Source organism: Sellimonas sp., from assembly GCF_047234585.1.
GTDB lineage: Bacteria > Bacillota > Clostridia > Lachnospirales > Lachnospiraceae > Sellimonas > Sellimonas caecigallum.
Genome location: NZ_JBKSWG010000017.1, coordinates 1 through 55,026, shown reverse-complemented (window position 1 = coordinate 55,026; position 55,026 = coordinate 1). Strand labels below are relative to the sequence as shown.

Here is a 55,026-nt window from a genome sequence, read left to right as displayed (position 1 = left end):
ATTATTTCTAATATAAGAATCTAATTATTTTTCCTTAACTTAATGACATTGGCCTTCTGCTCCGCCTTTTAAAAGCAGACTGTTGATTGCAAGGACAACCATGATAAGCAGAAGAAGGATCATCATCCCTTTTGTGACACGCTCAAGCCCTTTCTGAAGCCCAACTGAGCAGATCAAGATTCCGGCAGCCACTACGATAACCATCCAAAAGAGCATGACACTAGGTCTGGCAAGCATTTCATTGAAGAGGGATTCTACCTTCTCAGTGGATGCATTCTCGAATTTCCCAGTGGCGGTCATGTAAAAATAGTGCAGCATCCATCCGGCGACAGTCGTGTAGAACATCATAAGAAAATAGTTCCCGATCAAGGCCACATAGCCGTGCAAATGCCATTTACTTCCTTTTTTCTCCAGTACATAATATGCCCGGACTGGGCTTTTCTGGCTGGCTCTCCCCACAGAAAATTCCATCGTCATAACCGGAAGCCCCAGGATAACGAGGAAGAAGATGTAAAAGACGACGAATGCTCCTCCTCCATACTGTCCCGTTATGTAAGGAAATTTCCAGACATTTCCGATCCCAATTGCACATCCGGCAGACAGTAAGATAAACCCAAGTCTGGATCCAAGTTTTTCTCTTTCCATAATTGATTTCCTATCCCTTTCATTTGTTTTGTTGATTTCAACTTTTTTTAGTATAAAGAGACATTCGTTGTAAGTCAATTCAAAGTTGGTTGATGGCCAAGACCTTGACCTGGTGTAACCAGTAACCGAAGGTATTTTTATGAATAAGCTGTTTAAAAAGGGGATTTTGATTATGAAGCATGTCAGGGAAGCCATCCAGTACGACTGCGACGATACCCTTCATGGAGGAATCGACGGCAAAGGCGTGACGGTTGCAGTTCTTGATACCGGGATCACGAATCATCCGGATCTTGATGGAAGGATCGCTGCTTTTGGGGATATGGTTTCCGGTAAAAAAATAATGTATGATGACAATTCCCACGGGACTCATGTAGCAGGTATCATTGCAGGAAGCGGGAAAATGTCATCCGGATTTTATAGAGGAATCGCACCTGGGTGCCGCATCGTAGCCATAAAAGTGCTGGACAAAAGAGGAGAGGGGAAAATCAGGGATCTTATAGACGGAATTCGGGCTGTTCTCAATTATCAAGAGCGTTGGGGAATCCGAATTGTGAATATCTCTATCGGTACACTTCCCCACGAAGGAGACACAGAGGAAGCGGAGCTTCTCAGATGGGTGGAGCGTATGTGGGATGCGGGGCTTGTCGTCATAACAGCTGCGGGAAATTATGGGCCCGGCAGAGGGACTGTCACTATCCCCGGCATCAGTCCCAAAGTTATCACAGTGGGAGCCTCAGATGATGGAGAATTACGGGACAGAAACGGGAAGATTGGAAAAAATTATTCTGGAAGAGGTCCTACAAAAGATTGCGTCTGCAAGCCGGATATTGTGGCTCCCGGGTCATACATTACCTCATGCAATGGCTGGTGTGGGCTGAAAAATCACAAGATGTACAGCGTGAAAAGCGGAACATCCATGGCGGCACCCATCGTATCCGGCGCTGCGGCGCTTCTGTTGTGCAAATATCCGGATATGAGCAATGTGGAAGTCAAGATACGAATGATGGAACGCGCCGATGATACAGGGAAAAGTCGCCATGTCCAAGGAAGAGGTATACTAAACATAAAGAAACTGCTGGACAGGTAGTAAAAAAATAAAGGTGTCAAGAAAAAACACTTGACACCTGTTTGCTTTTATAGTATGATGGCTCAGGTGAGAAAAATGGACGAATTGATCAAGCAAACTCTTTTGTATGATTTTTACGGAGAGCTTTTGACAAAACATCAGAAAGAGATATACGAGCAGTTCATACTGGAAGATCTGTCACTTGGGGAGATCGCGCAGGATCGCGGGATCAGCCGCCAGGGTGTGCATGATACGATTAGAAGGTGCGAGAAGACACTGGAAGGGTATGAAAACAAACTGCATCTGATACGCAAGTTTCTCACGATCAAGGAAAAGGTACATCAGATCGACAACCTGCTGGACACATATCAGGAGAAAGAAAAAGAGATCCTGATCCAGGAGATCCGGCAGATTTCTGATGAGATTATAGAGGAGTTATAAAATGGCATTTGACAGTTTAACAGAAAAACTTCAAAATGTGTTCCGCAGCCTGAGAAGCAAAGGGCGGCTTACGGAAGACGACGTAAAGACTGCACTCAGAGAAGTAAAGATGGCTCTTCTGGAAGCCGATGTCAATTTCAAAGTTGTGAAAAACTTTATAAAGAGCGTACAGGAACGCGCCGTAGGACAGGATGTCATGAATGGACTCAATCCGGGCCAGATGGTTATCAAGATTGTCAATGAGGAGCTCGTATCATTGATGGGATCTGAGACAACAGAGATCCGTCTCCAGCCGGGGAAAGAGACGACGGTCATTATGATGGCAGGTCTGCAGGGTGCCGGTAAAACGACAACGACTGCAAAGCTTGCCGGAAAGTTTAAGCTCAAAGGCAAAAAACCGCTCCTTGTTGCATGTGACGTTTACCGTCCGGCTGCCATCAAGCAGCTCCAGATCAACGGAGAAAAGCAAGGTGTGGAAGTATTCTCCATGGGCGAGAATCATAAGCCGTCCAATATCGCCAAAGCTGCCATGGAACATGCGGCAAAAAACGGCAATAACCTGGTCATCCTTGATACAGCGGGACGTCTTCACATAGATGAGGACATGATGGCGGAACTTCAGGAAATCAAAGAGACTGTGACTGTTCATCAGACAATCCTCGTGGTAGACGCCATGACAGGACAGGATGCAGTCAATGTGGCAAGCGAGTTCAACGAAAAGATTGGTATAGATGGTGTCATCGTCACGAAATTGGACGGAGACACAAGGGGTGGAGCAGCATTATCCATCAAGGCCGTGACCGGATGCCCGATTCTTTATGTCGGAATGGGGGAAAAGCTTTCAGATTTGGAGCAGTTTTATCCGGATCGAATGGCATCCCGTATTCTTGGTATGGGAGATATCCTTACGCTGATTGAGAAGGCAGAAGCCGATATCGATGAAGAAAAGGCGAAAGAGATGTCGCAGAAGCTGAAAAAAGCCCAGTTCGATTTCGAAGATTATCTGGAATCTATGAAACAGATGAGAAAGATGGGAGGACTTGGCAATATCCTTGGGATGCTGCCGGGGCTTGGCGGCGGAATGCTTGGAAAGGCAGGAAAGACGCCGGAGATCGATTCCGATGAAGCACAGAAAAAGATGGAACGTATGGAGGCGATCATCTACTCCATGACAGTGAAGGAACGGAGAAATCCGGATATCCTGAATCCATCCAGAAAGCATCGCATTGCAAAAGGTGCGGGTGTTGATATCTCGGAAGTAAATAAGCTGTGCAAACAGTATGAACAGATGAAAAAGATGATGAAGCAGATGCCTGGAATGATGGGCGGCAGAGGTGGTAAAAAGGGAAAATTCAAATTACCTTTTTAACATAAACAAATATTCATAAATATGCGGAGGTGAAACAAATGGCAGTAAAAATCAGATTAAGAAGAATGGGACAGAAAAAGGCTCCTTTCTATAGAATCATCGTAGCTGATTCCCGTTCTCCAAGAGACGGTAAATTCATCGAAGAAATCGGAACATATGATCCGACACGCGATCCGAGCGAATTCAAAGTAGATGAAGAAGCAGCAAAGAAATGGTTAAACAATGGAGCACAGCCGACAGAGGTTGTAAGCAAGATTTTTAAAGCAGCAGGAATTGAAAAATAGTCAAGGCCTCGGAGGTGCTCGAAATGAAAGAGTTAGTCGAAGTAATTACAAAGGCTCTCGTTGATGAGCCAGAAAATGTTGTGGTTACAGAAAGAGCAGAAGGCAGGACAACCGTCATCGAAGTCCATGTATCCGACAGTGATATGGGAAAGGTGATCGGAAAGCAGGGACGTATTGCGAAAGCAATCCGTTCCGTTGTGAAAGCAGCCGCTGCAAAAGAAGATAAAAAAGTGGTTGTGGACATTACACAGTAAAGTGTCTGCATAAAAGATAAATTTAAGAACAGGCTGTCATGTATCCATGCACAGAGCTGTTCTTAATTTTGTCTGGGAAGGAGAAAAATGGAACAGTTTCTCAGAGTAGGCGTGATCTCATCGACACACGGAGTTCGCGGGGAGGTAAAAGTATTCCCGACGACCGACGATGCCCGCCGTTTTGAAGAACTCGAAGAAGTCATACTGGATACAGGAAAAGAACAGATTCCGCTCAGGATCGAACATGTGAAATATTTCAAACAGTTTGCAATCCTCAAGTTCAACGGGATCGATAATATAAACGATATAGAGAAGTATAAGGGACAGCCGCTCTTTGTCAAAAGAGAACACGCGGCCAAACTGCAGGAAGACGAGTACTATATTGCCGATATGATAGGTATGGACGTAGTTACAGAGGACGGAACATACTTCGGGCAGCTGAAAGATGTGATGGAGACAGGTGCCAACGACGTCTACATCGTAGACAGCGAAAAGCATGGAGAGGTTCTGATCCCGGCTATCAAAGAGTGCATCCTTGATGTAGATGTAGCAGAAAACAGGATTAAGATCCATCTGATGAATGGGCTTGTATAAGAAGAGACAGGAGAGAAAAGATGAATTTTCACATTTTAACTCTGTTTCCGGACATGGTGGAACAGGGACTGAACACAAGCATCATCGGGAGAGCAAAAGATCGTGGGTTGCTTTCTATCGAGGCGGTAAACATCCGAGATTATGCGTTCAACAAGCATCAAAGCGTGGACGATTATCCGTACGGGGGCGGAGCAGGGATGTTGATGCAGGCGGAGCCTATTTATCAATGTTACAAGGCTGTCTGTGAAAAGGCGGGAATTTCACTGGATGACCCGCAGGCAAAGCGGCCCAGAGTTGTGTACCTTTCCCCGCAGGGAGAGACATTTTCCCAGAAGATGGCGGAAGAGCTTGCAGGCGAAGAAGAACTGGTTCTGCTCTGCGGTCACTATGAAGGCGTGGACGAGAGGGTGCTTGAAGAGATTGTGACAGACTATGTCTCCATCGGAGATTACGTCCTCACGGGAGGAGAACTTCCGGCCATGGTCATGGTGGATGCGATCTCACGCCTCGTCCCAGGTGTGCTGCACAATGATGTGTCTGCTGAATTTGAAAGTTTTCAGGATAATCTGCTGGAGTATCCGCAGTATTCCAGACCTGAGACATGGCACGGAAAACAGGTGCCGCCGATCCTTCTTTCCGGCCATCACGCAAACATTGAAAAGTGGCGGAGAGAGCAGTCTATCATCCGCACTGCGCAGAAGAGGCCGGATCTTCTGAAAGAGGCGGTCCTTACAGAAAAAGAGCGGAAATTTCTGGACGAATATATTAAAAACAACTTGCAATCTTAAATAGAGTATGATACACTTGGTACTGTTGTGGGAAGAAACGAGATGGTCCTCTGATACAGTATGAGTATTAAGAACGTCAAATAAATCTAAGGAGGTCACACAATGAACGAAATTATCAGAAAGATTGAAGCTGAACAGCTCAAAGAAAACGCACCGGTATTTAACGTAGGAGATACGGTAAAAGTTTACGGAAAAATTAAAGAAGGAAACCGTGAAAGAATTCAGGTGTTTGAAGGAACTGTATTAAAGAAACAGGGCGGAAGCACAAGAGAAACTTTCACAGTAAGAAAGTTTTCTAACGGCGTTGGCGTAGAAAAAACATGGCCGCTGCATTCTCCAAACGTGGAAAAGGTAGAAGTAGTAAGAAGAGGTAAAGCAAGAAGAGCAAAACTCAACTACTTAAGAAGCCGCGTTGGTAAGAAGGCAAAAGTAAAAGAATTAGTTAAATAGGACATGGGAAGGGGCAAAATACTGAATATAGTATATTGCCCTTTTTGTTTCTTTTACAGGTATGTGGATGCGTGCAAAGGATTTTGGCACATGGAAGGTATTGCAGATGATGAAGAGATTACAGTTTGGAAAAGAAAAAAAGCATATTAATTACGATTTGATCAAGGCAACAGCGTACTGGGGATTTCGGATCATTCTTGTATGCCTGCTGGCGCTGGTTTTCGTTGTCTATTTCGGACAGCAGGTCAATAATATCGGCGATTCTATGCGTCCGGTTATCAAAAATGGGGATATTGTCCTGGTAAACCGGATGATCTACGATGCAAGTAAACCGAAACGCGGCGATATCATCGCGTTCAAGCCAAACGGGAATGAGAATTCTCATTCATATATCAAACGGATCATCGGGCTTCCTGGAGAGACCGTTCAGATCCGGGATGGAGAAATTTACATAGACGGCGAAAAGCTGGAGGAAGAATATAAGACATCAGAGATTAAAGATGCCGGTACCGCAAAGGAAGAGATGACGCTGGACGGAGATGAATATTTCGTCCTGGGTGATAATCGTCTGAACAGTGAAGACAGCCGGGTAGCGGATATCGGCAATGTCAAGCGAGAGGATATTCTTGGGGAAGCATGGTTCATCCTTTCGCCTGGAGACAATTTTGGGTTTATTTAATGGAGGAGAAGTCTATGCATTTTCAATGGTACCCTGGTCACATGACCAAAGCAAAACGAATGATGCAGGAAAATATAAAGCTCATTGACCTTATCATTGAGCTTGTGGATGCGCGGGTCCCGGCAAGCAGCCGGAATCCGGATATAGATGAGCTTGGAAAAGGAAAGGCGCGCCTGATTCTTCTGAACAAATCGGATCTGGCCGTGGAAGCGTGCAACGATGCATGGGAAGCGTACTTTCGACAGAAAGGATTTTCTGTCTTAAAGGTCAATTCCAGGCAGGGAGGCGGTATCAAGTCGATTCAGGGCGTGATCCGGGAAGCTTGTAAAGAGAAAATCGAGAGAGACAGAAAAAGGGGAATACTGAACCGACCGGTAAGAGCCATGGTGGTTGGGATCCCTAATGTAGGGAAATCTACCTTTATCAATGCGCTGGCTGGGAAAGCCTGCGCAAAGACAGGGAATAAGCCTGGCGTGACAAAAGGAAAACAATGGATCCGTCTCAATAAAAACGTAGAACTTTTGGACACTCCGGGAATTCTCTGGCCAAAGTTTGAGGATCAGACAGTGGGGAAAAAGCTTGCATTCATCGGATCTATTAAAGATGAAATCCTCAATATGGAAGAACTTGCCGCAGAGATGATCGCATTTATGGAAAAGCATTATCCAGGTACGATCTTTGAAAAGTACAAAGCTGAGGAGATGGAAGATCCGTACAAGACGCTGGCCAATATTGCACAGATGCGCCATGCGGTCACAAAAGGGGGAGAACTGGATTATGAAAAGGCAGCGGCGTTGTTTATCGACGATTTCCGAAACGGAAAACTCGGACGACTGACGCTGGAGTTTCCGGAAGAAATGAAATAAGGGGAGAGATGCAAGATGAAGAAAGAAGAGAAGGAGCAAAAGAAGAGTATCGGAAGGGAAATTCTTGACTGGATTGTGTTTATTGCAGTGGTCCTGATTCTTTCCTGGTTTGTCGTCACATTTGTGGGTGTGCGCACGGTAGTGGAAGGACAGTCTATGGAGCCCACGCTTCAGGACGGAAACAACCTTATTGTGGACAAGTTATCCTACCGCTTCCGCGACCCAAAGCGGTTTGAGATCATCGTTTTTCCATATCAGTATGAAGAAAACACTTACTATATCAAACGGATCATTGGACTTCCCGGAGAGATGGTCCAGGTTAAGGACGGGGCTGTATATATTGATGGGGAGAAACTGGATGAACGTTACGGCGCGGAGCCCATGGAGAGCGCCGGTATTGCGGAAGAACCTATCAAGCTAGGCGACGACGAATATTTTGTCCTTGGCGATAACCGGAACCACAGCTCTGACAGCCGAGATCCGAGTGTAGGGATACTGAAGAGGGAAGATCTGCTTGGCAGAGCATGGGTCCGGATTTATCCTTTTGATGAAATGGGGTTTGTAGTACATGAGTAAAAGCATAAAAGAGATCAAAGAGGAATTTGAACAGACACCTTGGGATAAATGGCATATACTCTTCGGACAATATGAAAATGACGAACGCGCCGGTGTCAAAAAGCTTCTCGAAACATATCGGAGAAAAGAAGAAAAAGAAGAAAGAGAGCGATCCCGGGTGGAAAAGATGTGTGTTTATGAAAAGAAACACCAGTCTTTTACTCATATTTGCGGCATCGATGAAGTAGGAAGAGGACCGCTTGCGGGGCCGGTGGTGGCAGCGGCAGTAATTTTGCCGAAAGATGCCAGGATTCTCTATATCAATGACTCCAAGAAGCTTTCTGAAAAGAAGAGGGATGAATTGTATGACATCATTATGGATACGGCTACAGCAGTTGGAATTGGTATGAGAAGTCCTCAGCGCATCGATGAGATCAATATTCTCAATGCCACTTACGAAGCGATGCAAGATGCGGTGGCAAATCTCAAAGTACATCCGGATCTTTTGCTTAATGATGCCGTGACGATCCCCGAGATAGACATTCCTCAGGTCCCTATTATAAAAGGAGATGAAAAAAGTATTTCCATCGCAGCGGCCAGTATCATCGCAAAAGTCACACGTGACAGGCTTATGAAAGAATATGACTCGTTGCTCCCGCAATATGGATTTGCCTCTAATAAAGGGTACGGTTCACGGGAGCATATTGAAGCGTTGAAGCAATACGGGCCGACTCCTATCCATCGCCGTAGTTTTATCGGACATTTTATCCGGTAGGAAGGAAACAAAATCATGGAAAGCAGAAGGAGAACCGGCACCAGATATGAGGAGTTGGCAGCCGAATATCTGGAAGAAAAAGGTTATGTGATTCTGGAACGAAATTTCCGCTGCAGGAGCGGGGAGATTGATCTGATCGCAAGTATACAGGACCAAATCGTGTTTGTGGAAGTGAAATACCGCTCCGGGAATGGAAAGGGAAGTCCGGAGGAGGCGGTAGACCGAAGAAAACAGCGAACCATTTCCCGCTGCGCGCTGTTTTATCTGACACGGCATCCGGATGTGGAACAGCAGGTCCGGTTTGATGTGATCGCCATCTCGGATATGGAGATCCGACACTATGAGCATGCTTTTGAATACATAGATTAAGGGACACAATATGTATTGTGATACGGGAAGAGGAGGCGTGTATGACAGATACGTGGAACTATAAAGATGAAAGCAAAGTCTGGGAACTTCAGATTGGTAAAAATGGGGTTCCGTATCTTTCAAACTCGATGTTGGAAGAGACTGGTATCGTCCGCCATGGATTTTCCACACGATTAGGTGGAGTAAGCGAAGGGATTTTCAGTACGATGAATCTGAGCTTTTCGAGAGGAGACGATAAAAATGCTGTCATGGAAAATTTCCGGAGAATTGGAGAAGCGATCGATGTCTGTCCGGAGGATATGGTTTTCTCCAGGCAGACACATACGGTCAATATCCGAGAGATAACGGAAGCAGATCGCGGGAAAGGGATCATGTGCCCTGTGGACTACGATGATGTGGATGGATTGATCACGAATGTCCCGGGGATCTGTCTCGTTACTTTTTATGCGGACTGTGTTCCACTCTTTTTTGTGGATCCAGTAAACAGAGCCATCGGCCTTACCCATTCCGGATGGAGGGGAACGGTAGGGAAGATCGGAAAACGTACTGTGGAAAGAATGACAGAAGCTTACCAAAGCAGACCAGAAGATGTACTGGCCTGCATCGGCCCATCTATCTGTCAGGACTGCTATGAAGTGAGTAAAGATGTCATCGAGGAATTCCAGAAGCAATTCGACCACTCCCTTTGGGAACAACTCTTTTATGAAAAACCAAACGGGAAATATCAGCTTGACCTCTGGAAAGCAAACGAGGAAGTTTTTTTGGAGGCGGGAATTTTGCCGGAACATATAAAAGTGACAAATCTCTGTACAAACTGCAATCCGGATATGCTCTTTTCACACAGAGCTTCACACGGGAAGAGAGGAAATCTGGCAGCGTTCCTGGAGCTGAAAAAGTCATCTTCAGAGAAAAAGTAAGGAGGAATAGTATGTATACATTGCTGACAGAAACTATGGCGGAAGATATTCAAAAAGAAGTTACCGAGCAGACTGGCATGGCGGTGCAATTTCTGGATGAAAACCTTCCGAAGATGGTCGACTTTGCTTTTCAGGTTGTTCTTGCCCTTGTTGTCTTTTTTGTCGGACGGGTTGTCATCAACTGGGTAAGGAAGCTTGTGCGTGCTTCCATCGAGCGTTCGAATGCAGACAAAGGAGTGGAACAGTTTGTAGATTCCTGTTTAAAGGCAGGACTTTACGTGCTTCTTATCTTGTCCATCATTGCGAAGTTTGGAGTGGATACATCATCCATCGCAGCTCTTCTTGCTTCCGGAGGTGTTGCCATCGGCTTGGCTTTGCAGGGAGCGCTTTCCAATTTTGCAGGGGGCGTGCTAATTCTTTTGCTCCGGCCATTCGTTGTAGGGGATTACATCATCGAGCATTCCAACAATCAGGAAGGGACGGTAAAAGAAATTCAAATTTTCTATACGAAACTTTCCACAGTGGACAATAAAACGATCGTGATTCCAAATGGTACTCTTGCCAATAACAGTATGACCAATGTTACAGAGAAGGATCTGAGGCGTCTGGATTTTTATGTGAGGATTGGATATGAGGCGGATCTGAAAAAGACGGAACAAATTGTCCGGGAGGTGCTTCGCAATGATCCGGGTGTCGTAAAAGATATGGAACTTGATGTCTTTGTAGATGATCTGGCTGAAAGTTACGTGAGGCTCTGTGCCCGTGCGTGGACAAAATCAGATGAGTACTGGCCGGCGCGTGCGCGGATTCTGGAAAATGCCAAGCTTTCTATGGATGAGGCAGGAATTGCGTTTGCAGGGCAGAAAATGCAGATTGTCTATACGCAGGACAATGTTTGTCCGGATATACAAAAAAGAGAAGGTTAATAAAACCGGCAAGCTGTTCCGTATTGGAGGAGCTTGCCGGTCTTGTGCAAAATAGCAACAGCAGTATTTGTCTGTTAAAGAGAAAAGGTCTGGTATGAACCCCCATTCAGATCTTTCCATGTAAAGACACCGTCTTCCAGCGTCATATAACTATGACAGCTTCCTTCTTTTGGGATGGAAACAGATCCTGGATTCAGATAAGTGAATGTTTCGGTCTGTGTGCATGCTGGAATATGTGTGTGTCCGTGAAGGAGAACACTTCCTTTTGTCAGTTTTGGGCGTTCATCCAGATTAAAATGATGACCGTGTGTGGCAAAGATCAGATGCCCCTTCTCGCAGAGAAGGCAGTATTCAGAAAGAACTGGAAATTCCAATACCATCTGATCCACTTCTGTGTCACAATTGCCGCGTACACAGAATATCCGGTCAGCGTACGGGTTGAGCATAGCTATGACTTCTTTCGGGGCATAGTCCTTCGGGAGATCGTTTCTCGGCCCGTGATATAAAATATCTCCGAGAAGAAGCAGTCTGTCGGCTTTTTCCCTTTCAAATGCCTCCAACATTTGTCTGCAGTAATATGCGGATCCGTGTATGTCTGATGCGATAAAATATTTCATGATCTATCAACTCCTTTTCCAGACAAGTTTACCATATGAAAGGGACATTCTCAAGAAAGAAAATCAAAAGAGGAAGAAGCGGGCAGTTTGACAAAAAAAGAGGAAGAACGGTATAATAAAAAAGAACCGATATCAGAAAGGAAAGGGAAAAAACATGCGTGTAATAGCAGGGAGTGCAAGAAGAATTCAGTTGAAGACGATAGACGGGATGGATACAAGACCGACGACGGACCGGATCAAAGAGACGCTGTTCAATATGATCACGCCCTATCTTCTGGACTGCCGTTTCCTGGATTTTTTCAGCGGAAGTGGGGCAATTGGTATCGAGGCTTTAAGCCGAGGTGCAAAGAAAGCATACTTTGTGGAACAAAATCCAAGGGCAGCAGCGTGTATTCGGGAAAATTTAAAAAAAACGAAGCTGGAAGACGGAGCGGTCGTTATGCAGACAGACGTCTTAAGCGCCATAGCAAGACTGGACGGGGAAGAGACGTTTGATTATATCTTCATGGATCCGCCTTATCGCACCGGCGCAGAATTTGACGCGCTGGAAGCATTGAAAGGAACATCTCTCTTAAATGAAGAGACCGTCATCATTATAGAAGCGGCACTTGAGACAGAGTTTGCAGATGCAGAGAAAATGGGATACCGTGTTATCAAAGAGAAAAAATATAAGACAAATAAGCATATTTTTCTCGAAAGACATTGAGTTCTTTGGTGGAACGTGATAAAATAACAGAGAAATTGACAGAACTTGTCGAAGCAAAAGGAGAGTGTAGTTATGAGCAGCCGTATTGAGCAGATTATTGATGAGATTGAGGAATATATAGACAATTGTAAGTTTCAACCATTATCTACCACAAAGATTATTGTAAACAAAGATCAGATCGATGAACTCCTGAGGGAACTCCGCATGAAGACTCCGGATGAAATCAAGCGGTATCAGAAGATCATTGAAAATAAAGATGCGATTATTGCAGACGCTCAGGCAAAAGCGGACAACTTGATCAAAGAAGCGCAGGCACACACAAACGAGATGGTAAGTGAGCATGAGATCATGCAGCAGGCTTATTCTCAGGCAAATGAAATTGTGATGGCTGCCACAGAGCAGGCGCAGCAGATTATGGACAACGCAGCAAGCGACGCCAACGATATCCGTATCGGCGCTCTTCAGTATGCAGATGATCTGATGGCGAAGGCAGAAAATATCATCGGACGCACACTTGAAGATTACACAACAAAATACGACAGCCTGGTCAATACACTTCAGGAAGCTTATGACGTGGTAAGAAACGACCGCTCAGAGCTTGAAATTCCGGGGAAATCCGAACAGGGACTTGAAGCAGAGTTCGGATCTGTTCAGTAAAATTACATACAAAAAATTGTAAAATAGCAATATGCAGCAAGACTGGCAGCCAAAGCGGCGGCCAGTTTTTCTATTATGTATGGAAAGAGTGGAAGACCGCTTTTTGCGATCATGCAGTTTGTCTGTGCAGCTGCACAGAATCCTCCAAATGCACATAGCCCCATGAGAAAAGCATAACGGCACGCAAATGGCAGAGAGCTGTCCGCTGCCATGACCATTCCGTTTGTGATCTCCAGAAGCGGGAGAAATCCATCTGTCCAGAGTGGATGCTGGATCGGAAGAAGGAAAGCAAGGGAAAGAAATACGGAAAATAAAATAATATAGCCTCCGATCTTTGTGATCGTCTCAAATCCATCCATGATTGCTTCGTCTATAATCTCAAGCCGGAATGCTGCGGATGAGGATTCGGCCTTGGAAGCCACTTTCCTTGCTTTCCACGGCTGATAGAAGAGGCGGAAGGGTACACTCAAAAAAAGCGGCACCAAAACCAGGATGCAAAGGGACGGGAGAACAAGGTCTGGCCTTCCAAGCGTCTGACAGACAACAAAACCTGCTACGAACCCTGGGCTTGTATTGTTGCAGAATGATAGCAGATATGCGCCCTCGCGTTTGGTAATCTTGCCAAGTTCCACAAGATCTGCCGTCACTTTCGCGCCCATCGGATATCCGCAGATAAATCCGGCCAGGACAGCAAAACATCCATTTCTTCCGATTCCGAGAGCAGGACCAAATATCGGATAAAGAAAACGTGAAATGTGGCGGATGACATTGGTTTGCAAAAGCAGGTTTACAATGATGAGAAACGGAAGAAGAGAAGGAAGGACAGTCTGAAACCAAAGCAGCAGTCCTTTTTTTGCACCATTGAACACAGGCTGTGGAAAAAGCAGCATAAAAATAAAAAGAAAAATAGTAATAATGACAAAAAAATAACGTTTCAGCATACGCACCATTAGTAAAAATATTCAATAAATATTATGGAACTGCTGGCAGTTTTAGAAGTGCTGTGATATAATATCTCCAGAGGTTTTAAGAACCATTTTTTAGGAAAAGGAGACAGAAACAAATGGCAGTATTGGATCATTTAGAACCAAAAAAAGTATTTCAGTATTTCGAAGAATTATCTTCTGTTCCGAGAGGAACCTTCTACAACGAAAAGATCAGTAATTGGTGTGTAGAATTCGCGCAGGCGAGAAATCTGGAATGTATTCAGGACGGAATGGGAAATATCATCATCAAAAAACCTGGTACTCCGGGATATGAGAATTCTGATCCAGTCATTATCCAGGGACATATGGATATGGTATGCGAAAAGACAGAGGATTCAGATCACGATTTTGAGAATGATCCCCTGGAGCTTTACATAGAAGATGGATTTATTAAAGCAAAGAACACGACACTGGGCGGAGACGACGGTATCGCCATGGCATACGCGCTGGCTCTTCTGGACAGCGATGATATTCCGCATCCGCCGCTGGAAGCCATCTTTACTGTGGATGAGGAAGTCGGTATGGGCGGAGCCAATTACATCGACATGTCCTGCATCAAGGGAAATATCCTCTTTAACATTGATTCCGATGTAGAGGGAACAATTCTCGCAGGCTGTGCAGGTGGTATCCTTGAGACGCTCGATATGCCAGTAGAGAGGGAAATCAAAAGCGGATATCTTGTAGATATCAAAGTGCGTGGACTGAGAGGCGGACACTCTGGCTCACAGATCCACGAACAGAGAGGAAATGCAAATAAGCTCATTGCACGTATTTTAAACAGTCTGAATCAGGATTCTGAGATTTATCTCGTGACAGCAGAAGGCGGATCCAAAGACAATGTCATCGCTTCCTCAGCACAGGCGCAGATCATTACTCCTGACGGAGAAAAAGCGGCTGCTCTTGTAAAAGAGATGGAGGCAATTTTCCGCTCCGAATTTTCTTCAGACGAACCGGATCTGGAAGTGACTTGCACAGTAAAAGAAGGATTTGCCGCAGTATGTACAAGAGAATCCACAGACAGGATCATATTCGGACTCTTCTGCTCGCCATATGGAGTGCAGGGACTGAGCAGAGATCTTCCTGGTCTTGTAGAGACTTCTCTCAATCTTGGAATTGTGCGCACAAGCGCTGAAAAAGTATCCATGGTATTCTATGTAAGAAGCAGTTCCAATTCAAAAATGACAGAGATGAAATATATTTTCCGTGCGTGGGCGAAAGCGCTGCATGCGGAACAGTCTGAAGATGGAGAATATCCGGCATGGATGTATCAGAAAGACTCCAAGATCCGTCCTCTTATGGTTGAGACATATAAAGAATTGACTGGCGAAGATCCGATCGTCACGACAGTACACGCAGGTTTGGAATGTGGTCTTCTCTCCGGAAAGAAACCAACACTGGACTGCGTTTCCTTTGGACCATTCAACTATGATATCCATTCTGTAAACGAACGTCTGGATATCGCATCTACCCAGCGGACATGGGAATTGTTAAAAGCTGTGCTGGCAAAATTGAAATAATACAGATACATATCAAAAGGGAACTTCCAGATGAGGAGTTCCCTTTTTCCATGTACAGTATTTGGCTGCCGGTTCTACAAAAATGAGTTCACGTATATGAATATAGGGAAAAGAAGGAAGGGAAGATTTCCTATCAGAAAAGAGAAAAGAATCATTCTGTTTGTCCTCCTCCTTATCTTGGATGCGGCTGCAATACCAAAGCTAAAAAGTGATGCAGCCTACTTTTCCATGGGCAAACATACGATGGAAAGGAAAGAATTTCGTGCTCATGAGCTGACAGACGACTTTGTCCGCTATCTGAGGCGATCAGAGGAGCCTGGAAGAGATGTCGGGATATTTCTTGCGGAGGATCTTCTCCAAGTCAGACAGATGCGGCCGCCTTTTAAGGCAAAAGACTTTCAGAAGGCGGAAAGAGAATGGAAGAAAAATCCGTGCTACTCAGATTATAAAGCTGCCTGTGAAAGTATCTGGAATGATGTAAAATATTTTCCTGTCATGATTTCTGAAAATGATCCGGATCTTGCGGTAAATTATGGGGATTCTTGGATGAGCGAACGGACTTACGGCGGAACGAGGGGGCATGAAGGGACTGATCTCATGGCTTCAAAAAACGAAAGAGGGCTTTATCCCATCGTAAGCATGACAGATGGTGTCGTCACGAGCCGCGGGTGGCTGCCGAAAGGAGGCTGGCGGATAGGCATTACATCTCCACATGGGGGATATTTTTACTATGCACATCTGGATTCGTATGCTGACGCCAGGGAAGGGGATACCGTGAAGGCCGGGGATATCATCGGATACATGGGAGACAGCGGATATGGGGAAGAAGGGACGACAGGAAAGTTTCCGGTTCATCTTCATCTTGGGATTTATCTTTTGGAAGGGAACAGAGAGATTAGTATCAATCCATACTGGATTCTGAGATACATAGAAAATTCGAAATTAAAATGTGTCTATTCCTAGAGAAATCAGCGAAGATATGATATACTGATTCTGTATGCGAAAGGAGAAGTTATGAATTTACCAAAAGCATTTGAAGAGAAGATGCGGGCTCTTTTGGGCGAGGAATTCGACGCATATGCAGCCTGCTATGATGAACCAAGATATTATGGACTCCGCGTTAACACATCTAAGATCAGCGTGGAGGAATTTCAGAAAATTTGTCCGTTTTCCATTACCCCGATCCCGTGGATCAAGAATGGATTTTACTATGATGGGGAAAAAGAATCCCCGGCAAAGCATCCGTATTATTTTGCGGGGCTATATTATCTGCAGGAACCAAGCGCCATGACGCCTGCCGACCGGCTTCCGGTGGAACCGGGGGACAGAGTTCTTGATGTATGTGCAGCCCCTGGAGGGAAGGCGACAGAACTGGGTGCGAAACTGCAGGGAAGCGGGGTTTTGGTGGCAAATGACATCAGCAATTCCAGGTCAAAAGGCCTTCTAAAGAATCTGGAACTTTTCGGTATCGGAAATATGCTTGTACTGAGTGAGGAACCGGGAAAACTGACCGGGTATTTTCGGGAATATTTTGATAAGATCCTTATTGATGCTCCGTGTTCCGGAGAAGGGATGTTCCGAAAGGATCCAAAGATGATGAAAGCATGGGAGGAGCACGGACCGGAATTTTTTTCCAGACTTCAGAGAAGTATCGTGACCCAGGCAGCGGAGATGCTTCGACCTGGAGGGATGCTCCTTTATTCTACCTGTACTTTCGATGCACTGGAAAACGAAGGGACGATCGCGTATCTCATGGAAAAATATCCGGAGTTTGAAATCTGTGAGATCCGGCCATATGAGGGATTCTCACACGGGCGTTCGGACTGTGCCCCAGGAGGACAGGCAGATTTTCGGAAAACGGTTCGGATCTTTCCGCACCATATGAAGGGCGAAGGCCATTATCTGGCGCTTTTAAAAAAAGGGGAAGCCAAAGAAACGGAAGGTGCCGATAATGGGCTCCATTCCGAAACAAGCAAGGCTAAAAAGCCTCTCCCGGATGATCTGGAGATGTTTCTGAAAGGAATCAAAAGAACGTTTGATCCTGGAAGATTTGATATCCGTGGGGAGAGAGTGTATTATATGCCGCAAGATTTGCCTGCACTTTCAAAAGTTCGTTTCCTTCGGAGCGGACTTCTGCTAGGCGAGCTTAAAAAAGGAAGATTTGAACCAAGCCAGGCTCTTGCAATGAATCTGAAAAAAGAAGAGTACTCCCAGACGATCGATCTACCTCTCTCAGATGACCGGGTCATCAAATATCTGAAAGGAGAGACGCTTCTCGTGGATGATCTTGTTGGGTCAAAAGAAAAAGGATGGTATCTTGTCTGTGTCGACGGCTATCCTCTGGGATTTGGAAAACTTGCGGGAGGAACGATGAAAAATAAATATCTTCCAGGATGGAGATGGCAGTCATAATGATGCGATTAGATAAATTTCTTGTGGAAATGGGAGCAGGGAGCCGTTCCGAAGTAAAAAAGCAGATCAGTAAAGGATTGGTTTTGGTCAATGGCATTGTTGTCCGTAAACCTGAGACGAAGATCCAGGAACAGGAGGATGTGGTTATGTTCTCGGGGAAAGAATACCGATACGAAGCATTCGTCTACTATATGCTGCACAAACCGGCAGGAGTCATTTCTGCCACGGAAGATCGGAAAGATAAAACGGTTCTGGATCTGATTCCGGACAAAAAAAGACCGGATATTTTTCCAGTCGGAAGACTCGATAAGGATACGGAAGGACTTTTGCTCCTGACAAACGATGGGCAGCTTGCCCACCGGCTGCTTTCCCCAAAAAAGCATGTGGACAAGACCTATGAAGCCCGGATTTCAGGGATCGTCACAGAGGAGGACATCAGAGAGTTTCGGACCGGACTTGATATTGGAGATGAGAAACCGACGCTGCCAGCCAATCTGGAAATCCTGTACACTGATCCGACAAAAACAGAATCGTATGTCTCCATAGTAATTCGAGAGGGAAGATTTCACCAGATCAAGCGAATGTTTGAGGCGGTTGGGAAAGAGGTTCTGTACTTAAAGCGTATACGAATGGGAAGTCTTGTCCTGGATACCAAACTTTTAAAGGGAGAAAGCCGTGAGCTTACACCAGAAGAAGTGAAGATGCTGATAAACGAAACAGGAGGAGAACATGCCAAAGAAAATGCTTGACAATGTGAAAGCCATGATCTTCGACATGGATGGGACATTGATGGATTCCATGTGGATCTGGCCTGATATCGATGATTACTATGTAAAGAAATATGATCTTGTTCTGCCGGATGATTTTCACACAGCTATAGAAGGCAAGGCATACAGGGAGACAGCACAGTATTTTATAGATGTGCTCCACATGTCCATGGACGTGGAAGCTATCATGAAAGAATGGACACAGCTTGCATATGAAAGGTATAAAAACGATGTATTTTTAAAACCAGGGGCTAAAGAATTGCTGAAGTATGGAAAAGAAAAAGGAATCGTCTTTGGCATCGCCACAAGCAACGGGAGAAGTCTCGTGGATATGGTTCTGAAGGAGCGCAATATTCAGCAGTATTTCCAGTCTGTAAGGACTTCCTGTGAAGTCGGGAAAGGGAAACCGAGCCCGGATGTTTACCTGAAAGTATCGGAGGACATTGGAGTTTCTCCGGAAAATTGTCTTGTTTTTGAGGATGTCCCTATGGGAATCCTGGCCGGTAAGCGGGCGGGAATGCGAGTCTGTGCCATATATGATAAGTTTTCTGAAAAACAGGATCAGCAAAAGAAAGAACTTGCCGACTATTACATCCGGGATTTTCGGGATGTCATGGCAGGAATAGATGGAGAGCAAAAGAATGGAGAATAGATTTTTACCTGTCAGCAGAGAAGAAATGAGACAGAGAGGATGGGATCAGGTGGATTTTGTCTATGTGAGCGGAGATGCTTATGTGGATCATCCCTCTTTTGGACATGCGATCATCACAAGGGTTCTGGAATCAAGAGGATTTCGCGTAGGGATCATCCCCCAGCCGGACTGGAAAGACAAGGACAGCATTGCAGTGTTCGGAGAACCGCGGCTGGGATTTCTTGTCTCCGCGGGCAATATGGATTCCATGGTAAACCATTACAGTGTGTCGAAAAAGAGGCGGAAGACGGATGCATACACGCCTGGAGGCATCATGGGCAAACGTCCGGATTACGCCTGCATTGTCTATGGAAATCTGATCCGCCAGACATACAAAAATACACCGATCATTTTGGGAGGCATTGAGGCAAGTCTCAGGAGACTTGCTCATTACGACTATTGGTCAGACAAACTGAAGCGATCCATCCTACTTGACTCAGGGGCGGATTTGATCTCCTATGGGATGGGAGAACGGTCCATCGTGGAGATAGCGGAGGCCCTGGATGCCGGACTTGATGTGGCGGACATTACTTATATCGATGGAACGGTATGTAAAATCCGGGATAAAAATATCGCCTACGACGCGTTGGAATTGCCGTCCTTTGAAGAAATGAAGCGGGAAAAGCGCAAATATGCAGAAAGCTTTTACACGCAGTACTGTAACACAGATCCGTTTTCAGGACAGAGACTCCTTGAGCCGTATGAAAACGGAATCTATATTCTTCAAAATCCTGCTGCAAAGCCGCTTACCACACAGGAGATGGATGACGTCTACGCGCTTCCTTATATGCGTACTTACCATCCGATGTACGAGAAAGACGGAGGGATTCCGGCTATCTCAGAAGTAAAATTCAGCCTTATCAGCAACCGGGGATGTTTTGGTGGGTGCAGCTTCTGCGCACTTACTTTCCACCAGGGACGGATCATTCAGGTGCGAAGCCATGAATCTTTGCTGGAGGAGGCAAAAGCTTTGACCGAAGAGCCGGATTTCAAGGGTTATATCCACGACGTGGGGGGACCGACAGCCAACTTCCGTTTCCCAGCCTGTGAAAAACAGCTGACTTATGGAGCATGTAGGGAAAAGCAGTGCCTGTTCCCAAAACCTTGCAGGAATCTGAGGGCAGACCATAAAGATTACCTGAAACTTCTTCGGAAACTCAGAGAACTTCCAAAAGTAAAAAAAGTATTTATCCGATCCGGTATCCGATTCGATTATGTGATGGCGGACAAGGATGATACATTTATTCGGGAACTCTGCAAATACCATGTGAGTGGCCAGCTAAAAGTTGCCCCGGAGCATATCGCTGATCCGGTCCTTCAGATGATGGGCAAACCAGAAAACGCGGTCTATCGGGAATTTGCAGCCAAATATAAAAAGATCAACGAGCAGTTGGGCATGAAACAGTACCTTGTCCCGTATTTGATGTCCTCCCACCCTGGTTCTACCATGAAGGAGGCCATCGCGCTTGCGGAATATTTGAGAGATCTTGGCTATATGCCGGAGCAGGTTCAGGATTTTTATCCGACGCCGTCCACAATATCCACTTGCATGTATTATACGGGGGTGGATCCACGGACGATGAAGCCGGTTTATGTGCCGAAGTCTCCGCATGAAAAGGCGATGCAGCGCGCACTCATCCAGTATCGAAATCCAAAGAATTATGAACTTGTCATGGAAGCTCTGAAAAAAGAAGGGCGTGAAGATCTGATCGGATTTGGCAAACATTGTCTCATCCGGCCAAGACAGACAGGGGAAGACCGTTACTATGCGGAAAAGAGAAGGAAAGCCCAGGAAGAGAAAAACCGAAAACCGAGAAAGAAAAAGACCATTCGAAATACGCATAAAGCCAAAAAGAGACACTAAAGGGGGAGCAGGCATGAAGATTGCAGTGATAACAGGAGCCTCTTCCGGGATCGGAAGAGAATTTGTAAATCAGTTGCCGTCGTTTTACAAAGCGCTGGACGAGCTTTGGATCATCGCCAGGCGCGAAAAAAGGTTGGAAGAAATCCGGGAAGAATGCATGGAAAAATCAGGAGTTTACGTCCGGATTTTCGCGGGGGATCTTGAAAAAGATCTTGTCTATAAGCAGGTCAAGAACAGACTGGAAAATCAGAATCCGGACGTACGTATGCTCGTCAACGCCGCCGGATTTGGAAAGATCGGGGAAGCCGAAGAGATTGCGCGGAAAGATCCGGCCTTGCAGCTTCGAATGATCGACGTCAACTGCAGGGCTCTGACAAAGATGACGTTTACAATACTTCCCTATATGGGAAAAGGAGGCAGGATCATCAACATTTCCAGTGGAGCCTCCTTCTGTCCTCAGCCTGGATTTTGCGTATATGCAGCCACAAAATCCTATGTGACAAGCTTTTCAAGAGGACTGAATGAAGAGTTAAAAAAGAAAGGAATTTCGGTAACCGCCGTGTGCCCGGGGCCTGTGGATACAGAGTTTTTTGAGGTATCCGGCACAAACAACAGTAAGGCAAAGCAGGCAGCCATGGCAGAGGTCTCTCCTGTCGTAAAACAGGCTCTTCTGGATGCACGTGCCAAAAAACCGGTGTCAGTATACGGAAATCTTATGCAGGGGGCCAGGATTGCAGGAAAACTGCTTCCAAGCGACATGATTTTTTATGCAATGGAAAAATGGATGAAGTAATAAGGGGATAACAGTATATGAAAGTGAAAAAAGGAGACGCCGGGTATATCCGTACCCAAAAGAGGAGGAGGACATTCTACACGACCTTTCTGTTTGCAGTAAGTATCGCCGTCTTTCTGACTGGATATTTTACGACACACACAAGGAATAATGTGCTGACGATCGTGGCGGTGCTGGGCTGTCTGCCGGCTGCAAAGGCAGCGGTAGGGTTGATTATTTTGCTTCCATACCACACAATAGACGAAAAAAAGCAGATTCTTCTCCGTGAGAAGGCGCCGCTTATCACGGTGGCGTATGATCTCGTCATCACAAGCAGAGAAAAGATCATGCCCATCGATGTCATTGCCATCTCCGGACATCTTGTGTGCGGATATGTGAGCAGAACAAAGGTTGATCTTGCCTACACAGAAAAATATATCAAAACAACATTGAAAGAAAATCATTACGACAAAATGACGGTCAAGCTGTTTACTGATTACAATGCATTCCTCGGGAGAGCGGAAGGGATGAACAATATCGAGGCAGTGGAAAAGCCGGAGAATCACCGAATAGAAGAGAGTATCAAAGACATTTTACTGAACATAGCGATATAGGGAGGCGGTATGCAGAAAATCACGATTTCAAAAAACGAGGCCGGACAGAGGTCAGATAAGTTTCTTTCCAAATATTTTTCCGAAGCGCCGAAAAGTTTTCTCTATAAGATGATGCGCAAGAAAAATATTACCCGAAACAAGAAAAAAATGACTGGGCAAGAAAAACTTTCTGAGGGGGACGAGATCTTTCTCTTTTTGTCCGATGAGACGATTGAAAAGTTCCGAGGCAGAAAAGAGGCCGAACGCATCGCAAAAGAGACGGGAAATATTTCCGGTAAGCTTGATATTCTCTATGAAGACGAAGATGTTGTCTTTGTAAACAAGCCATGCGGAATGCTGTCACAAAAGGCACATCCTTCGGATGTATCTCTTGTGGAACATCTGATCCGGTATCTCATGGACAAAAAAGTTGTAACAGAAGAGTCTCTCCTAAGTTTTCGCCCTTCGGTCTGCAATCGGCTGGACCGCAACACGAGCGGCATCGTGCTTGCCGGGAAGAGTCTGCAGGGTCTTCAGGAACTGAGCCGTCTTCTGAAAGAGCGGACAATGAAAAAATATTACCGGACTATCGTTGTCGGAAAGATCAGCCAACCTAAGTACTTAAAAGGTTTTTTAAAAAAGGATGAAAAAACAAATCTTGTCACTGTCACATCCATGCAGACAGAAGGAAGCGTTCCTATCGAGACAGAATATGTTCCGGTTCAGATTTCAGAGTCGTATACTCTTTTGGAAGTCCATCTGATTACCGGTAGGACACACCAGATCCGGGCACATCTTGCATCTGTCGGACATCCCATCGTCGGAGACACAAAATACGGGGACAGAAAGATAAATTCTCAATTCCGGAAAGACTTCGGACTTTCCGGGCAGCTGCTTCATGCATACCGGGTGGAATTCCCAAATGAGGGCATCCGGCTTTCCAACTTGTCTGGAAAGACAGTGAAGGCAAAACCGCCGCGCCTGTTTGAGCAGATTGAAAAAGCACTGTTTTAAGGAGGCAGCTAAGATGGCAACATGGAATTCGCGGGGGCTTCGAGGCTCTGCGCTGGAAGACTATATCAATCATACGAACGAGCAGTACCTTCACAAAGGGCTCGCACTGATACAGAAGATTCCGACTCCGATCACACCGGTCCGTATCGACAAAGAGCACAGACATATCACACTTGCATACTTTGATCAGCGAAGTACGGTAGACTATATCGGTGTTGTCCAAGGAATCCCTGTCTGTTTTGATGCGAAAGAGTGCAGGGCAGCAACCTTCCCGCTCCAGAATGTGCATTCCCACCAGATTGAATTTATGAAACAATTTGAAAGGCAAGGTGGGATTGCATTCCTTTTAATCTACTATACCGAACGGAATATTCTTTACTACATGCGCTACGAAGAAATACAGAATTTCTGGGACCGAATGCAGCACGGCGGAAGAAAAAGCATCTGTTTTGAAGAATTATCTCCGGAATTTTTCCTGGAGCTGAAATGCGGCTGTATCGTCCCGTATCTGGATGCGATCCAGAAAGACCTTGACAAAAGGCCATAATCTTTTTATAATTGTCGTTAGACTTTGATTTAATATGCTAGCACGCTAAAGTGCTGAAAATCAAATAGCAGAAAGAGTGAGGCACAGATGAAACAGAAAATATTACATACACCGGAAGGTGTTCGAGATATTTACAGAACGGAATGCCGAAAAAAATTGGCGCTGCAGGACAAACTACATCAGGTCCTGCATCTGTATGGATATCAGGACATCCAGACACCGACATTTGAATTTTTCGATGTATTCAGAAAAGAAATCGGCACGATTCCGGTAAAAGAATTATACAAATTTTTTGATCGGGAGGGAAATATCCTGGCTCTGAGACCAGATATCACACCTTCTGTGGCGCGGGCAGCCGCGACACTGTTTGAGATTGAAGAAATGCCGCTTCGGCTTTGCTATATAGGGAACACGTTTATCAATCACTCCAGTTATCAGGGACGACTTCGGGAGAACACACAGCTGGGAGCTGAGTTTATCGGGCTGGATTCCGAAGACGTAGATGCGGAAATGCTCGCGATGGTCGTAGATTGTCTGCGTCAGTCTGGACTTGAGAATTTTCAGATCAGTGTAGGGAACGTCGCGTTTCTCCACAGCTTGTTCCGGGAGGCATCTCTTTCCCAAGAATGCGAGGAGAGATTGCGGGAGCTGATCCAGAACCGAAACTATTACGCCGCTTCCGAACTTCTGGATGAGGCAGGGGTAAAGGAGGAGACAAAGGAGCTTTTTCGAGTACTTCCGGAACTTGTCGGCGGGGTCGATATTTTAAACAAGGCGGATGAAATCGCTCCGAATGAGATGGCAAAAAGAGCGGTTAAACGGTTGAAAAAGACGTTCGAGATATTGAAAGCTTACACCGTGCAGAAATATATTACCTTTGATTTCAGTATGTGCGGAGCGTACGGTTACTATACCGGTGTGATTTTCCGGGCGTATACGTTTGGAACAGGGGACGCTATTGTAAAAGGAGGAAGGTACAACCACCTTTTAGAAAAGTTTGGAAAGAAATCTCCGTCCATTGGGTTTGCCGTCATTATTGATGAGCTGATGAATGCATTGGCAAGACAGCATGTGGAAATTTCTTGCGGGGAGGATACGACTGTCATCGTGTATGACGATGCAATGCGTCGAAAGGCCATCAGCCTTGCAAAAGAATGCCGGTCAAAGAAAAACAACACGGAACTTTTGCGGAAGCGTCCGAAAGATTCTCTGGATGTCTATATCCAGTATGGAAAGAAAAACGGCGCTTCCAGCCTTCTCTATCTGCAGGAATCAGAGCCCATCGAAATGATCAATCTGCGGACAGGGGAAACGAAGAGATTCGGAGAAAGTGAAAAGGCAGAAAAGGAGAAGGCACAATGAGGTATTTGACGTTTGCCCTATGCAAAGGGCGGCTAGCTATGAAGACACTGGCATTGCTTGAACAGCTCGGTATTACCTGCGAAGAAATGTATGACAAGGATTCCAGAAAACTGATTTTTGTCAATGAAGAACTCAAACTACGATTCTTTCTCGCCAAAGGGCCGGATGTCCCGACGTACGTAGAATATGGAGCTGCTGATATCGGGGTGGCCGGAAAAGATATTATTTTGGAGGAAGACAGGAAAGTCCACGAAGTGCTTGATCTGAAATTTGGCCAGTGCAGAATGTGTGTATGCGGACCTAAGAGCGCACAGGAGCTTCTGAAGCACCACGAAGTGATACGTGTGGCAACGAAATATCCGCATATTGCAAAGGATTTCTTTTACAACCACAGACATCAGACGGTGGAGATCATCAAGCTGAACGGCTCTATCGAACTTGCACCGATTGTTGGCCTGGCTGAAGTAATTGTGGATATCGTGGAGACGGGGACAACGCTTCGGGAAAATGGACTGGATGTACTGGAAGAAGTATGTCCCCTTTCGGCAAGGATGATCGTCAATCCGGTAAGTATGCGGATGGAAAATGAAAGAATACGTAAGCTGATCACGGAGCTGAAAAAACTTGTATAAAGATTTATGCTGGAAAGGCAGGGAAAACCAATGAGAATTCAGAAACTGAACGATGTATCCAGAAGAAATCTTCTGGAAGATCTCTTAAAGAGAAGCCCAAATCAATATCGGGAATATGAGGGCAAGGTAGAAGAGATCCTTGAACGGGTAAGAATAGAAAAAGATAAAGCTCTTTTTGCATATACAGAGCAGTTTGATCACGCACATCTGACTGCAAAAACTGTAAAAGTGACAGACGAAGAGATCGAGGAAGCGTATGAAAAGGTAGACCCAAATCTTGTTGATGTCATCCGGAAAGCCATTGCAAACATTCGGAGTTACCATGAAAAGCAAAAGAGAAACAGCTGGTTTGACAGTAATCCGGACGGAACGATCCTTGGGCAGAAGATTACCCCGCTTCATCGGGTCGGTGTCTATGTACCAGGAGGAAAGGCGGTCTATCCTTCCTCTGTTCTGATGAACGTAATTCCAGCCAGCATCGCCGGAGTGGATGAAATCGTGATGGTCACTCCCCCGGACAGAGAAGGAAAAGTAAATCCCAACACACTTGTGGCAGCCAGGGAAGCCGGTGTGGACGTCATTTACAAAGTTGGAGGAGCACAGGCTATTGCAGCACTGGCTTACGGAACCGAGAGTATCCCAAAGACAGATAAGATCGTAGGGCCTGGCAATATCTATGTTGCTCTGGCAAAAAAGGCTGTCTATGGACATGTCAGCATCGATTCCGTTGCAGGTCCTTCCGAAATCCTTGTGATCGCCGACGAGTCAGCCAATCCAAGGTATGTGGCGGCGGATCTTCTGTCTCAGGCTGAACACGACGAGCTGGCTTCCGCTATCCTCGTTACAACGAGCATGGAGCTTGCCGAAAAGGTATCCGTGGAAATAGAGCAATTTTTGAAGACGCTTTCCAGAGCAGATATCATCCGCAAATCACTGGATCAATACGGATATATTCTAGTCTCCGATACAATGGATGAAGCTGTAGACACGGCCAATGAGATCGCCTCAGAACATCTGGAAATCCTTACAAAAAACCCGTTTGATATCATGACAAAAATCCGCAATGCCGGAGCTATTTTTCTTGGAGAATATGCAAGCGAGCCCCTCGGAGATTACTTTGCCGGCCCCAACCACATTCTTCCGACGAATGGGACGGCGAAATTTTTCTCTCCGCTTTCCGTAGATGATTTCATCAAGAAATCCAGCATTATTTCTTATTCGCGGGAGGCACTTGAAAAAGTCCACAAAGACATCGAGTATTTTGCCGAGGCGGAACAGCTTACCGCCCATGCAAATTCTATCAGAGTGCGTTTTGAGGAGAAGCGGTAGAGGAGGGAATGCCAATGAAGGAAAGAACAGCTGAAAAAAGGCGTAAGACCAAAGAAACAGAGATTTATGTGAAGATCGATCTCGATGGGACGGGTGTATCCGATATTTCTACCGGAATTGGTTTTTTCGACCATATGCTGGAGGGATTTGCAAAACATGGGCTGTTTGATCTGACAGTCCGAGTAAACGGAGATCTCTATGTGGACAGTCACCACACGATTGAAGATACTGGTATTGTGCTTGGACAGGCGTTTCTAGAAGCTCTCGGCGAAAAGAAAGGTATCCGGAGGTTCGGATATTTTCTTCTTCCGATGGACGAGACCCTGGCCATGTGCGCGGCTGACCTTTCTGGACGGCCATTTTTGAAATATCAGGCCTGCTTTACGGTGGACAAGATCGGAGACATGGATACAGAGATGATCCGGGAATTTTTCTACGCATTTTCCTACAGCGCCATGATGAACCTGCATCTGAAAATTGTGGATGAAGGAAACAACCATCATATGGCAGAAGCACTGTTCAAAAGTTTTGGAAAGACTCTTATGATGGCTGTCTCTTCAGAACCTCGGATGACGGACGTCTGGTCAACAAAAGGCAGTTTATAGATGAAAGGATTTGTGAAACACATGAGTTATAAAAGATTGATTCCCTGCATTTTTATCAAGCAGGGGAAGGCAGTGGCATGGTTTGATGATCCTACCGTGATCTCAGACAATGTGATTACCCTTGCCAAACAGTACAAAGATAAGGGAGCAGATGAACTCCTGATCTTTGACCTGTCGGACTCAGATGAAGAACACGATGAGTCTATTGATATTATGAAGAAGATTAACCGTTTGATCGGTATCCCGGTCGTGGCTGGAGGAAATGTGAAACGACAGGAGGATATTAAGAAAATTCTCTATACCGGGGCGAAACGGGTTATCCTCAATTTCTCGAAACCGTATTCAGCAAAGCTCATCGAAGAGGCCGCTCTGCGTTTCGGACAGGAAAAGATTGCAGTATCTTTGAATGACTTTGATACACTTTTTAAACAGCAGAATCTGATTGAAAAATACAGCAGTGAGATCGTATTTATGCATAGACTGGATCTTGCCTCTGTGACGACGCTTACTGAAATTCCGTATGTTATCGTGACGGACACTATGGAAGAATCTGAGATATTCCGTATTTTGGAAAGTCCGGGGGCAAGAGGAATCTCCGGAAAATTTGTGAGCAGGACGGACCTTGACCTACATGTTTTTAAAGAAGAATGCACTAAACGGGAGATCCAGATGACCAGTTTCGAGAATACGATGGATTTCTCGGAATTCAAGCTGAATTCTGACGGTCTTCTCCCGGTTATTGTACAGAACTTTAAGACGTCCGAAGTGCTGATGATGGCTTACATGAATGAACAAGCCTTCCAGCAGACGATCAAAACAGGACGGATGACTTATTTCAGCAGAAGCAGGCAGTGCCTTTGGGTAAAAGGAGAAACTTCGGGACATTATCAGTATGTGAAGTCCTTAACCATCGACTGTGACAAAGATACGCTCCTTGCCAAGGTTGAACAGATTGGGGCTGCATGCCATACAGGAAATCCTACCTGTTTCTTTCAGACTGTGGCAGGATCCAATTACAACCGGGCGAACCCGCTCCAGATTTTTGAGTCTGTGTACGACACGATCGCGGACCGAAAAGTAAATCCGAAAGAAGGATCTTACACAAACTATCTTTTCGACAAAGGACTGGACAAGATTCTCAAAAAAGTGGGGGAGGAGGCAACGGAAATTATCATTGCCGCTAAAAATCCGAATCCGGAAGAACTGAAATACGAGATATCTGATTTTCTTTACCATGCCATGGTATTGATGGTTGAGCGTGGCCTTACATGGGAAGATATCATGGAAGAGATGGCAGACAGACATTAAATAAACGGAATAGAATCCAGTGACAAGGTATATAGTGTGATATACCTTGTCATTTTTTTGGAGGTTTTGTGATGGAACTTGAAAGAGCAAAAAAGAAAAGACAGGCACTGGATGCCATGAAATTGCGGGAGAACAGAACACAGCTGGATTCTTGGAGGACGCCGGCCATCCATCCCAGATACCGGGCTTCTTACTCTTCCATTTATCCAAATGAGGAAGAGGAGACAACCGGCACATTCGGTGTTCGTGTGTTTGTTTGCATTGCTCTTTTCGCATGTTTTGTGGCTGCCGATCAAAAGAGTATCGATATACCTGGGTACAGCACAAAAGGGCTTCTGAATGCGATTGAAAGAAAAATGGATGTAAATGGACTCCCAAGCTCTTTCTTGAAAGAATTTGACCTGTCATCTATTTTGTAGTATAGTTATGGGAGTGAAATTTAGAAAATGAGGAAATGCACATGATAAAAGCAGTATATCCGGGAAGTTTTGACCCGGTCACATTCGGGCATCTGGACATCATCAAACGTGCTGCAAAAGTAGTAGACGAACTGATCATAGGGGTGCTTGTCAATAAAAATAAGACTCCGCTCTTCAGTATGGAAGAGCGGCTTTCACTTCTTAAAGAAGTAACAAAAGAATTCCAAAATGTAAAAGTAATGGCCTTTGAAGGGCTGACCGTGGAATTTGCCAGACAAAACGGAGCAAAGCTCATCATCAGAGGACTCCGGGCAGTTACAGACTTTGAGTATGAGATGCAGCTTGCGCAGATCAATCACAGCGTGGAAGACGAAATAGACACCATGTTTTTTACCACAAGTCTGGAATACGCATTTTTAAGTTCTACGCTCGTAAAAGAAGTTGCTTATTATGGATCCGACACAAAAAAATACGTGCCGGAAGCAGTAGCTGAGGCATTGCGCCGGAAATTTCCCGTAAAAAAGGAATGTTCATATATAGAGGAAAAAGAGGAGGCGTAGCAGAAATGAGAATGAAAATATGGATCGCAGGGGCAAAAGGGCAGCTTGGATGCGCTTTGAATGATATGGCTGAAAAGAGCGGACTGGATGCAGAAATTCTCAATACGGACCGGGAAGAAGTGGACGTGACGGATATTGCCGCGGTGCTCGCTTTTGCAAGAGAGGAAAAACCGGATGTAATCTTCGATTGTGCGGCAGTCACAGACGTAGGTGTATGCGAAGCGCAGGCGGAACTTGCTTACAAAGTCAATGCTGTCGGTGCGCGGAATCTTGCAATCGCGGCTCATGAGACAAACGCCAAAATCGTACTCCTCTCGACAGACGACGTATTCAATGGGATTCGCCAGGTACCGTACCACGAATTCGATGAAACAGACCCCATGACCATCTATGGACGCAGCAAACTTGCGGGGGAAAATTATGTAAAAGAATTTGCCTACCGGCATTTTATCATACGGAGCAACTGGGTATTCGGAAGAGGAAGCGATAGGAATTTTGTCAATCAGATTTTGAAGGCGATCGAGACAAAAAAAGAGCTGTATATTGCAGTAGACCAGTATGGGTCTCCTACAAGTGCCAATGCTCTTGCATCTTTTATGCTTCGAATGATCCAGACAGAAGGATACGGAACTTACCATGTAACCTGTGACGGCGTCTGCAACCGTTGTGAATTCGCGAAAGAAATTGTGGAGCTGGCCGGCAAAGACGTGAAGATCATTCCGGTTCCTACGATGAAGGCAGAGTTTTCTTCGGCAAGGCCAACTTACACTGTATTGGACAACTTTTTGACTCGCGCTCTCGGGCAGGATGATATGCCTACATGGATTGATGCTCTGGAAGAATATATCGAAGAAATTAGGCCGATTTTTTCCTAAACTGTCCAATCTGAATCTACACACAGGATAAATATATGCAATTTACATTGACAGAATGTGTCTGGCTCATCATTGTTTATTCCTTTTTTGGATGGACGATCGAGACAGTGACAGGCACCATAAAAAAGAAGACATTTGTAAACCGGGGATTTTCTACAGGCCCGTTCTGCCTTGTCTACGGAATCGGCGCCCTTGTCATGGTTGTTGCCTTCCAGGAACTGAAAAGCAATCTGTTCTTTCTTTTCCTCGGATGCGCGGTTCTCGGCACAATGCTGGAATGGATGACAGGAAAACTTCTTGAACGTATGAATCAGCATAAATGGTGGGACTACTCCGACAAGCGCTGGAATTTTGATGGCTATATCTGTCTGCAGTACACAGTACTGTGGGGAATTCTCGGCATGCTGACCGTTCGGTACGGCGATGAGAATATAGTCCGGCTTTTGCACGTCATCCCGGATCTTTTCGGCACGATTGTCGTATGGACATTGGCAGCTGTTTGTGCACTGGACATGGCGGCTTCTTATACAGCAATCATCCATATTAGAAGACCGGTTCCGAAAGTGGTTCGTATACACCGGAAAGCAGCTGTCGTCCTTCACACTGCGATTCACAGGATCATCGGGCGAGTAGAACGAAGGATCGTAAACGTGTATCCTGTAGAGAAGAGGGTTGCTTCATCTACGCCAAAGACAGGAAAATTTGCTGAAGGATGCGGATTTTATAAACTGTTTTGGCTGTTTCTCGTCGGAGCCGTTCTTGGGGATTTCACAGAGACAATTTTTTGTCGATTGACCGCCGGCATATGGATGAGCCGCAGCAGTCTTGTGTGGGGACCATTCAGCATCGTTTGGGGATTAGCTATCGCTGCTGCAACTGCCTTGCTTTATAAAGACCGGGATAAACCGGATCGGTATCTTTTTTTTGTCGGGACATTTCTGGGCGGAGGATACGAATATCTTTGCAGCGTATTCACGGAGATTGTTTTTGGGAAAATCTTCTGGGACTACAGTGAGATTCCTTTTAATCTCGGTGCACGAATCAACTTACTTTACTGCTTTTTCTGGGGATTTGCGGCGGTAATCTGGATTAAAATCCTTTATCCTCGCTTTTCCGCATGGATTGAAAAACTTCCGGCTAAAGCAGGCTGCATTTTCACATGGGTGTTAGTCATCTTTATGATTGCCAATATTACCGTGTCTATGTTGGCGTTGATTCGGTATGATATGCGGGTAAAAGAAATACCGCCGTCCAATGCACTGGAACGGCTCATAGATGAACGATTTGACGATCAGCGAATGGAGCAGATTTACCCGAACGCGAAAGAAAAATAGTGAAAATGCACGAAATTTGCACTTGGATACATTGTTTGATTGTGCTATAATACTTCTGTATTACAGTGTCATCGAGAAAGGAGCATTTTAAAATGAATGACAGAATTGCACGAGTATTAGAAAAAATGGAGGAAAAAGGACTTACGCAGCTGATCGTTTCTGATCCTTTGAGTATCCGCTTCCTGACAGGGATCATGGTAAACCCGGGCGAAAGGTTATACGCATTGATCCTCAGAACAAACGGAAAGCACACGATGCTTCTCAACTACTTATATTTTGTAAAGGATACGGGATTTGAAGAAGTATGGTTCTCTGATATGGAAGACCAGATTTCTATCATCGCAGATCAGATCGATCCATCTCAGACACTTGGTATCGATAAGACATGGCCGGCACGTTTCCTTATCCCGTTGCAGGAAAAACTTCCGCAGCTTAAGACTGTATGGGGTTCAGACTGTGTAGATGGTGTCCGCGCAGTGAAAAATGAAGAAGAGATCGCGATCATGAAGAAAGCCTCTGAAATCAACGATGCGGTTATGGAAAAAGTTGCTGATTACATAAAAGAAGGAATGACAGAAAAGCAGATCGCAGATTTTATTGAAGCTGAATATATGGCAGCCGGAGCAACTGGATTAAGCTTCGACACGATTGTATGTTTCGGGCCGAATGCAGCCGATCAGCATCATATGCCAAGCGATACAAGAACATTGAAAGCTGGCGAATGTGTGCTGATTGATATGGGATGTGTTTGGAATGGTTACTGTTCTGATATGACAAGAACATTCTACTGCAAATCTGCAGACCCGGAACAGACAGAAATTCACGACATTGTTCGCGAAGCTGTTCTGAGAGCAGAATCCGTAATCAAACCAGGCGTGCGTTTCTGCGATATTGACGCACAGGCAAGAGATTATATCGATGAAAAAGGATACAGCGAATACTGGAAAATCCGTCTTGGTCACTTCATCGGACAGGAAGACCACGAATATGGCGATGTCAGCCCGATCAACACAAATGTTGCAGAACCGGGCATGATCTTCTCCATCGAACCGGGTATCTACCTGGAAGGAAAATATGGAGTACGAATCGAAGATCTCGTACTGGTAACAGAAGATGGACATGAACTTCTGAATGCTGTCGACAAAAAATGGCGTATTGTCGGCTAACGACAGGGGAAAATGGGAACTCTTTTCCTGATTAAAATCGATATATTTACAAAAACTTAAGAATACCCCTTTTTGAATTCTAAGATTTATCGGATACAATATCCATAGACTACAAATTCAGAAAGGGGTATTTTGATGTATAAAAAGAGATGGGTATTCGGCCTGCTGATTTTAGTGATGCTTGGTATACTTATTATTTATGCTGAAAAAATATCGGTGCTTGAAGAAGACCCGCAGATTGCAGAAAATATTGCCGGAGAGCTGAAGGCCGGGAATAAAATTGATTTTCAGAAGATCATCGATGGCGAATGGGACAGCATGGTAGTAGTTGGCCCATATACGTCAAGGAAAGAAGCAGAAAAATTCTGTAATGTCAAGCTCGATAAAATCAAACATTATCGAATGGATTACAGCGACAGCGAAACGCTTCTTGTATTCTGCAAAGGCAGACAGGTGTTGAAATATGCGTATTTAAAGAATCAAACTGCATCCATAGACTGGAGTCAGAGCAGGGGAGAATTTCATCTTATGGCATTCCCAAAAACTGCTTCCACATTTCGAGTCGTTGAGCAGCGAAAAGGAAAAGAGTCAAAGAGACTGATCTTATTGAAGGAAAATTAGATATTGATTTTTGCGCACCATTGTGTGATAATAAAAATCAATTGAATAAGAAAACGACAGGTGTCAGATAAGAAACCGAAGTTTCTTGATCTGGTGAAAAGGGAAACAGGTGCGAATCCTGTACGAACTCGTCACTGTATTTAGGGAGCGCAGGCCATTGTGTCACTGAGAAATCGGGAAGACGGCCGGGCGCGATGAACTGTAAGTCAGGAGACCTGCCTGCCGTTGTACGGGATGTAATTCCAGACCACGAGTAATTGGTTGTACATAGAAGGCGAAACGAACAAAAAGATGTTGTCTTTTATTTGGTTTGGCTTTTATTTTGCAGTCCGTTTACATTTTGTAAATGGACTGTTTTGTTGTGGCACTCTTTTTTATGGGATGATATCCGGTATTTTATTCATATCATAAAAGAATGGAGGAAAACAGCATGAAAAAACAAATCGCTGCTTTGCTTACAGCAGCGCTCCTTGGACTGCCTATCCTTTCCGGATGTGCAGGAACAGATACAGCAAAAGAAGCGGAGCAGAAATCTGAGGAGAAAAAAAGCTCTGATCAGAAAGCAGCAGATGCAGTGGCAGAACTGATCGACATGATCTATGTGCAAAAGAGAACAGACAAGACCGATGCACAATGTATTGAGGCAAAGGAAGCATGGGATGCACTGACAAACACACAAAAGAAACTTGTGGAAGGAGAAAACGCAGATCCGGATTATTTTGGCAGAGATACCGGAGACGCATCCAAAGACGATCCACGAAATCAGGACAGAATAGGGGAGAAGGAACTTCTTGTCGTCAGCTTTGGAACTTCCTTTAACGACAGCCGGACGGAGGACATCAAAGGAATTGAAGATGCCCTGCAGGCAGCGTACACGGATTGGTCTGTGAGAAGAGCTTTTACCTCCCAAATTATCATCAATCATATCCAGTCAAGAGATGACGAGAAGATCGACAATATGCAGCAGGCATTGGATCGCGCTGTGGCAAACAAAGTAAAGCAACTTGTGATTCAGCCGACACATCTCATGCATGGAGCAGAGTACGATGAATTGGTAAAGGCAGTGGAGGGGTACCAGGATCAGTTTGCAACTGTCAAAATTGCGGAGCCGCTCTTAGGGGAAGTGGGATCCGACGCGACAGTCATCAACGAGTCCAAAGAAGCGGTGGCAAAAGCAGTGACTGCGGCCGCAGTAAAAGATGCCGGATACACAGACTTAAATGCGGCAAAGAAAGATGGAACTGCATTTGTACTTTTAGGACACGGCACTTCACATACAGCAAAAGTGTCTTACAGTCAGATGCAGACGCAGATGGATGTTCTGGGATACGACAACGTCTATATCGGTACAGTGGAAGGAGCCCCGGAAGAAACCGCATGTGAAGCAGTGATGGATGCGGTCGCAGGAGCTGGATATCAAAAAGTGGTTCTACGTCCTCTGATGGTGGTGGCTGGAGATCATGCCAGCAACGATATGGCAGGAGATGAGGAAGACTCTTGGAAAAGTATATTCGAGGCATCAGGAAAATTTGATTCCATAGATGTACAGATTTCCGGACTTGGATCCATTTCAGAAATACAGAAACTTTATGTTTCACATACAAAAGCAGTAATGAATGAATAAGAGGGTTAGACAGTTATGAAGAAAAAAATAATTACATTAATATGCATTTCTCTTTTGTCCAGTGCACTGATCAGTGGCTGCAGCGGACAAGACACGGAAAAGACGGCGGATAAAAAGGAAGCTGTCACTTCCCAGCAGAGCAAAAAAGCGGCGTTGGAAGACGGGGTATATTCTGCAGAATTTCACACTGACAGCGGAATGTTTCATGTAAATGAGGCCCATGACGGAAAAGGAACATTGACCGTAAAAGATGGGGAGATGACAATCCACATTTCCCTTGTTTCCAAAAATATTTTGAATTTATTTCCTGGCCTTGCAGAAGATGCAAAAAAGGAGGGAGCTAAAGTTCTGGAACCTACCACAGATACGGTAACCTACAGTGACGGTTACACAGAAGAAGTATACGGTTTTGATGTTCCTGTTCCAGAACTGGAAAAGGAATTCGATCTTGCCCTGATCGGAAAAAAGGGAAAATGGTATGACCATAAAGTAAGTGTCTCCAACCCGGTCAAGGTGGAGGAAGAAAACGAAAACGGAACCTCTTCCAACAGTGAACCGGTCTCCGTGGATATGGAGGACGGGGAGTATGAGGTTGAGGTTACGTTGGAAGGAGGAAGCGGCAGAGCAAGCGTATCCTCCCCGGCAGTCCTGCTTGTAAAAAACAGAAAGGCATATGCTCGAATCGAGTGGAGCAGCCCAAATTACGATTATATGAAAATCGGGACAGAGATTTATTATCCAGTCAACATGGAGGGAAACTCCACTTTCGAGATCCCAGTAAGTGTGTTTGATAAGAAAATGACGGTTATCGCAGACACGACTGCCATGGGCACACCTCATGAGATCGAGTACACACTGACCTTTCATCTGGAATAACAGGATTGGTCTTTGATGTCTCCTTATTTTCAGGAAGGAACAGATGGAATGACAAAGAAATCAGGATTTTTTCTCCTCATTTGTATGATAAGTACCCTTATATTGGTATCTTGCGGAAAGGCAAAGGATGCCAACGGCCAGCCAGATGACGTACAGATCAGTACGTCTCTGACATATGATCATAGTATGGAACTCGACTATGCAAAGGAATTTTCAGTGGATTACTATGACGGAGGCTATGCACTGATTACGATATCCGATGAAAGCCGTTTTTTGGTTGTTCCGAAAAAGCGACCGATTCCAAAAGACCTTTCAGAAGACATCGTGATACTAAAACAGCCAATCGACCATATTTACCTCGTGGCATCCGCTGTCATGGATATGTTCTGCTCGCTGGATGGGCTGGATTCCATCCGGCTGTCCGGCACAAAAGAAGAGGGATGGTATATCGAAGAGGCAAAAAAGGCGATGGCTTCCGGGGCTATAGAATATGCCGGAAAATACAATATGCCGGATTACGAAAAAATTGTAGATGTGGGATGTGATCTTGCGGTAGAATCCACCATGATCCTTCACTCCCCGGATGTAAAAGAGAAACTCGAAAAAATAGGGATTCCAGTTCTGGTGGACCGCTCCAGCTACGAAGAGCATCCGCTTGGAAGGACTGAATGGGTCAAGCTTTACGGGGTGCTTTTAGGGAAAGAAGAGAGAGCTTTGCAGGCATTTGCAGAACAAAAAGCAGCTTTGGAATCGGTAACAAAAGCTGAGAGAACCGACAAGACGGTGGCATTTTTCTATATTACATCCAACGAAACGGCAAGTGTCCGCAAATCCGGAGATTATGTGGCAAAGATGATAAATCTCGCAGGCGGAAAGTATATTTTTTCCAATCTTGGGGATGACAGCGCTTCCTCTTCGGTAAACATGCAGCTGGAAGAGTTTTACGCAAGGGCAAAAGATGCCGATTATCTGATCTACAACAGTACTATCGACGGCGGTGTACGATCTATGAAAGAATTTTTAAAGAAAAGCCCGTTATTAAAAGAATTTAAGGCGGTACAGGAAGGAAACGTTTACTGCACAACACAGAATTTATATCAGGATTCCATGAAACTCGGAACAGTAATCTTGGATTTTCACAATATGCTTACAGCGGAGGAGCAAAATGAAGCTACATTTACCTACTTATTCAGGTTGGAATAAAAAAATAAAATATACGATCTTGTTTGGAATCTTATTTCTGATTGTGATCTTTTTTCTGTTTCTAAACATCAGTATCGGCAGCGTCTCTGTCCCGTTTTCAGAAATCGTGGAAACCCTGATGGGAAATGGAAAAGACATGTTCCGCAACATCATTATTGAAATCCGTTTTCCACGTAGCGTGGCAGCGATCATCCTGGGCGGTGCACTGGGACTTTCCGGTTTTTTACTCCAGACTTTTTTTCATAATCCCATCGCAGGGCCGTATGTGCTTGGCATCTCCTCGGGATCGAAACTTGCAGTTGCCATTGTCATGGTAGTCTTTCTCCGATTTGGCATCCGTATCAGTTCGGTTCTCATGATCCTGGCCGCTTTTGCAGGCGCAATGCTTTCTATGGGATTTGTCCTTCTGATTTCCAGATGGCTCCCCCAGACTGCAATGCTCGTTGTAAGCGGTATTATGATCGGATATATCTGCTCAGCAATTACAGACTTGATCGTGACATTTGCGGAGGATTCGGACATTGTGAATCTTCACAACTGGTCCATGGGGAGTTTTTCCGGGATTTCATGGGGCAACGTGGCAGTCATGATCATTGTTGTGGCAGCGGCAGGCGGATTGACCTTTCTGATGTCCAAGCCTATCTCAGCTTATCAGATGGGAGAGTCTTACGCAGAAAGCATGGGGGTAAATATCCGGTCATTTCGAATTGCACTTGTGCTTTTATCCAGCATGCTTTCGGCCTGTGTGACGGCCTTTGCAGGTCCCGTTTCCTTTGTTGGCATCGCGGTTCCACAGATCATGAAGAGGATGTTTCACACGGCAAAACCTCTTTTCATGATACCAGCTTGTTTTTTGGGTGGTGCTGTGTGGTGCCTGTTCTGTGATCTTATTGCGCGCACATTGTTTGCACCTACCGAGCTTTCCATCAGCACGGTCACAGCAATCTTCGGTGTGCCGGTGGTCATTTATGTGATGATATGCAGAAAAAAGGAGCGTCCGGATTGATATGCAAAATTATTTCTTTTATACTAAAAACATGACAGTGGGCTATGACGGTGTCCCACTGATCCGGGATATCCAGATTGAAATCAAAAGAGGAGAGATCCTGACTTTAATCGGGCCAAACGGCGCTGGAAAATCTACCATCTTAAAAAGTATCATAGGACAGCTTTCGCTTCTTAACGGGAAAGTGCAGCTGGAAGAAGTATGCATCAATAGACTGTCGGAGAAAGAGCGTGCAAAAAGGCTGTCTGTCGTGCTGACAGAACGGATCCACCCGGAAATGATGACTTGCGAAGAGGTGGTGGCGATGGGAAGATATCCCTATACGGGGCGTCTTGGAATTCTGTCTGAGACGGACAAAAAAGCAGTCCAGAGGGCAATGGAAACAGTCCGTACGGAGGAACTGGCTGAAAAAGAATTCTTAACGCTGAGCGACGGCCAGAAGCAGCGTATTCTTCTGGCGAAAGCCATTGCGCAGGATCCGGATGTACTCGTGCTGGATGAACCGACCTCTTTTTTGGATGTGCGGTATAAGCTGGAGTTTTTGTCCGTTCTCCAGGAAATGACAAAAAAGAAGAACCTTACGGTCATTATGTCTTTGCATGAGTTGGATCTGGCAGAGAGGATCTCAGATAAGATCCTTTGTGTGAAAGGAGAATATGTAGATCGTTTCGGTCCTCCGGAGAACGTTTTTCTCCCGGGATATATCAAAGAATTGTATGGGATTACAACAGGAACTTTCGATGAGTGTTCCGGAAGAGTGGAGCTGCCTGCCGTACATGGAATCCCTCGCGTGTTTGTGATTGGAGGAAATGGAAGCGGAATTCCGATTTACCGCAGACTGCAAAGAGAGGGGATCCCTTTTTCAGCAGGTATTTTGTGGGAAAATGACAAAGATACACCTGTGGCGGAAGCTCTCTCTGAACGAGTGATAAAAGAACAGGCATACTGTCCCATCAGACAAGATACAGTAGTGTGTGCCAAGGAAGAGATTGACCGCTGCCGACATGTCATCTGCACACTTACTGACTTTAGTGAATGGAATAAAGAAAATAAAAAGCTGCTCCTGTATGCAAAAGACAGGGGAAAACTATTGGAAGGAGAGAGGATATGGCAAAAGTGATCATGGTACAAGGAACGATGTCAAATGCAGGAAAAAGTTTGATCTGTGCCGGACTTTGCCGCATTTTTGTGCAGGATGGGTATAGGGCGGCGCCTTTCAAATCCCAGAATATGGCTCTCAATTCCTATATCACAGAAGAAGGGCTGGAGATGGGAAGAGCCCAGGTTATGCAGGCGGAAGCGGCAAAAATAGCTCCGCTTGTCTGTATGAATCCAATCCTTTTAAAACCGACGACGGATATGGGTTCCCAGGTCATTGTAAATGGAGAAGTGCTTGGAAATATGCCGGCAAAAGAATATTTTTCGTACAAGAAAAGGCTGATCCCGGAAATCAAGAAAGCTTTCCGGAAACTTTCGTCCATGTCAGATATTATCGTCATCGAAGGAGCCGGAAGTCCGGCAGAGATCAATTTAAAAGAAAATGACATTGTAAATATGGGGATGGCCAAACTTGCAGATGCTCCGGTGCTTCTTGTGGGAGATATCGACAGAGGCGGTGTGTTTGCACAGCTGATCGGGACACTCTCGCTCCTTTCGGATGAAGAACGATCCCGTGTCAAAGGGCTGATCATCAATAAGTTCCGCGGCGACAAGACGATTCTTGATCCTGGGATTCAAATGCTGGAACAGCGAGGAAACGTCCCGGTGGTAGGAGTCGTACCTTATACACCGCTTTCCCTCGAAGATGAGGACAGTCTGACAATCCGATTTGACCGCAAAAAAAGGGGAATGATCGATCTGGCAGTTATACGCTGCCCGAGAATTTCCAATTTTACAGACTTTAATGTGTTTGAGCAGAATGAATCCGTGACGGTACGGTATGTGACTTCCGTATCTGAGCTGGGAGATCCGGACATGATTTTCCTGCCTGGCAGCAAAAATACAATGGGGGATCTGCGTTGGATGCGGGAAAACGGATTGGAAGCAGCTGTCAAGAAAAAATCCCAGGATACGATCATCTTTGGAATCTGCGGAGGCTATCAGATGCTTGGAAAGCAGATCTGTGACCCATATCACGTAGAAGAAGGCGGCCAGATGAGAGGAATGGAACTCCTCCCTGTGGAGACGACCTTGCATCAGGAAAAAACAAGGACCCAAAAGAAGTCATCCCTTCATCAAATCCGTGGAAGGCTTTCCTGTCTGAGCGGCATGGAAGTTTCCGGATATGAAATCCACATGGGAAATACAAGCACAGAAAAAAGCGGGGCGGAACACCTCGTCCTTTCCAATGGAAATGTGTATGGAACATACCTGCACGGAATTTTTGATGCGGAAGGAATCGCAGCAGCCATCCTTTCGGCGCTGGCAAAAGAGAAAGGTATTCATTGCGACACAGACGGGATGTACTCGTACAGACAGTTGAAAGAAATACAGTACGATAAGTTGGCGGACACACTGCGCAAGTATCTGGATATGGACGCAATCTACGGGATGCTCAGGGAATCCAGGTTGTAGAAGGGAAGCCAGAAATGACGAGTGAGGAATTAAATCAAATAAAAATCCAGGAACCGTCGAAAGAAATTTACAGACGGATCCGATCGGAATGGGATCATATGGCCAAACCTTTGGACGGAATGGGGCGATTTGAAGAATTGACCGCACAGATCGGAGCGATTCTTGAAAACGTTTATCCAGATATTTCCAGGAAGGCTGTTATCGTGATGTGCGCGGACAATGGGATTGTGGAAGAAGGGGTCAGTCAGTCCGGTCAGGAAGTGACTTTGGCGGTATCTTCTTTTATGGGGAAGAATCAGACCTCTGTCGGAAAGATGGCCACTCGTATCGGTGCCGATGTGATCCCGGTGGATATCGGTATCAATCACGGAGCTCAAATTGAAGGGGTAATCGACAGAAAAATCGCACATGGAACAAAAAACTTTCGAAAAGAACCAGCCATGACAGAGAGCGAAACCCTGGCAGCGATCCAAACCGGAATCGAGATGGCAGCATACTGCAAAAGAGAAGGGTACCAGCTGCTTGCCACCGGCGAGATGGGAATCGGAAATACAACGACGAGCAGTGCGGTCGCAGCGGCCTTGACCGGATTGCCCGTGGAAGAAATTACCGGACGGGGAGCTGGGCTCAGCGATGAGGGTCTAAGAAGAAAACGAAACGTGATCGTAGAAGCTCTGAAAAAATACGATTTAAGAAAAGAAGAGACGCTTCGTATCCTGATGTCTGTGGGAGGATTGGATATTGCAGGATTAACCGGTGTTTTTATCGGTGGGGCGATGTATCATCTTCCGGTTGTTCTCGATGGCGTTATCAGCGCAGTGGCAGCCCTGGCTGCGGAGCGGCTGAAACCTGGGACACGGGCATATATGATCCCTTCCCACAAAAGTAAGGAACCTGCGGCAAAACAGATACTGGACGAACTTTGTCTTTCGCCGGTCATCGACGCGTCATTGGCGCTTGGAGAAGGAACAGGGGCGGTTATGATGTTTGCTCTGCTTGACATGGCGTTGTCCCTTTATCAGAGACAGACAACGTTTTCGGATATTCATGTAGAGCAGTACAGGCGGTATACAAAGACACAGGAAACGAAAGAAACAGGAGAAAAGTCATGGTAACTTTGGTGTTGGGAGGAAGCGGAAGCGGGAAATCTGCCATTGCGGAGAGCTTGCTGGAAGAGATAAAAGACGTGGAAGTCAAATATTATCTTGCCACAATGCAGGTGTATGACGAAGACGCACAAAGAAAAGTCAACCGCCACAGAGAGCTCCGCCGAGGGAAAGGATTCCGCACAATCGAGCAGCCAAGAGATATCCTCCAGGCTCTGGACCAGATGGATCCCTCTCGTCTCGGAGAAAGCGCGGTATTGCTGGAATGTATGTCAAATCTGGCGGCAAATGAGATGTTCGGCAAAGACGTACGCCCGGCGGACGAGGTTGTCCGGAATATCGTGCAGGGGATCCGTATTTTGCGAAATCGTGTCCGGCATCTTATCATTGTATCGAACAATGTATTTGAAGACGGAGTGAGATATGATCCAGCTACAACGGCATATATGGATGCACTTGGAAAGATTAACTGTGCCCTTGCATCCGAGTCGGACGAAGTCACAGAAGTAGTGGCAGGTATTCCTGTGATACTGAAAAAGGAAAGGGGAAAAAAATGAAAATCTTAAGATCTTGTGTGATCGCTTTTTCCATGTATTCCAAAATCCCAGTCCCACAATTCGACTGGAAGGAAGAAGATATGAAATACGTATTTTGTTTTTTTCCTTGTATCGGAGCAGTCATCGGTCTGCTTATAAGTGGGTGGGGATGGATTTGCCGGAATTTTCATATAGGCAGTCTGGCTTACGTACTGATGGGAACGGCAATACCGATTCTTGTCACAGGCGGATTTCATGTAGACGGATACATGGATACGATGGATGCCCTCCACTCTTATCAGGACAGAGAACGAAAACTTGAGATACTGAAGGACTCTCATATCGGAGCTTTTTCTGTGATCATGCTGCTTTTGTATTACCTCATATATCTGGCCGCATTTTCAGAAGTCATAGTTGGGAAAGATCTGGCAGTCGTAAGCCTGGGATTTGTGCTGTCCCGGATCATGAGCGGACTTGGCGCGATCTGCCTGCGTCCTGCAAAAAAGGACGGGTTACTGCGTGCCTTCTCCAAGCGCGCAGCCCAAAAGAACGTTGTATTCGTTCTTTTTTTGGAGATGCTGGTCTGCGCGGCTGCAATGCTCCTTTTGTCTCCCGCAGCTGGAGTGGCTGCACTTATCGGGGCGGGAGGAACATTTCTGTTTTACCGTATCCGAAGCTACCATGAATTTGGAGGAGTCACAGGAGATACAGCAGGATATTTTCTGCTGCTCTGTGAGGCAGCTATTGTGATAGGCGCGGCGATTGGCAGTCATCTTTTTTAGCTTGAAGGAGAGAAAAAATGGAATTATTTATTGGTGGATATGCACAGGGGAAACTTGCTTATGTGATGCAGACACATAAAGAAGAAGCCCTGGATGTCATAGAGGGTGACAAGGAGGATCTGCGGAAAGGACGCGACGGAAAAAGGCCGGTTCTAAGCCATTTCCACTTGTGGTTCCGAAAATGTCTGGAAGAAGGATCAGACCCGGAAACAAAGATACAAAACTGGATACAGGAAAATCCAGACAGTATCATTATCAGCGATGAAATCGGAAACGGCATTGTGCCGACAGAGCAAAAAGAGCGGGACTACCGGGAACGTCTCGGACGAATCCAGATTGAATTGGCAAAAAAGGCGGAAAGGGTGGAACGTGTCATATGTGGAATCGGGCAGAGACTGAAATAAACATGACGTTGATCCGACATGGTGCGACAAAAGCAAATCTGGAACATCGCTATCTGGGAAAAACGGAGGAAGCTCTTTCGGAGGAAGGAAAAGAGGAACTGCAAATGCGTAAGGACAACGGGATGTACGCGACGCCAAACCACTTGTTCGTAAGCCCTATGCTCCGCTGTCGTGAGACAGCAACGATCCTTTTTCCTAATCTTCCTTTTCAGTGTATTCCCGAATGGACAGAAATGGACTTTGGACTGTTTGAGGGGAAAAATTATAAAGATCTAAATGGAAATCCGGAATATCAGGCCTGGATCGACAGCGGAGGGATGCTGCCATTTCCGAAAGGAGAGAGCAGAGAGGCATTTCAAAAGCGTGTGGTCTTCGGTTTTTTCCGGATGCTCTCCTGTCTGGAAAAGGAAAAAGCGTCTGAAAAGGATAAAATCACAGCTGTCGTACACGGCGGCACGATCATGGCGCTGCTCTCTGCTCTGTCTGGCGGGGAATATTTTGACTATCAGGTAAAATGCTCGGACGGATATCGCTGTCGACTGCGCTGTTCGGACAAAATCATAGCAATACTGGAGTTGGAAAAACTATGCTGAACTATCACATTACCTCTTTTTTAATCGGATTTGTTCTGGATCTTTTGTTTGGGGATCCGCACTGGATGCCGCACCCGGTCTGTCTGATCGGAAAACTGATCGGAAAGCTAGAGACATATCTCTATGGAAAAAGACATCCTGTCATGAGAGGCGGTATACTTGTCTTTTTTGTTCTGCTCCTTACCGGCACAGTGTCCGGAGGCATACTGTGGGGTGCTTATCTGCTTTCCCCGGCACTTGGGGTAACAATCGAAAGCTTTATGACTTATCAGATTCTTGCAATCAAATGCCTGAAGACCGAGAGCATGAAAGTCTATGATAAACTGCAGAAAGGAACACTTGAGGAGGCGCAGACAGCGGTGTCCATGATTGTCGGAAGAGACACTTCGGTTCTGGACAAGCGCGGAGTCATCAAGGCGGCGGTAGAAACAGTGGCGGAAAATACATCCGACGGCGTCGTGGCACCTATGCTTTATCTGGCAATCGGAGGTCCTTTTCTCGGTTTTCTGTACAAAGCGGTCAACACGATGGACTCTATGATTGGGTATAAAAACGACCGTTATCTGTATTTTGGAAGGCCAGCGGCAAAGCTGGATGATGTGGCCAACTATATTCCGGCCAGAGTCAGCGCATGGCTGATGATCGTTTCGTCATTTCTGCTGGGAAAAGAGTTTGACGGCACGCGTGCCTGCCGCATTTATCTCAGAGACAAAAAGAAGCATTCCAGTCCAAATGCTGCGCAGACGGAAGCGGTCTGTGCAGGAGCACTTGGGGTACAGCTTGCCGGGGATGCCAGCTACTTCGGAAAGATTGTAAAAAAACCATTCATCGGAGATGCGATCCGAACGGTAGAAGTATCTGACATTCGGCGTGCCAATCAGCTTCTTTACAGCACCGCGGGATTGTGTGAGGGGATCTGTATCCTTTTGCTTTGGACTGTGACGGCGGTTTTTTAGTCTGACTATTGAAACAGGAGGTTGAATCATGCACGGTGGAGATATCTATCGCAACCATGTCACACTGGATTTTTCTGTAAATATAAATCCTCTCGGGATTCCGGATTCTGTAAAGAAGGCTATGCTGGAAGCAGTCGAACAATGTACGTGCTATCCGGATATCCGATGTGCCGGTTTAATCAAGGCCATTGGGAGCATGACCGGCGCTTTGGAGGACCAGATTTTGTGCGGAAGCGGGGCATCGGAACTCTTTCTTGCAATTATTCATGGGTTAAAGCCTAAAAAGATCGTGATCCCAGTTCCTTCCTTTTACGGGTATGAGAAGGCAGCCTTAGCTTGTCACGCCGATATTGTCTGGTATGAAATGAAAAAGGAAAACGGATTTTGCCTGGACAACACATTCCTGGAACACATTCCGGAAGATACGGATCTTTTATTTTTGGCAAATCCTAATAATCCGGTTGGGAATCTGCTGAAACCAAACTTTCTGGAACAACTGATAAGGACTTGTATGAAGAAGAAAATCACAGTGGTGCTGGATGAATGCTTTATTGAATTTACAGAGACAGGAACACAGGATTCTTTCCTTCTTCGAGCGGAGGAATTTCCAAATCTGATCGTCGTACGCGCTTTTACGAAAATTTTTGCCATCCCCGGTGTCCGGCTTGGCTATCTCGTATGCGGAAATAAGAAATGGCATCAGGACATCGCACGCCAGCTTCCGGAGTGGAATCTCTCTGTGTTTGCCCAGATAGCCGGAGCTGCAGCGGCACGTGAGATGAACTATCTGGAGAGGACGATCCGGCATGTGAAGACTGATCGAAAGTATCTTTCAGAAGAACTGAAAAAAATGGGGATCTCCGTCTTCCCGTCCACGGCAAACTACATGATGTTTTATACAGAGCATCTCCTTTTCGATCAGCTTCTTAAGAAAGGCATCCTGATTCGGGACTGCAGCAATTTCCGGGGACTAAGCAACGGATATTACCGCATTGCGGTAAAGAACAGACGGGAAAATACTGAGCTGATCCAGGCAATCGGGCAGATTATACAGAAAGAAAGCAGGAAATGTGATGGAAAAGATCTTATACTGTAAACCAGGAGAAATCGAAGGAAAAAGTTTTGAAATTATCGGGGAAGAACTGCAAAAAAGAGGCATTGTCATCCCAAAAGAACAGGAAGCTGTGACAAAACGTGTCATTCACACGACAGCGGATTTTGACTACGCCGAAACACTTGTCTTCTCGGAACATGCAGTTGAAAAAGCCAGACAACTGATTCTCGAGGGAGCAGATATCGTAACCGACACCAATATGGCATTGGCCGGCATCAATAAAAAAGTACTGGCGCGGTTTGGGGGAGAAGCGCATTGTTTTATGGCTGATGAAACAGTGGCATCTCTTGCAAAAGAGCGAAATGTGACACGGGCAGCTGTCAGTATGGAGTTTGCTGCAAAGCTTCATAAGCCGGTTATCTTTGCAGTTGGGAATGCGCCGACAGCTCTGCTTAGGCTGTATGACTACATTCAGGATGGAACGTTTCTTCCGGCTTTTGTCATCGGTGTGCCGGTGGGATTTGTAAATGTTGAGGCCGCAAAAGAGCGGATCCTGGAGACATCGGTTCCCCACATTGTCAATCGGGGGCGAAAGGGAGGAAGCAACGTGGCGGCTGCAATCTGCAACGCGCTGCTCTACGAACTTGGCCGCTAGATGGCTATCGATGGGAAATAGACAGGAGATATATATGAAATCATTGAGATATGGGTTTACGACCGGAAGCTGTGCGGCAGCGGCGGCAAAAGCGGCGGCCTACATGCTCCTGACAGGAAGAACGAAAACAGAAATCATGATACAGACTCCAAAAGGGATCCCCTACTGCGCCAAAGTTCTTGATATCTGCAGGACAGAGCGGGAAGTTTCCTGCGCGGTAGAAAAGGATGGCGGGGATGATCCGGATGTGACGACAGGTTCCCTTGTTTACGCCAAAGTTTCCATGAATCATGATGCGGGAGAAGCGACGCACAGTGAAGCGGAAGTAAAGATTGACGGAGGAACTGGTGTCGGACGGGTTACAAGACCAGGTCTGGATCAGCCGATAGGCAATGCAGCCATCAATCGCGTCCCTAGATCCATGATCACATATGAGGTAAGGGAAGTCTGCCGAAGTGTCGATTTTCACGGATCACTCCAGGTGGAGATATCTGTCCCCGGCGGAGAAGCACTGGCTGCACGCACATTCAATCCAAGACTTGGTATTAAAGGGGGGATTTCGATCCTTGGAACGACCGGGATCGTGGAACCTATGAGCGAGCAGGCTCTTGTGGACACTATTTTGGTCGAAATTCGCCAACACCGTGCAATGGGAGAGGATTGTATTGCGGTATCTCCTGGAAACTATGGTTTAGATTATATGAAGCATACATATGGGTATGATCTGGATAAAAGTGTAAAATGCAGCAACTTCATCGGCGATACGATCGATATGACAGTAAAGTGCGGCTTTCAAAAAATGCTGCTGACAGGCCATATCGGGAAGCTGATTAAAATCTCGGGCGGTATCATGAACACGCATTCCAGAGAAGGGGACTGTCGGATGGAGCTTTTGGCGGCTGCCGCTCTTTTAGAAGGGGTGGATACAGAAACCGTTTGCCAGCTCCTTTCATGCGCAGTCACGGAGGAAGCGCTGCAGATCCTAAAAAAAACCGGGAAGCAAAATGCCGTGATGGAGCGGATTATGGAAAAAATCATGTTCTATCTGAATAAAAGGGCCGGACAAAACCTTCGGATAGAGTGTATCATGTACTCAAGCGAAGCAGGAGAACTGGCTGCCAGCAGCGGTGCCAAAGAATTGCTTCAGGAGATCATGAAAGAACATTGAGAAAAAGAAAAGGAGGAGACATATGGTATATTTTGTAGGAGCCGGAACAGGGGCACCAGATTTGATTACCGTGCGGGGAAAGCGATATCTGGAACAGGCGGATGTGATCATCTATGCGGGATCTCTTGTAAACCGTGAACTTCTCGACTATGCAAAAGAGGGATGTAGTATCTTTAACAGTGCCACGATGACACTGGAGGAAGTACTGGAGGTCATGGTGCAGGCAGAGGCAGATGGAAAAATGACAGTACGTCTGCACACGGGCGATCCAAGTGTCTATGGGGCTGTGCGGGAACAGATGGATCTTTTGGACGAAAAAGGGATTTCTTATGAGAGCTGTCCGGGAGTCAGCGCCTGCTTTGGCGCTGCTGCGTCGTTGAATCTTGAATATACGCTTCCAGGCATATCCCAGTCACTGATCATCACGCGGATGGAAGGGCGGACAAAAGTGCCGGAAAAAGAAAGCATTGAAAGTTTTGCAGCACACCAGGCTTCTATGGCCATCTATCTGAGCACCGGGCTTTTGGAAGAATTGGAGAAACGTCTGGTAAAAGGCGGATATGCGCCGGACACGCCGGCAGCTATCGTATACAAAGCAACATGGCCGGAAGAAGAAGCTCATATATGTACGGTATCTACCCTTGCCCGGACCGCTTCAGATCACAACATCACAAAAACAGCGCTGATTCTCGTAGGAAATGCAGTGGCGCATCGCCATTATGAGCGTTCCAGATTGTATGCGCCGGATTTCGAGACCGAATTCAGAGGAAAACGTCTATGAAGATCAGTGTCATCAGTTTTACGGAACAGGGAAAGCAGCTGGCGAGTCAGCTCAGAGAAAGCTTGAAAGACCACGAAGTTCGAATCTTTCAAAAGCCGGAGGAAGGACTGATCCCATGGGCCAAAAAACAGTTTGAAAACAAAAATGCCCTTGTGTTTGTAGGCGCCTGCGGAATCGCAGTCCGTGCCATCGCTCCCTTTGTAAAGGATAAATTGACAGACAGTCCTGTACTTGTGATGGACGAAAAAGGACAGTATGTGATTCCAATCCTGTCCGGCCATATGGGCGGGGCAAATGAACTTGCAGATCTGATTGCCTGCCGGATGCATCTCATCCCAGTCATCACGACAGCTACCGATATCCACCACAAGTTTTCCGTCGATCTGTTTGCAAAGCAGAATGATCTGCACATTGTAAACAAAGGCGGCATCGCAAAGATTTCTGCAAAAGTCCTGCGGGATGAGAATGTGACGATTTCCATTGACGGAGGATCAGACCGAATACCAGACGAAACAGGACGGATACCCGAAGGATTGCAGATAGTCCCATATCCTCCGCAAACTGCTGCAGATATTGTGATCTCCCCGAAAGAAGATGTATGGGAACAGGCAGTTTTGAAGCTGAAACCAAAAGAGTATATTTTGGGAATCGGATGTAAAAAAGGGAAATCAAAAGAGGATATCGGGACAATGATAAAAAAATGCATGGAGCATCTTGGCATTTCGGTATCCGATATAGCGGCAGTGGCTTCGATTGACCGAAAAAAGAATGAGACAGGAATCTGCCAGTGGACTTCGCAAAACCGGATTCCTTTTGTAACCTTTTCGGAAGAGGAACTTTGCCGTGTCAAAGGAAATTTTCACAGTTCGGATTTTGTGAAACGGACAGTCGGGGTCGACAACGTCTGCGAAAGAGCCGCTCTGGCTGCCTGCGGGGAAGGCGGGACATTGGTGCTTGCAAAACAGGCAGAAAATGGAATTACAATTGCCGCGGCAAAGCGGATATGGACGATAGAATGGGCAGGAGGGAAACACGATGAAGCATGAAATATATATCACAGGTATCGGTCCTGGGGAGGAAAACATGATGACAGGTCAGGCTATTCAGGCTCTGGAGGAAAGTGATGTCATTGTAGGATATCCTCTTTATCTGAAACTTTTGGGCGATCGGTTTCAGGGAAAGGAATGTCTGTCCACACCTATGAGAAAGGAAGTGGACAGGTGCCGTATGGCCTATGAGAAGGCCCTGGAGGGGAAAAAGGTTTGCTTGATCTGCAGCGGGGACGCCGGTGTCTATGGACTGGCTTCTCTGATGTACGAGCTTTCCGGGGAATACCCGGACTGTAAGCTTACCGTTATTCCTGGAGTTACAGCGGCAAACAGCGGGGCAGCAGTTCTCGGTGCGCCTCTGAACCACGATTTTTGCGTCATCAGTCTCTCTGATCTGTTAACCCCCTGGGAGCAGATAGAAAAGCGGCTTACTGCGGCAGTAGAAGGGGATTTTGCCATTGCCATCTACAATCCTGCCAGCAGAAAACGCTCAGACTATCTTCAAAAGGCATGTGATATTCTGCTGAAAAAGGCATCCCCGGAAAGGGCTTGCGGATATGTGGAAAATATCGGAAGAGAGGGAACGAAAGTAGGCGTGTGTTCTTTGCAGGAACTTCGCGATCTGAAAGCCAATATGTTTACCACTGTATTCATCGGGAATTCGCAGTCTCTGATTCTGGATGGAAAACTCATCACGAAAAGAGGATACCGCCTATGAAACGGATTTTGATCTTTTCCGGTACAACAGAAGGAAGAAGATTGACGGAAATTCTGGCAAATGCAGGTGTACCTTCAGCCGTCTGTGTGGCTACCGAATACGGAAGCGAAGTTATGGATCCTCTGTCTGGCATTGAACTTTATCAGGGACGAATGGATCTGAATGCAATGGAGAACTTTATGAGGCAGGAGGATTTTCTTGCCGTAGTGGATGCAACCCATCCTTTTGCCACAGAAGTATCCCGCAATCTGAAGATGAGCGCCTCCATGGCGAGGATCCCTTATCTTCGTTTAAAACGGGAAACCGGACAGAATGCAGAAGGACGGGAAAACAGTCCTTTCCTTCAGTGTTACTTTGGAACAAATGAATCTTGCGCTAAAGCTCTCCTTTCCACGGAAGGAAACATTCTTCTTACAACAGGGAGCAAAGAACTTTTGACGTACTGTAAAGAAGCATCCCTGAAAGAGCGTCTTTACGTGCGCGTACTTCCAAGCGAAGAGAGCATCGCAGTATGCAGGGCAGCAGGATTAAAGGGAAAACAGATCATAGCTATGCAAGGGCCATTCTCTGAAGAAATGAACCTGGCATTGATCCGGCAGTATGAAATATGCCATCTTGTGACAAAAGAAACCGGAACTACAGGAGGATTTCCAGAGAAAGTATCAGCCGCCAAACAGGCGGGAATCCATGTGCATGTCATCGGGAATCCAGAAAAGCAAGACGGGCTCTCTTTCCAGGAAGTGTGCGATAAGCTTTCATCCCTTACCGGCATATCTTTGTCCCCTAATATACACTTACATATTTCTCTGATCGGGATCGGAATGGGGGATTCTGGAACAAGGACACAGCTGGCCGAAAAACGGATCCAGGAAGCGGACTATCTATTTGGGGCCAAAAGACTTCTTTGCGGAATCAAAGAGCAGTATACCAACAAAAAACAGACTGCTGCCTACCCTTATTACACTGCGAAAGATATCCTGCCGGTCCTTACTGATATACTAAAAGAGAAGGAAATGCAATGTTATTGCGGAAAAAACATCCAGGCAGCTGTCCTTTTTTCTGGAGATACCGGTTTTTACAGCGGCAGCTGGAATCTTTACAAAGAACTGGAAGAATGGAAGAAAGGGCAAGAGGCGGATATTTCCATCCAGGTACTTCCCGGCATTTCCTCTGTCTCTTATTTTGCAGCGGCATGCAAAATCAGTTGGCAGGACGCAGTCATACGGAGTATCCATGGAAAAGGAGGGCGAAAGAACTGGGAAGCAGAAGTTCTCTCTGATATACGATATCATGAAAAACTCTTTCTTCTTGTCTCCGGAGTATCAGATGTACGAGAGGTAGGCCGTATACTGGTAGAAAATCATCTGTCCGGCTGTCGGATCTTCGTCGGTTTCCAGCTTTCCCACCCCGAAGAAACGGTCACGGAATACAATCCTGTACAGTGTACAAAGCTGAAAGAAGAAGGGCTGTACATTCTTGCTGTTTTAAATCCGCACTGTGAACAAAAATATCTTGCTCCTGCCAGACCGGATGAAGCGTTCGTCCGTGGAAAGGTTCCTATGACAAAAGAAACGGTGCGAAAACTTGCAGTCTGTACGTTGAAACTGACAGAGCATGCCATTGTTTACGATATTGGAAGTGGAACGGGATCTGTGGCTATGGAAATCGCAGAGCGTTCGGAAACAATCCAGGTGTATGCGCTGGAACAAAAAGACGAAGGAGTAGAATTGATCCGCCAGAACCGCGAAAAGTTTGCCCTTCCAAATGTACATATCGTGAAAGGACAGGCTCCGGAATGTTTCGAAAATCTCCCGGCTCCTACCCATGCCTTTATCGGAGGAAGCGGCGGAAGACTGGAGGAAATTCTCCGGAAACTTTATGAAAAGAACAGGAATATGAGGATCGTGATGACCGCGGTCACTTTGGAGACTATGGGAAAAATAGCAGCGATTCGGAAATACATGCCTATCAAAGAGGAGGAAATCCTGCATCTTCAAGTAAGCAAATCAAGATTTGCAGGAAGTTCTCATCTGATGCAGGCAGAAAATCCTATTTATATCTGTAGTTTTGATTTCAGCGGGGAGTAAAAAAGATGACGATGAAACAGAACATGCGCGGCATTATGATTGCCGCAGTAAAAAGCGGAAGCGGAAAGACGACGGTTACATGCGCCCTTTTAGAGGCACTGAAACAAAGAGGATGCCGTCCTGCTTCCTTTAAGTGCGGGCCGGATTATATCGATCCGATGTTTCACAAGACAGTGATCGATGTCCCTTCCTGCAACCTGGACAGTTTCTTTTGTGGAGAAGAACTGCTCCGGGAAATTTACTCACAAAGAATGGCAGACAACGGAATCGGAGTTGTGGAAGGAGTCATGGGACTTTTTGACGGGCTTGGAGGTGTCCGCGAGGAAGGAAGCGCCTACCATGTCGCCTCCATTCTTCAGCTTCCGATTCTGCTGGTTGTTGACGCACATGGAATGGGACGGTCTATCCTTCCTTTGCTGGCAGGATTTCTTAAGTATGACAGAGAAAACCGGATAAAAGGAGTCATTTTAAATCGAACATCCCGGAATTTTTGCGAACGGATCGCACCTGTGATCGAAGCAGAGCTTTCTCTTCCGGTATTCGGATTTCTCCCAAATAAGAGTGAGCTAAAGCTGGAGAGCAGACATCTCGGACTGAAACTTCCGGAGGAGGTCAAAGATATCAAAAAACAGATTTGTGCGTCGGCTCATACACTGGAAGAATGCGTTGCTGTAGATCGAATCATAGAAATGTCGGATCTTGCAGGAAGCATTCCATGTTCAGATGATTCCCTTTCCAAATATGTGTCCCCTGTCTTATCTCAATCCCCAATCCGGATTGGAATTGCTTTGGACGAGGCATTTTGCTTTTACTATGAAGAAAACCTGAACCTTTTAAAAAAGCTGGGAGCGAAGCTCATCCCCTTTTCCCCTCTGCACGACCATGTGCTGCCGGAGCAGCTCGACGGACTCCTTTTAGGCGGAGGGTATCCCGAACTGCATGCAAAAAGGCTGGAAGAAAATGTGCCCATGCGATCATCCATCCGACAAGCCATCCAAACCGGGATGCCTTCTGTAGCAGAGTGCGGCGGTTTTCTGTATCTCCATGCAGCACTGCAAAATGAAAAAGGGGAAACATATGAGATGTGCAACGTGCTGCCGGGTAAATGTTTTTATGCCGGGAAACTTGTCCGCTTTGGCTATATCGAGCTGGCCGAAAAAAAGCCCGTATTTTTGTCAAAAGGTTCGGTCATCAAAGGCCATGAGTTCCACTATTACGACAGCGAGACCAATGGATTGGATTGTACGGCAAGAAAACCTGCATCAGGAGTTTCCTTCGACTGTATCCACCAGGGACAGTGCCATTTTTGGGGATTTCCGCATCTGTATTATCCATCCAGCCCAGACTTTGCGGTACATTTTCTGGAAGAAGCACGCAGATTTAGCAGAAGAAAAGAATAGAAAAGCAGTCGTACCCCGGTCTCAGCCCACCAAAATGAGAAGGCAGCAAGACCGGGGTACGACTTTATGACTAAGACTTCCCACACCAATAAGGTGTGTTGAACCTTGAAAGTTCAATATTT

General features: G+C 45.9%; 60 protein-coding genes, 1 pseudogene and 1 riboswitch. Of the genes and pseudogenes, 58 read left to right on the top strand and 3 right to left on the bottom strand.

The features are described 5' to 3' along the window. Positions 1-51 precede the first annotated feature (51 nt). Positions 52-645 (bottom strand): annotated as a pseudogene (locus tag ACLROL_RS08435) (sodium-dependent transporter); the annotation flags it as partial. A gap of 172 nt (positions 646-817) precedes the next feature. Between ACLROL_RS08435 and ACLROL_RS08430 the strand changes: the two are divergent. The 15 genes from ACLROL_RS08430 to ACLROL_RS08360 all read left to right on the top strand — a co-directional run bounded on the left by ACLROL_RS08430 (position 818) and on the right by ACLROL_RS08360 (position 10,978). Next, the gene (locus tag ACLROL_RS08430; protein WP_288722816.1) at positions 818-1,732 is read left to right on the top strand and encodes a S8 family peptidase; all 915 of its coding nucleotides are present in this window, start codon (positions 818-820) and stop codon (positions 1,730-1,732) included. A gap of 75 nt (positions 1,733-1,807) precedes the next feature. Beyond that, the gene (gene ylxM, locus ACLROL_RS08425; RefSeq protein ID WP_413067682.1) at positions 1,808-2,152 is read left to right on the top strand and encodes a YlxM family DNA-binding protein; all 345 of its coding nucleotides are present in this window, start codon (positions 1,808-1,810) and stop codon (positions 2,150-2,152) included. 1 nt (position 2,153) lies between these two features. After that, a complete protein-coding gene (gene ffh, locus ACLROL_RS08420) occupies positions 2,154-3,521 on the top strand; it encodes a signal recognition particle protein (RefSeq protein WP_087202580.1) in 1,368 nt (455 codons plus the stop codon). A gap of 38 nt (positions 3,522-3,559) precedes the next feature. After that, positions 3,560-3,805: a 30S ribosomal protein S16 gene (gene rpsP / locus ACLROL_RS08415; RefSeq protein ID WP_087202582.1), complete on the top strand. Its 246-nt coding sequence runs from the start codon at positions 3,560-3,562 to the stop codon at positions 3,803-3,805. A 23-nt stretch (positions 3,806-3,828) separates the two neighbouring features. Beyond that, positions 3,829-4,059: a KH domain-containing protein gene (locus ACLROL_RS08410; protein ID WP_087202585.1), complete on the top strand. Its 231-nt coding sequence runs from the start codon at positions 3,829-3,831 to the stop codon at positions 4,057-4,059. Positions 4,060-4,146: 87 nt separating this feature from the next. Further along, complete coding sequence (rimM, locus tag ACLROL_RS08405; protein ID WP_287449744.1) at positions 4,147-4,653, top strand: ribosome maturation factor RimM; 507 nt, start codon at positions 4,147-4,149, stop codon at positions 4,651-4,653. A gap of 20 nt (positions 4,654-4,673) precedes the next feature. Next, positions 4,674-5,441, top strand: coding sequence for a tRNA (guanosine(37)-N1)-methyltransferase TrmD (gene trmD, locus ACLROL_RS08400; protein ID WP_087202589.1), 768 nt, complete (start codon positions 4,674-4,676; stop codon positions 5,439-5,441). 102 nt (positions 5,442-5,543) lie between these two features. After that, a complete protein-coding gene (gene rplS / locus ACLROL_RS08395) occupies positions 5,544-5,891 on the top strand; it encodes a 50S ribosomal protein L19 (RefSeq protein ID WP_087202591.1) in 348 nt (115 codons plus the stop codon). A gap of 109 nt (positions 5,892-6,000) precedes the next feature. Then, positions 6,001-6,570, top strand: coding sequence for a signal peptidase I (gene lepB / locus ACLROL_RS08390; protein ID WP_287449748.1), 570 nt, complete (start codon positions 6,001-6,003; stop codon positions 6,568-6,570). A 14-nt stretch (positions 6,571-6,584) separates the two neighbouring features. Next, positions 6,585-7,436, top strand: a complete 852-nt coding sequence (ylqF, locus tag ACLROL_RS08385) for a ribosome biogenesis GTPase YlqF (protein WP_413067681.1) — start codon at positions 6,585-6,587, stop codon at positions 7,434-7,436. A gap of 15 nt (positions 7,437-7,451) precedes the next feature. After that, positions 7,452-8,012 carry a signal peptidase I gene (lepB, locus tag ACLROL_RS08380; RefSeq protein ID WP_413067680.1) on the top strand — a complete coding sequence of 187 codons (561 nt, stop codon included), beginning with the start codon at positions 7,452-7,454 and terminating at the stop codon, positions 8,010-8,012. Further along, a complete protein-coding gene (locus tag ACLROL_RS08375; protein WP_287449740.1) occupies positions 8,005-8,766 on the top strand; it encodes a ribonuclease HII in 762 nt (253 codons plus the stop codon). The genes lepB (ACLROL_RS08380) and ACLROL_RS08375 overlap by 8 nt, the downstream gene beginning before the upstream one ends. Before the next feature lie 15 nt (positions 8,767-8,781). Further along, a complete protein-coding gene (locus ACLROL_RS08370; protein WP_413067679.1) occupies positions 8,782-9,135 on the top strand; it encodes a YraN family protein in 354 nt (117 codons plus the stop codon). Positions 9,136-9,176: 41 nt separating this feature from the next. Beyond that, on the top strand, positions 9,177-10,052 hold the full coding sequence (gene pgeF, locus ACLROL_RS08365) for a peptidoglycan editing factor PgeF (RefSeq protein ID WP_087210729.1): 876 nt from the start codon (positions 9,177-9,179) through the stop codon (positions 10,050-10,052). Positions 10,053-10,063: 11 nt separating this feature from the next. Next, entirely contained in the window at positions 10,064-10,978 is a 915-nt protein-coding gene (locus ACLROL_RS08360; RefSeq protein WP_087202603.1) for a mechanosensitive ion channel family protein, read from the top strand. Positions 10,979-11,052: 74 nt separating this feature from the next. Here the strand turns inward: ACLROL_RS08360 and yfcE are convergent, their stop codons facing one another. After that, positions 11,053-11,595, bottom strand: coding sequence for a phosphodiesterase (gene yfcE, locus ACLROL_RS08355; protein ID WP_087202605.1), 543 nt, complete (start codon positions 11,593-11,595; stop codon positions 11,053-11,055). Between the two features lie 154 nt (positions 11,596-11,749). Between yfcE and rsmD the strand changes: the two genes are divergently transcribed. Together rsmD and ACLROL_RS08345 are read left to right on the top strand one after the other, a co-directional pair. After that, positions 11,750-12,301, top strand: a complete 552-nt coding sequence (gene rsmD / locus ACLROL_RS08350) for a 16S rRNA (guanine(966)-N(2))-methyltransferase RsmD (protein WP_087210736.1) — start codon at positions 11,750-11,752, stop codon at positions 12,299-12,301. Positions 12,302-12,373: 72 nt separating this feature from the next. Next, complete coding sequence (locus ACLROL_RS08345; RefSeq protein ID WP_087202609.1) at positions 12,374-12,958, top strand: ATPase; 585 nt, start codon at positions 12,374-12,376, stop codon at positions 12,956-12,958. 2 nt (positions 12,959-12,960) lie between these two features. On the opposite strand, the gene ACLROL_RS08340 is transcribed toward ACLROL_RS08345, so the two are convergent. Beyond that, positions 12,961-13,899 carry a nucleoside recognition domain-containing protein gene (locus ACLROL_RS08340; protein WP_287449733.1) on the bottom strand — a complete coding sequence of 313 codons (939 nt, stop codon included), beginning with the start codon at positions 13,897-13,899 and terminating at the stop codon, positions 12,961-12,963. A 122-nt stretch (positions 13,900-14,021) separates the two neighbouring features. On the opposite strand from ACLROL_RS08340, the gene ACLROL_RS08335 reads away from it, so the two are divergent. From ACLROL_RS08335 to ACLROL_RS08135, 41 genes are all read left to right on the top strand, one after another. Beyond that, positions 14,022-15,461 (top strand): aminoacyl-histidine dipeptidase, encoded by a 1,440-nt coding sequence (locus ACLROL_RS08335; protein ID WP_087210739.1) that lies wholly within the window; start codon positions 14,022-14,024, stop codon positions 15,459-15,461. 96 nt (positions 15,462-15,557) lie between these two features. After that, positions 15,558-16,424: a M23 family metallopeptidase gene (locus tag ACLROL_RS08330; RefSeq protein ID WP_287449731.1), complete on the top strand. Its 867-nt coding sequence runs from the start codon at positions 15,558-15,560 to the stop codon at positions 16,422-16,424. Positions 16,425-16,475: 51 nt separating this feature from the next. Then, a complete protein-coding gene (locus tag ACLROL_RS08325) occupies positions 16,476-17,873 on the top strand; it encodes an RsmB/NOP family class I SAM-dependent RNA methyltransferase (protein WP_287449729.1) in 1,398 nt (465 codons plus the stop codon). Further along, the gene (locus ACLROL_RS08320; RefSeq protein ID WP_287449727.1) at positions 17,873-18,622 is read left to right on the top strand and encodes a pseudouridine synthase; all 750 of its coding nucleotides are present in this window, start codon (positions 17,873-17,875) and stop codon (positions 18,620-18,622) included. Before ACLROL_RS08325 ends, ACLROL_RS08320 begins: the two co-directional genes overlap by 1 nt. Further along, positions 18,615-19,292 (top strand): HAD family hydrolase, encoded by a 678-nt coding sequence (locus ACLROL_RS08315; RefSeq protein ID WP_087210843.1) that lies wholly within the window; start codon positions 18,615-18,617, stop codon positions 19,290-19,292. Before ACLROL_RS08320 ends, ACLROL_RS08315 begins: the two co-directional genes overlap by 8 nt. Next, a complete protein-coding gene (locus ACLROL_RS08310; protein WP_087202615.1) occupies positions 19,282-21,195 on the top strand; it encodes a YgiQ family radical SAM protein in 1,914 nt (637 codons plus the stop codon). The genes ACLROL_RS08315 and ACLROL_RS08310 overlap by 11 nt, the downstream gene beginning before the upstream one ends. A gap of 13 nt (positions 21,196-21,208) precedes the next feature. Next, positions 21,209-21,988: an SDR family NAD(P)-dependent oxidoreductase gene (locus ACLROL_RS08305; RefSeq protein WP_287449725.1), complete on the top strand. Its 780-nt coding sequence runs from the start codon at positions 21,209-21,211 to the stop codon at positions 21,986-21,988. A gap of 17 nt (positions 21,989-22,005) precedes the next feature. Next, positions 22,006-22,581, top strand: coding sequence for a hypothetical protein (locus ACLROL_RS08300; protein WP_413067678.1), 576 nt, complete (start codon positions 22,006-22,008; stop codon positions 22,579-22,581). A 9-nt stretch (positions 22,582-22,590) separates the two neighbouring features. Next, positions 22,591-23,574, top strand: a complete 984-nt coding sequence (locus ACLROL_RS08295; protein WP_413067677.1) for an RluA family pseudouridine synthase — start codon at positions 22,591-22,593, stop codon at positions 23,572-23,574. A gap of 13 nt (positions 23,575-23,587) precedes the next feature. Next, on the top strand, positions 23,588-24,121 hold the full coding sequence (locus ACLROL_RS08290) for a Holliday junction resolvase RecU (RefSeq protein WP_413067676.1): 534 nt from the start codon (positions 23,588-23,590) through the stop codon (positions 24,119-24,121). Between the two features lie 87 nt (positions 24,122-24,208). Further along, positions 24,209-25,483 (top strand): ATP phosphoribosyltransferase regulatory subunit, encoded by a 1,275-nt coding sequence (hisZ, locus tag ACLROL_RS08285; RefSeq protein WP_087210749.1) that lies wholly within the window; start codon positions 24,209-24,211, stop codon positions 25,481-25,483. Then, positions 25,480-26,115, top strand: a complete 636-nt coding sequence (gene hisG / locus ACLROL_RS08280) for an ATP phosphoribosyltransferase (RefSeq protein ID WP_087202627.1) — start codon at positions 25,480-25,482, stop codon at positions 26,113-26,115. The genes hisZ and hisG overlap by 4 nt, the downstream gene beginning before the upstream one ends. Before the next feature lie 30 nt (positions 26,116-26,145). Continuing rightward, entirely contained in the window at positions 26,146-27,444 is a 1,299-nt protein-coding gene (hisD, locus tag ACLROL_RS08275; protein WP_087202629.1) for a histidinol dehydrogenase, read from the top strand. A 14-nt stretch (positions 27,445-27,458) separates the two neighbouring features. Further along, the gene (gene hisB / locus ACLROL_RS08270; protein WP_330620590.1) at positions 27,459-28,049 is read left to right on the top strand and encodes an imidazoleglycerol-phosphate dehydratase HisB; all 591 of its coding nucleotides are present in this window, start codon (positions 27,459-27,461) and stop codon (positions 28,047-28,049) included. A gap of 21 nt (positions 28,050-28,070) precedes the next feature. Continuing rightward, positions 28,071-29,357 carry a bifunctional phosphoribosyl-AMP cyclohydrolase/phosphoribosyl-ATP diphosphatase HisIE gene (gene hisIE / locus ACLROL_RS08265; RefSeq protein ID WP_221919836.1) on the top strand — a complete coding sequence of 429 codons (1,287 nt, stop codon included), beginning with the start codon at positions 28,071-28,073 and terminating at the stop codon, positions 29,355-29,357. 71 nt (positions 29,358-29,428) lie between these two features. Beyond that, positions 29,429-29,776, top strand: coding sequence for a hypothetical protein (locus ACLROL_RS08260; protein WP_413067675.1), 348 nt, complete (start codon positions 29,429-29,431; stop codon positions 29,774-29,776). A gap of 41 nt (positions 29,777-29,817) precedes the next feature. Then, complete coding sequence (gene coaD, locus ACLROL_RS08255) at positions 29,818-30,336, top strand: pantetheine-phosphate adenylyltransferase (RefSeq protein ID WP_087202635.1); 519 nt, start codon at positions 29,818-29,820, stop codon at positions 30,334-30,336. A gap of 5 nt (positions 30,337-30,341) precedes the next feature. Then, positions 30,342-31,211, top strand: a complete 870-nt coding sequence (rfbD, locus tag ACLROL_RS08250) for a dTDP-4-dehydrorhamnose reductase (protein ID WP_221919837.1) — start codon at positions 30,342-30,344, stop codon at positions 31,209-31,211. Positions 31,212-31,246: 35 nt separating this feature from the next. After that, positions 31,247-32,545, top strand: coding sequence for a putative ABC transporter permease (locus tag ACLROL_RS08245; protein ID WP_413067674.1), 1,299 nt, complete (start codon positions 31,247-31,249; stop codon positions 32,543-32,545). Between the two features lie 92 nt (positions 32,546-32,637). Then, complete coding sequence (locus ACLROL_RS08240) at positions 32,638-33,711, top strand: M24 family metallopeptidase (RefSeq protein WP_087202641.1); 1,074 nt, start codon at positions 32,638-32,640, stop codon at positions 33,709-33,711. A 135-nt stretch (positions 33,712-33,846) separates the two neighbouring features. Next, positions 33,847-34,332: a hypothetical protein gene (locus tag ACLROL_RS08235; RefSeq protein WP_287449712.1), complete on the top strand. Its 486-nt coding sequence runs from the start codon at positions 33,847-33,849 to the stop codon at positions 34,330-34,332. Positions 34,333-34,373: 41 nt separating this feature from the next. Then, positions 34,374-34,570: riboswitch (cobalamin riboswitch) on the top strand. A gap of 192 nt (positions 34,571-34,762) precedes the next feature. Further along, positions 34,763-35,956, top strand: coding sequence for a sirohydrochlorin cobaltochelatase (locus ACLROL_RS08230; RefSeq protein ID WP_087202645.1), 1,194 nt, complete (start codon positions 34,763-34,765; stop codon positions 35,954-35,956). A 15-nt stretch (positions 35,957-35,971) separates the two neighbouring features. Continuing rightward, the gene (locus ACLROL_RS08225; protein WP_287448909.1) at positions 35,972-36,832 is read left to right on the top strand and encodes a hypothetical protein; all 861 of its coding nucleotides are present in this window, start codon (positions 35,972-35,974) and stop codon (positions 36,830-36,832) included. Positions 36,833-36,880: 48 nt separating this feature from the next. Continuing rightward, positions 36,881-38,035 carry an ABC transporter substrate-binding protein gene (locus tag ACLROL_RS08220; RefSeq protein WP_287448907.1) on the top strand — a complete coding sequence of 385 codons (1,155 nt, stop codon included), beginning with the start codon at positions 36,881-36,883 and terminating at the stop codon, positions 38,033-38,035. Further along, on the top strand, positions 37,998-39,041 hold the full coding sequence (locus tag ACLROL_RS08215) for a FecCD family ABC transporter permease (protein ID WP_413067673.1): 1,044 nt from the start codon (positions 37,998-38,000) through the stop codon (positions 39,039-39,041). The genes ACLROL_RS08220 and ACLROL_RS08215 overlap by 38 nt, the downstream gene beginning before the upstream one ends. 1 nt (position 39,042) lies before the next feature. Continuing rightward, positions 39,043-40,161: an ABC transporter ATP-binding protein gene (locus ACLROL_RS08210; RefSeq protein ID WP_413067672.1), complete on the top strand. Its 1,119-nt coding sequence runs from the start codon at positions 39,043-39,045 to the stop codon at positions 40,159-40,161. Continuing rightward, positions 40,149-41,615 (top strand): cobyric acid synthase, encoded by a 1,467-nt coding sequence (locus ACLROL_RS08205; RefSeq protein WP_413067671.1) that lies wholly within the window; start codon positions 40,149-40,151, stop codon positions 41,613-41,615. The genes ACLROL_RS08210 and ACLROL_RS08205 overlap by 13 nt, the downstream gene beginning before the upstream one ends. A gap of 14 nt (positions 41,616-41,629) precedes the next feature. Next, the gene (gene cobT / locus ACLROL_RS08200; RefSeq protein WP_287448900.1) at positions 41,630-42,730 is read left to right on the top strand and encodes a nicotinate-nucleotide--dimethylbenzimidazole phosphoribosyltransferase; all 1,101 of its coding nucleotides are present in this window, start codon (positions 41,630-41,632) and stop codon (positions 42,728-42,730) included. Continuing rightward, entirely contained in the window at positions 42,724-43,278 is a 555-nt protein-coding gene (locus ACLROL_RS08195; RefSeq protein ID WP_413067670.1) for a bifunctional adenosylcobinamide kinase/adenosylcobinamide-phosphate guanylyltransferase, read from the top strand. The genes cobT and ACLROL_RS08195 overlap by 7 nt, the downstream gene beginning before the upstream one ends. Continuing rightward, complete coding sequence (gene cobS / locus ACLROL_RS08190; protein ID WP_287448896.1) at positions 43,275-44,039, top strand: adenosylcobinamide-GDP ribazoletransferase; 765 nt, start codon at positions 43,275-43,277, stop codon at positions 44,037-44,039. Before ACLROL_RS08195 ends, cobS begins: the two co-directional genes overlap by 4 nt. A gap of 17 nt (positions 44,040-44,056) precedes the next feature. After that, positions 44,057-44,443, top strand: a complete 387-nt coding sequence (locus tag ACLROL_RS08185; protein WP_413067669.1) for a bifunctional adenosylcobinamide kinase/adenosylcobinamide-phosphate guanylyltransferase — start codon at positions 44,057-44,059, stop codon at positions 44,441-44,443. Beyond that, on the top strand, positions 44,416-45,036 hold the full coding sequence (locus ACLROL_RS08180; RefSeq protein WP_287448892.1) for a histidine phosphatase family protein: 621 nt from the start codon (positions 44,416-44,418) through the stop codon (positions 45,034-45,036). Before ACLROL_RS08185 ends, ACLROL_RS08180 begins: the two co-directional genes overlap by 28 nt. Next, positions 45,033-45,992, top strand: a complete 960-nt coding sequence (gene cbiB / locus ACLROL_RS08175; protein ID WP_087202701.1) for an adenosylcobinamide-phosphate synthase CbiB — start codon at positions 45,033-45,035, stop codon at positions 45,990-45,992. Before ACLROL_RS08180 ends, cbiB begins: the two co-directional genes overlap by 4 nt. 28 nt (positions 45,993-46,020) lie before the next feature. Next, positions 46,021-47,088 (top strand): pyridoxal phosphate-dependent aminotransferase, encoded by a 1,068-nt coding sequence (locus ACLROL_RS08170; protein WP_413067668.1) that lies wholly within the window; start codon positions 46,021-46,023, stop codon positions 47,086-47,088. After that, entirely contained in the window at positions 47,066-47,701 is a 636-nt protein-coding gene (locus ACLROL_RS08165; protein WP_287448887.1) for a precorrin-8X methylmutase, read from the top strand. The genes ACLROL_RS08170 and ACLROL_RS08165 overlap by 23 nt, the downstream gene beginning before the upstream one ends. A 43-nt stretch (positions 47,702-47,744) precedes the next feature. Then, positions 47,745-48,869, top strand: coding sequence for a cobalt-precorrin-5B (C(1))-methyltransferase CbiD (cbiD, locus tag ACLROL_RS08160; RefSeq protein WP_287448914.1), 1,125 nt, complete (start codon positions 47,745-47,747; stop codon positions 48,867-48,869). 22 nt (positions 48,870-48,891) lie between these two features. Beyond that, a complete protein-coding gene (gene cobM, locus ACLROL_RS08155; RefSeq protein WP_221919849.1) occupies positions 48,892-49,650 on the top strand; it encodes a precorrin-4 C(11)-methyltransferase in 759 nt (252 codons plus the stop codon). Then, positions 49,647-50,696 (top strand): cobalt-precorrin 5A hydrolase, encoded by a 1,050-nt coding sequence (locus tag ACLROL_RS08150; protein WP_287448885.1) that lies wholly within the window; start codon positions 49,647-49,649, stop codon positions 50,694-50,696. Before cobM ends, ACLROL_RS08150 begins: the two co-directional genes overlap by 4 nt. Further along, on the top strand, positions 50,686-51,417 hold the full coding sequence (cobJ, locus tag ACLROL_RS08145) for a precorrin-3B C(17)-methyltransferase (RefSeq protein ID WP_287448883.1): 732 nt from the start codon (positions 50,686-50,688) through the stop codon (positions 51,415-51,417). Before ACLROL_RS08150 ends, cobJ begins: the two co-directional genes overlap by 11 nt. Continuing rightward, positions 51,414-53,504: a precorrin-6A reductase gene (cobK, locus tag ACLROL_RS08140; RefSeq protein ID WP_413067667.1), complete on the top strand. Its 2,091-nt coding sequence runs from the start codon at positions 51,414-51,416 to the stop codon at positions 53,502-53,504. Before cobJ ends, cobK begins: the two co-directional genes overlap by 4 nt. A 5-nt stretch (positions 53,505-53,509) precedes the next feature. After that, positions 53,510-54,904, top strand: coding sequence for a cobyrinate a,c-diamide synthase (locus ACLROL_RS08135; RefSeq protein ID WP_413067666.1), 1,395 nt, complete (start codon positions 53,510-53,512; stop codon positions 54,902-54,904). Positions 54,905-55,026 lie beyond the last annotated feature (122 nt).

Bases quoted from the DNA above. Each gene is read 5' to 3' on its own strand.
- ACLROL_RS08430 (WP_288722816.1), top strand. From the start codon at position 818: ATGAAGCATGTCAGGGAAGCCATCCAGTACGACTGCGACGATACCCTT.
- ylxM (WP_413067682.1), top strand. From the start codon at position 1,808: ATGGACGAATTGATCAAGCAAACTCTTTTGTATGATTTTTACGGAGAG.
- ffh (WP_087202580.1), top strand. From the start codon at position 2,154: ATGGCATTTGACAGTTTAACAGAAAAACTTCAAAATGTGTTCCGCAGC.
- rpsP (WP_087202582.1), top strand. From the start codon at position 3,560: ATGGCAGTAAAAATCAGATTAAGAAGAATGGGACAGAAAAAGGCTCCT.
- ACLROL_RS08410 (WP_087202585.1), top strand. From the start codon at position 3,829: ATGAAAGAGTTAGTCGAAGTAATTACAAAGGCTCTCGTTGATGAGCCA.
- rimM (WP_287449744.1), top strand. From the start codon at position 4,147: ATGGAACAGTTTCTCAGAGTAGGCGTGATCTCATCGACACACGGAGTT.
- trmD (WP_087202589.1), top strand. From the start codon at position 4,674: ATGAATTTTCACATTTTAACTCTGTTTCCGGACATGGTGGAACAGGGA.
- rplS (WP_087202591.1), top strand. From the start codon at position 5,544: ATGAACGAAATTATCAGAAAGATTGAAGCTGAACAGCTCAAAGAAAAC.
- lepB (WP_287449748.1), top strand. From the start codon at position 6,001: ATGAAGAGATTACAGTTTGGAAAAGAAAAAAAGCATATTAATTACGAT.
- ylqF (WP_413067681.1), top strand. From the start codon at position 6,585: ATGCATTTTCAATGGTACCCTGGTCACATGACCAAAGCAAAACGAATG.
- lepB (WP_413067680.1), top strand. From the start codon at position 7,452: ATGAAGAAAGAAGAGAAGGAGCAAAAGAAGAGTATCGGAAGGGAAATT.
- ACLROL_RS08375 (WP_287449740.1), top strand. From the start codon at position 8,005: ATGAGTAAAAGCATAAAAGAGATCAAAGAGGAATTTGAACAGACACCT.
- ACLROL_RS08370 (WP_413067679.1), top strand. From the start codon at position 8,782: ATGGAAAGCAGAAGGAGAACCGGCACCAGATATGAGGAGTTGGCAGCC.
- pgeF (WP_087210729.1), top strand. From the start codon at position 9,177: ATGACAGATACGTGGAACTATAAAGATGAAAGCAAAGTCTGGGAACTT.
- ACLROL_RS08360 (WP_087202603.1), top strand. From the start codon at position 10,064: ATGTATACATTGCTGACAGAAACTATGGCGGAAGATATTCAAAAAGAA.
- yfcE (WP_087202605.1), bottom strand. From the start codon at position 11,595: ATGAAATATTTTATCGCATCAGACATACACGGATCCGCATATTACTGC.
- rsmD (WP_087210736.1), top strand. From the start codon at position 11,750: ATGCGTGTAATAGCAGGGAGTGCAAGAAGAATTCAGTTGAAGACGATA.
- ACLROL_RS08345 (WP_087202609.1), top strand. From the start codon at position 12,374: ATGAGCAGCCGTATTGAGCAGATTATTGATGAGATTGAGGAATATATA.
- ACLROL_RS08340 (WP_287449733.1), bottom strand. From the start codon at position 13,899: ATGCTGAAACGTTATTTTTTTGTCATTATTACTATTTTTCTTTTTATT.
- ACLROL_RS08335 (WP_087210739.1), top strand. From the start codon at position 14,022: ATGGCAGTATTGGATCATTTAGAACCAAAAAAAGTATTTCAGTATTTC.
- ACLROL_RS08330 (WP_287449731.1), top strand. From the start codon at position 15,558: ATGAATATAGGGAAAAGAAGGAAGGGAAGATTTCCTATCAGAAAAGAG.
- ACLROL_RS08325 (WP_287449729.1), top strand. From the start codon at position 16,476: ATGAATTTACCAAAAGCATTTGAAGAGAAGATGCGGGCTCTTTTGGGC.
- ACLROL_RS08320 (WP_287449727.1), top strand. From the start codon at position 17,873: ATGATGCGATTAGATAAATTTCTTGTGGAAATGGGAGCAGGGAGCCGT.
- ACLROL_RS08315 (WP_087210843.1), top strand. From the start codon at position 18,615: ATGCTTGACAATGTGAAAGCCATGATCTTCGACATGGATGGGACATTG.
- ACLROL_RS08310 (WP_087202615.1), top strand. From the start codon at position 19,282: ATGGAGAATAGATTTTTACCTGTCAGCAGAGAAGAAATGAGACAGAGA.
- ACLROL_RS08305 (WP_287449725.1), top strand. From the start codon at position 21,209: ATGAAGATTGCAGTGATAACAGGAGCCTCTTCCGGGATCGGAAGAGAA.
- ACLROL_RS08300 (WP_413067678.1), top strand. From the start codon at position 22,006: ATGAAAGTGAAAAAAGGAGACGCCGGGTATATCCGTACCCAAAAGAGG.
- ACLROL_RS08295 (WP_413067677.1), top strand. From the start codon at position 22,591: ATGCAGAAAATCACGATTTCAAAAAACGAGGCCGGACAGAGGTCAGAT.
- ACLROL_RS08290 (WP_413067676.1), top strand. From the start codon at position 23,588: ATGGCAACATGGAATTCGCGGGGGCTTCGAGGCTCTGCGCTGGAAGAC.
- hisZ (WP_087210749.1), top strand. From the start codon at position 24,209: ATGAAACAGAAAATATTACATACACCGGAAGGTGTTCGAGATATTTAC.
- hisG (WP_087202627.1), top strand. From the start codon at position 25,480: ATGAGGTATTTGACGTTTGCCCTATGCAAAGGGCGGCTAGCTATGAAG.
- hisD (WP_087202629.1), top strand. From the start codon at position 26,146: ATGAGAATTCAGAAACTGAACGATGTATCCAGAAGAAATCTTCTGGAA.
- hisB (WP_330620590.1), top strand. From the start codon at position 27,459: ATGAAGGAAAGAACAGCTGAAAAAAGGCGTAAGACCAAAGAAACAGAG.
- hisIE (WP_221919836.1), top strand. From the start codon at position 28,071: ATGAGTTATAAAAGATTGATTCCCTGCATTTTTATCAAGCAGGGGAAG.
- ACLROL_RS08260 (WP_413067675.1), top strand. From the start codon at position 29,429: ATGGAACTTGAAAGAGCAAAAAAGAAAAGACAGGCACTGGATGCCATG.
- coaD (WP_087202635.1), top strand. From the start codon at position 29,818: ATGATAAAAGCAGTATATCCGGGAAGTTTTGACCCGGTCACATTCGGG.
- rfbD (WP_221919837.1), top strand. From the start codon at position 30,342: ATGAGAATGAAAATATGGATCGCAGGGGCAAAAGGGCAGCTTGGATGC.
- ACLROL_RS08245 (WP_413067674.1), top strand. From the start codon at position 31,247: ATGCAATTTACATTGACAGAATGTGTCTGGCTCATCATTGTTTATTCC.
- ACLROL_RS08240 (WP_087202641.1), top strand. From the start codon at position 32,638: ATGAATGACAGAATTGCACGAGTATTAGAAAAAATGGAGGAAAAAGGA.
- ACLROL_RS08235 (WP_287449712.1), top strand. From the start codon at position 33,847: ATGTATAAAAAGAGATGGGTATTCGGCCTGCTGATTTTAGTGATGCTT.
- ACLROL_RS08230 (WP_087202645.1), top strand. From the start codon at position 34,763: ATGAAAAAACAAATCGCTGCTTTGCTTACAGCAGCGCTCCTTGGACTG.
- ACLROL_RS08225 (WP_287448909.1), top strand. From the start codon at position 35,972: ATGAAGAAAAAAATAATTACATTAATATGCATTTCTCTTTTGTCCAGT.
- ACLROL_RS08220 (WP_287448907.1), top strand. From the start codon at position 36,881: ATGACAAAGAAATCAGGATTTTTTCTCCTCATTTGTATGATAAGTACC.
- ACLROL_RS08215 (WP_413067673.1), top strand. From the start codon at position 37,998: ATGAAGCTACATTTACCTACTTATTCAGGTTGGAATAAAAAAATAAAA.
- ACLROL_RS08210 (WP_413067672.1), top strand. From the start codon at position 39,043: ATGCAAAATTATTTCTTTTATACTAAAAACATGACAGTGGGCTATGAC.
- ACLROL_RS08205 (WP_413067671.1), top strand. From the start codon at position 40,149: ATGGCAAAAGTGATCATGGTACAAGGAACGATGTCAAATGCAGGAAAA.
- cobT (WP_287448900.1), top strand. From the start codon at position 41,630: ATGACGAGTGAGGAATTAAATCAAATAAAAATCCAGGAACCGTCGAAA.
- ACLROL_RS08195 (WP_413067670.1), top strand. From the start codon at position 42,724: ATGGTAACTTTGGTGTTGGGAGGAAGCGGAAGCGGGAAATCTGCCATT.
- cobS (WP_287448896.1), top strand. From the start codon at position 43,275: ATGAAAATCTTAAGATCTTGTGTGATCGCTTTTTCCATGTATTCCAAA.
- ACLROL_RS08185 (WP_413067669.1), top strand. From the start codon at position 44,057: ATGGAATTATTTATTGGTGGATATGCACAGGGGAAACTTGCTTATGTG.
- ACLROL_RS08180 (WP_287448892.1), top strand. From the start codon at position 44,416: ATGTGGAATCGGGCAGAGACTGAAATAAACATGACGTTGATCCGACAT.
- ACLROL_RS08170 (WP_413067668.1), top strand. From the start codon at position 46,021: ATGCACGGTGGAGATATCTATCGCAACCATGTCACACTGGATTTTTCT.
- ACLROL_RS08165 (WP_287448887.1), top strand. From the start codon at position 47,066: ATGGAAAAGATCTTATACTGTAAACCAGGAGAAATCGAAGGAAAAAGT.
- cobM (WP_221919849.1), top strand. From the start codon at position 48,892: ATGGTATATTTTGTAGGAGCCGGAACAGGGGCACCAGATTTGATTACC.
- ACLROL_RS08150 (WP_287448885.1), top strand. From the start codon at position 49,647: ATGAAGATCAGTGTCATCAGTTTTACGGAACAGGGAAAGCAGCTGGCG.
- cobJ (WP_287448883.1), top strand. From the start codon at position 50,686: ATGAAGCATGAAATATATATCACAGGTATCGGTCCTGGGGAGGAAAAC.
- cobK (WP_413067667.1), top strand. From the start codon at position 51,414: ATGAAACGGATTTTGATCTTTTCCGGTACAACAGAAGGAAGAAGATTG.
- ACLROL_RS08135 (WP_413067666.1), top strand. From the start codon at position 53,510: ATGACGATGAAACAGAACATGCGCGGCATTATGATTGCCGCAGTAAAA.